This is a genomic window from uncultured Intestinimonas sp. (assembly GCF_944387245.1).
GTDB lineage: Bacteria > Bacillota > Clostridia > Oscillospirales > Oscillospiraceae > Intestinimonas.
On the sequence record NZ_CALXEE010000008.1, the window covers coordinates 1 to 40856 of the forward strand.

Sequence of the window (40856 nt, forward strand, 5' to 3'; positions counted from 1 at the left end):
AAGGCCGGACATGCGTTTGCATGTCCGGCCTTGTGCTGTCTCTATTAGTCGGTGACGAAAGGCAGCAGAGCGATCTGACGAGCCTGCTTGATGGCCTGGGTCAGCTGACGCTGATGCATGGCGCAGGTGCCGGTGGTCCGGCGGGGCAGGATCTTGGAACGCTCGGAGAGGAACCGACGCAGCTTGGCGGCGTCCTTGTAGTCGATGTGCTCGACCTTGTCCACGCAGAAGCTGCAAACCTTGCGGCGCTTGCGGCCGCGGGGACGCTCTCTATCCATAGGCATGGTATATACCCTCCTTATTCAGAAATGATTTTAATGGGGCGCCGTTCTTTCAGAACGGCAGTTCTCCGTCGTCGTCGTCCAGCTCGGCAAACTGGTTGCCGCCGCCCATGGGGGCGGTGTAAGCCGGGGGAGGCACGGGGGCGCTGGGGGCCGGGGCGGAATAACCGCCGCCATAAGAGCCGCCGTAGCTGCCGCCGCCCTCGCCGTCCCGCTTGGAATCGCCGAAGTAGACGTTGTCGGCCACCACCTCGGCAGTGGTGCGCTTGTTGCCGTCCTTATCGGTCCAATCCCGCATCTGGAGACGGCCCTCCACAATGGCCATGCGGCCCTTGTTGAAGTACCGGGAGACGAATTCGGCGGTGTTTCTCCAGGCGACCACGTTGATGAAATCGGCCTTCTTTTCACCGGTCTCTCTGTCCCTGAAATCCCGGTCCACCGCCAGACGGAGGGTGGCTACGGCCACCCCGGAAGGGGTGTGCCGCATCTCAGGGTCCGCCACCAAGCGGCCCTGAAGGAAGATCTTGTTGAGCATTTCTGCCGCTCCTTACTTCTCGTCCTTGCAGACGATCATGGAACGCATCACGCCGTCGGTGATCCGCAGCACGCGGTCCAGCTCGGCGGGGAAGGCGGCGTCAGCCGTAAAGGTCATGAGAACGTAGTAGCCCTCGTTCAGGTCGTTGATGGGATAGGCCAGACGGCGCTTGCCCCACTCGTCAACCTCGGCCACGGTGCCCCGGGCCTCAGCCATGGTCTTGAACTTGGCGACCATAGCGGCGATGGCCTCCTCACCCATAGCGGGGTCGAGGATGTAGACCACCTCGTAGTTGCCATTGACTTTTGCCATGTTTCTTGCACCTCCTTATGGACATATGGCCCCTGCTCGTGCAGGAGCAAGGATGTTGCCTGCCTGATTCCAGACAAGCTATATTATTATATATGAAATCTGACATTTGTCAAGGGCTTTTTGGAGAAAAAGAAGCAAAAACTGGGGGCTGTTCCGAAAAACAGCCCCCATCAGCTTGTCGAAAAAGCAGGAATGCCTCAGATTTTGTGCAAGAGCCTCGCAGAGTTCCGTCGTCCGCAGACGACGGAATCAAATCAATTTGTTTTTTCCGGGGACATGTGCCTCGGAAAAAACTCTGCTCAGGCCGCGAGTGTGGCATTTGGCCCTTGGGACAAATGATGCGCGTGGCGGCCCGCATCTCTTCGAAAAAATGCTTGCATTTTTGAGAGAGCCGGTCACTGGAGCTCCACGGCGATGGGCGGGGAAAACTCCGTCTCGCGTGTGAAATTCAGCTTCAGCTCCACCGTGTCCCAGGGATAGTCCCGCAGGGTGAAGGAGAGCCGGTGGAGCCCCTCCTCCAGGTTTTCCTGCCCGGGCTCGGTGGCGTGTACGGTGGTTCCCATGGAGTCAAAGGAGTGTTCGCCGCCCTCCGGGTCCCGGTAGTTCCAGGAGATGAACTGCTGGATGCCGGGGGCGAGCATCGTGCACCAGACATCCTCCCCCTGACGGTCGGCGGAGAGGAACTTCAGGCCATCCGGGAGCCAGCCGGCCTCGCCGGTGTTCAGGTCTACCGTGACCCACTCCTTGTCCTTGTCCAGCCACCGGGCTCCGGTGATGTAGAGGGTGAGGTGCTTGGGCGAGCGGAAGAAGCTGCTCTCTAAATAATAGTGAATGACGTCGTTGGTGCCGTCCTCGCCGCTGGACACCAGGCGGCTGCTGCCGCTGGAGCGGGAGCCGGCCTCGTAGCGGTTTCCCTTCTCGTCCTCCAGGTAGAAGTCCAAGCCGTCCAGCCAGGCGGTGTTGTCAGGGGCGGAGGACACCGCCAGCCGGGCGTGGGTGGGGTTGACCACCAGCTCCCGGAGGAGGAGCCGCTGGCCGTCTACCTCTACCCATTTGTCCAGGGCGATGGTCTCCCCCGGGACGGTAAAACGGTCGTCCAGCTCCAGGTCGAAGGTGAAGGTGGCCACCACCTCCGGCTCCCGGTCGGGTTCCGGCTCGTCCCAGATGCTGGAGTCGGCGGGGGCGACGGCAGTGCCGTCTCCCGACTCTCTCTGGGCCGTCACCGCGCAGGTGAGGCGCAGGGCCTCCGGCACCTGGAGGTCGTCGGCGTAGTTGACGTTGAAATCGCCCAGATCGCCGGGGGTGGTCTCGCTGCTGACGATGGAGTAGCCCTCCAGCTTCTCCCCGTCGGGGCCGGTGATGCTGGGGTAGACGTGGTAGCGGTCATAGTCCCCGCCGGAGACGGAGTAGAAGAAGTTGATCTGCATGGCGTCCAGAATGAGGTAGTCCAGACGGAAGGTGATGTCATTTTCCGTCTGCTCCTGGTCCACCACCTGGACGAAGTCGTTCTCCACCGCCGCCTTCAGACTGGGGGAGAGGGCCACCGCCGCCGCCAGGTCCCGGAGGCCGGGGATGCGCCCGCAGGCCAGGGCGAAGGGGACGCAGCAGTTCACCAGCAGCACGAAGGCCGCCGCCACGCCGCCCAGGGAGGCCACAGGGATGCCCAGCCACCGCTTGAGGGTCCGTTTCCGGGCCCGGGACTTGGCCCGCTCCACCGTGCCCTCCAGCTCCGGCGGCGTGTTGCTCAGCTGGGCCACCAGGGCCCAATATTCCTCGTTCCGATTCATGAATTGGCCGCCTCCTCTCCGTCGGTGAGCTCCAGCCGCAGCAGCCGGAGGGCCTTCCGCTGCCGGGTGACCACCGTGCCCTGGGGGATGTCCAGGGTCCGGGCGGTCTCCGCCAGGGTGAGGCCGGTAAAGTAGCGCAGGATGATGACGTCTTTCAGCTCCCGTGGAAGCCGTCCCACCGCGTCCCGGAGGGGGAGGGCGTCGAAGGCCTCCTGGGCGGTCTCGGGCAGCTCCGCCATGGCGATCTCCCGCCTGTGCCGCCGCAGCTCGGCGTTGCAGGCGTTGATGAGGATGCGGGTGAGCCAGGTGTTGAAAAAGGCCTCCTCACGCAGCTTGTGGCAGGAGCGCAGACCCAGGTACACCGCCTCGTCCACGGCGTCCACGGCCAGGGACTGGCTCCCCAGGTACAGGAAGGCCATGCCGTAGAGCCTGCCCTTCAGGGCGTCGGCCCGGACGGCGTATTCCTGCTGTGTCATGGGCGTCCCTCCTTTCTGACCATTAGATGAATGGGGCGGCGCTTTTGATTGCGGAGAGAAAAATTTTATTGTATAATGGCTCCTGAATACGGGCCGCCCCGGCGCGGCCCATTTTGGAGGACACGACCCTTGGATGAACTGACCCGGCTCCCCATCCCACTCTTGCAGTGGTACCACGAAAACGCCCGCACCCTCCCCTGGCGGAGCGACCCCACCCCCTACCACGTGTGGGTGTCGGAGATCATGCTCCAGCAGACCCGGGTGGCGGCGGTGCTGGAGTACTACCGCCGCTTCATGGAGGCCCTGCCCACCGTGGCCGACCTGGCAGCGGTGGAGGAGGACAAACTCCTCAAGCTGTGGCAGGGCCTGGGCTACTACAACCGGGCCCGGAACCTGCAAAAGGCCGCCCGGCAGGTGGTGGAGGACTTTGGCGGGACCTTCCCCGGCGACTATGAGACCCTTTTGGGCCTCTCCGGCGTGGGGGAGTACACCGCCGGGGCCATCGCCTCCATCGCCTTCGGTCAGCCGGTGCCCGCTGTGGACGGCAACGTGCTGCGGGTGGTCTCCCGGCTCACCGGGGATGGGAGCGACATCACCAAGCCGGAGACCAAGAAGCGGATGTGGGCCGATCTGAAGGCGGTCATCCCGGTCCGCTCGCCGGGGGACTTCAACCAGGCCATGATGGACCTGGGGGCCACGGTGTGCCTGCCCAACGGGGCGCCGCTGTGCGAGAAGTGCCCGGCGGCGGACTTCTGCCGGGCACGGCTGGAGGGGCGAACCGGGGAGCTTCCCTACAAGCCGCCGAAAAAGGCCCGGCGGGTGGAGGACCGGGTGGTCTTTCTCCTCTTCCATGAGGGCAAGGTGGCCCTGCGGCAGCGGCCCAAGAAGGGGCTGCTGGGGGGGCTTTGGGAGTACCCCAACGAGCCCGCCCCGGCCCGGGACTGCCTGGAGGATTGGGACATCCAGCCCCTGAACCTCACCGACGGAGGCACAGGCAAGCACATCTTTACCCACATCGAGTGGCGCATGACCTGTCGGGTCGTGGAGACCGCCGATATAACTCTGCCGGAGGGCTGGGTGTGGGCAGGGCGGGAGGCGCTGCGGCAGGACTACGCCGTGCCCAACGCCTTTCAGAGTTTTCAACACCTTGTGGAAGAACGAGTGCGCTAATATAAACAAAGAGGGAGAACGAGATGGCAAAGCTGTATTTTCGATACGGAGTGATGGGCTCCAGCAAGACGGCCAACGCCCTGATGGTGCGGTACAACTATGAGGAGCGGGGCCAGGAGGCCCTGCTGGTGAAGCCGGAGATCGACCAGCGGGACGGGGCCAAGTTCGTGGCCTCCCGGATGGGCCTGAGCCACCCCTGCATCTACTTTTCCGAGATGCGCACCATGGCGGAGGAGGAGCTGAAGAAATATGCCTGCGTCATCGTGGACGAGGCCCAGTTCCTCAGCCGGGAGGAGGTCCAGTTCCTGGTCCACATCGTGGACGACTGGAACATCCCGGTGATCTGCTACGGGCTCCGGGCCGACTTCTCCGGGCAGCTCTTCTCGGGCTCCCAGGAGCTGCTGGCCACCGCCGACATCATCGAGGAGGTCAAGACCATTTGCTGGTGCGGCAAGAAGGCCACCTGCAACGCCCGCTTCGACAAGGACGGAAACGTCCTTCGGGAGGGGGAGCAGGTGGTGCTGGGGGCTAACGACCAGTATATCGGCCTGTGCCGCAAGCACTGGCGGGAAGGCAACCTGGGGCCGGATTTCCACCCGTAAGAGGGCGCAGCCGCCGGATGAGGGTGCGTTTCGAAGGTGGCCTTGTCTGATGATCCGGCACCCCCTCATCCGCCCCAGTGTGCGCACTGGAGCACCTTCCCCCCTGAGGGGGGAAGGTTTTGATGGGCGCTTACTCCCCCACTTCGGGAGAGAAGGCCTCCACGGCCAGGAGCAGCCCCAGCCGGACGCCCTCCCGGAAGCAGTACATTCCGTGTGCCTGGACCGGGTTCTCTTCCAGATACTCCGGCCACCGGTCCGGGTGGGGACCGCCGATCAAGGCATAATAGAGCTCGTCCATCAGAAGTGACATATGGACCCACCTCCAATATGAAGTTTCTAGCGTATTCATTATAATGCGCTAATAACTACATGTCAAGGGAGAATGAGCATGGTTTTCAATGAGCGCATCAAGATATTGCGAACAGAAAAAGGACTGACGCAGACACAGGCGGCAGAGGCGGGGAAGATGACCATGCGGGCCTACCAGCGGCTGGAAAATGAAGAGGCCAAGCCCCACTATGACAGCCTTTTGAATCTGGCAAATTTTTATGGAGTCTCCGTGGACTGGCTCATGGGCCGGACGGAGGACCGGGAGGTCCATCAGCTATGATCTGCAATCTGTGTCCCCGGCTGTGCGGGGCAGAGCGCACCGAGACGTTTGGGAAGGGCCACTGCCGGATGCCCATGGCGCCGGTGCTGGCCCGGGCCGCCCTCCACATGTGGGAGGAGCCGCCCATCTCCGGCAAAAATGGCTCCGGCACCGTCTTTTTCTCCGGGTGCAGCCTGGACTGTGTCTTTTGCCAGAACGACCAGATCAGTCACCAGGATTTCGGAAAGGCAGTGACGGTGGAGCGGCTGCGGGAGATCTGCCTGGAGCTGATCGGCCAGGGGGCCCACAACATCAACTTTGTGAACCCCACCCACTACGCCCACGTGATCGCCCGGCTGCTGGAGGAGCCCCTCCCCGTGCCGGTGGTGTGGAACTCCGGAGGCTATGACCGGGTGGAGACCCTGCGCTCCATGGAGGGCAAGGTGGACATCTATCTCCCCGACCTCAAGTACCTGACGCCGGCGCTCTCGGAGCGGTACTCCGGGGCGGCGGACTACCCGGAGGTGGCGGTGGCCGCCATCAAAGAGATGGTGCGGCAGACGGGGCCATGCGTGGTGGAGGACGGACTTCTGAAGCGGGGCACCGTCATCCGGCACCTGGTCCTCCCCGGCCGCCTGGCCGAGGCCAAGCGGGTGATGGATTTTATCTCGGAAGAATTTCCGGCGGGGACGGTCCTCTTCTCCCTCATGAGCCAGTATGTGCCCCAGGGCCGGGCGGCGGAGTTCCCCGAGATCCACCGGCGTCTGCGGGGCTCGGAGGCCCGGAACGCCCAGGCTTACATGGAGGCCCTGGGGCTGGAGGGCTTCACCCAGGAGGGGAGCGCCGCCGACACAGAGTACATTCCCCCCTTTGACCTCACCGGTGTATAAAAATGTGGACAAAACCGGCGGCACTGCCGCCGGACAGACGAAAAAGTGGACGGAACCTCGGTTCCGTCCACTTTTTCGTCTGTGGAGGTTTATTGCAGATAGAAGGGCAGATTGCGCCGGAAAAGATCGCGTTGCGTATCATTTCCGGAGTCAACGGCGCTGTTGAATTGAAACAGGTTCTGGGCCAACGACTCATCGGCGCTGGCGGTAGAGGGATTGAAGCCGGGTTGCCCGGAGGTGGCGGTGTACTGCCGGCGCAGCGTCTCCTTAGCCGCGGGATCGTACATCAGTCCTCCCCGGCCACCGGAGAGCAGCTTTTCCCGGATGGGCGCGTAGGCATCCATGAGACCCTGGAGCTCCTCGGGCAGATTATCCTTGCCCCACATGGTCTCCAGATAACCGGACGTCATCTGTACGTCCTGGAGGAAGGGAATTCTGTTTGTCTTGCCGGAGTCCTTTGCCTTGCCGATCTGTGAGCCCATGGGCATCAGGCCCTTGGACAGGATATTTTTGAGGAAGCGGCTTTCCATATCGCTGTAACTCTCGACACCTGGCGTCTTACCGGGGTTCTGCATCTCATTTTTATAGACCTCGCCCAGCATATCCTGCATTTCCTGCGTGTCCAGATGGCTGCTGAACATGGAGAGCAGCTTTTTGGTGGTGGCAACGGAAGAGGCGTTGTAGCGGACCCGGGCCGCGCTTTTCTGGCTGGGGGTAAACTCCTGGGCGCCCTTATGGGCGCGATCGAAGTCGAAGCCGGATTGCTCCAGTGCGTCGAAGTAATCGCTCATCTCGTTGCCCATGGCGCCTGTGACCGGATGGAGCTTCTCCTCAATGCTTTTGTCGCTGCGTACGCCGCCGAAGGAACTTTGCATGTTGCCGATCTGCGCCGCGGTAAAGGGCAGGTGGGCCTGCTGTTCCCCGGCCCGGGAAGCCACATTGGTTCCAGAAATTTTCTCCATATTCTTCTGATCTTTGGATTTGAAGAGGTTTTTGAAAAAGCTGCCCACCTTCCGGAAGAGCTTGGGCATCATCTGCACCCCGCCGGTGGGGGCGGAGACGGTGGGCACGGCGCTCTCCACCACCCCCTGCTGGGCGGTGTGGACCAGCTCGTGGGCCGCCACAGCGGGGTCGAAGCCTCCCTGGCCGAAGTAGACGTCCTGGCCGGAGGTGTAGGCCCTGGCACCGATGTTGTCTGCCATGCCCACGGCGCCGGCGTCGGTGTGGAAACGGACGTTGGAGAAGTCGGCCCCCATCTTCTCGCCCAGCTGGGCCTTGACCTCGTCGGGGGTGCGGGCGCCGGAGACGGAGGCTGCCAGCCGGTCCGCCTCCCGCTCTGCGCTGGGGATCTGATGGTCCAGGGCCAGACGCTCCCGCATCCGCTGCTCCAGATCGGGCAGACCGCCACCCTGAGCGCCCTCCAGCATGGAGAGCATGGCGGAGTTGGGGACACCAGAAGGGACGGCGCCCTGAAGCTCCCCGGAAAGCTGAGGCAAAGGACCCGCCTGAACATGTTTTTTATCTGCGTTGGTGTACATGGGGCACCTCCTGCTGAAAAATACTTCCATTTCCCGGTAAAACATGTCTGATAAAAACAGAATAACGCGATCACACCCCCATATCAACAAATCTGACCTGAATCGGGCGCTCCGGGTGCAAACGACCGGTGGAGGGTACGCCGCCGGCGTGAGCCTGCACCATGCGCGTGGATCTGATAGACATATAAAAAAGTGGACGGAACTGAAGTTCCGTCCACTTTTTTATATGGTGGAATGTTTAATGAGCCAGGATGACCCGGATGCGTCCGCCTTGGCTCTGGTCCTTGTCATAGTAGCCGGTGAGGGAGTAGTCCCCGCCGGTGACCAGGGACAGGGAGGTGAGGTAGTACTGGTCCCCCCTGACCTCGTAGACCAGCACGTCGTCCCAGATGGCGTACTGGCGGTTTTCGGCGTAGGCGGTGCGGCCGTCCACGGTGTCGATGCGCACGCCGGTGAGGTTGACGAAGCGGTCCACCTCGTCCCCGTCGGTCTTCATCTGGAAGGGGCCGGGCTGCACCTGGTAGACCCGGGCGCCGGTGAGGGAGCCGGGGACGCCGCCGACGTCGTAGACGTAGGTGCCGGAGGTGCTCATGCCGCCGGAGTTGTCCACCTCCCGCACGGAGGTGACCACGCCGTAGGTATGCATGTCGCCGGTGGCGTCGGAGAGGACCAGGCGGCAGATGTCGCCGTTGCCATCCAGCAGGTAATAGCGGACCATGCCCCGGGTGAGCTCCATGCCGGCCAGGCGGCCGGGGTAGATCTTCACGCCCTTGTCGCCGTAGGTATCCAAGATCTCCACGCCGTCGGCGAAGGACAGGTCGCCCAGCCGCTGCCCGTCGGCGCTCACCTTGCCGGTGAGGGAGGCGGAGGCCAGGACCTTCACGTCCACGCCACTGGAGGAGGAGGTCACCTGGACCAGGGAGCCAGCGCGGATGGCGGAGCGGTCCATGCTGTACGTGTAGGTATTGCCGTCCGTGGCCAGGACGGTGACGGAGGAGGCGGTGTAGTCGCTGCCGTTTTTGTCGGTGAAGGTTTTGGGGACGCTGGAGACCACCAGGCCCACCACCGAGTCGGCGGCGGCCTGTCCTGGGGCGATGGCGGCGGCCACCTTGCCGTCCCGGCCCAGCAGCAGGGTGACCGAGTCGCCCACCTCAAAGGCGCCCAAGTCGCTGAGGGCGTAGGCGGCGGTGGGGGTCTCGATGGCGTAGGACTTGCCGGAGACCGTCACCGAGGTGGGAGCGGAGGTGGGGCTGATGGCCTGGATGGGGCCGGTGATCTTGTTGGTGTAGACCCATAGGGCGTTCATGGTATCAGACCAGTAGACCACGTCGTTGTCCACCAGGGCGTCGGCGGTGGAGACCGCGCCGTTGCGGGTCACGCTGGCCTTGGAGATGTCGAAGGGGATCTTGTCCCGCCAGCCGGCCTCGCCCACCACCACGGGGCCGTCCATGGTGCCGTTGAGGAGGGCCAGGGTGTCCACCTTGCCGTCGGCGGTGAGGCCGTAGCCCAGCACGGAGGAGAGGTAGGGCTGGCCGGTGGTCTTGCTGGGGGCGGTGAGCAGGTTGTAGAAGAGGTACATGGCGTCCTGCCGGGTCATGGTGTCGTTCTGGCCGATGGTGATGCCCTCGTCCAGGTCCAGGGTCTTATACATGGACATCTGGCCGGCGGGGAAGGAGCCGGAGAAATCCTCGTTGGTGTAGCCCAGCAGCCGCAGAGCCATAACCACGCCCTCGGCCAGGGTGATGGTGTTGGAGGGGCGGAAGGTGCCGTCCAGGTAGCCGGTGACATAGCCGGCGGTGACGGCGGCCTCCACATAGGGGGCGGCCCAGTGGGTAGAGGGCACGTCGGGGTAGGGGGAGACGTAGGTCACATCCCCCACGCTGATGGGGGAGGCGGCCATGAGCATTTTGACAAATTCCGCCCGGGTCACCGGTGCGGAGAGGTTCAGGTTTCCGCTTTCGTCGCCGGTCATAATGTCCAGAGCGGCCAGAACCTGGGCGGCATCGTCCCGGCTGGTGACGGCCAGGGCGGGGGTGACCAGGGACAGGGTGAGGGCCGCCGCCAGAAGGGCGGAGAGGACTCGTTTCTTCATCTTTGTTCGCTCCTTTATCACGGATGGATCAATCGTAGCGCAGGGCGTCGATGGGGTTGAGCCGGGCGGCCTTGTTGGCGGGCAGGTAGCCGAAGAGGATGCCCACGCCTACGGACACGCCAAAGGACACGGCGATGCCGCCCAGGGTGGGGACCGCCACGAAGCCATCGTTGCCGGTGCCCAGCACCACGGCGATGACGGCGGTGAGCACATTGGCCATAATGACGCCCAGGGCGATGCCGATGACGCCGCCGATGGCGGAGGTGGTGCCCGCCTCGATGATAAACTGGCTGCGGATGTCCTTGCCCTTGGCGCCCAGGGACTTGCGGATGCCGATCTCCCGGGTGCGCTCGGTGACGGAGACCAGCATGATGTTCATGATGCCGATGCCGCCCACCAGCAGGGAGATGGCGGCGATGAGGATGAGGATCATCATGAGGGTGTTGAGCATGGAGTCCATGGCGTCCATCATCTCGGCGCTGGACATGATGTAGTAGGCGTCGTCGGTCTGGAAGGTCTTGTAGAGCCGGCTCTCGATGATGCCCTTGGCCAGGTTGGAGGTGTCCTTGTCGGCGCTGTTGAAGAGGTAGAGGTTCACCCAGCCGGTGCCGTTGATGCGCATGGCGTTGCCGTAGGGGATAAAGATCACGTCGTCGCCGCTGCCCTGGGTGCTGTCGGCATATTCGGACATGACGCCGATGATGGTGAAGGGGGTGCCGTTGATGGTAATGGTCTTGCCCAGGGCGTCGCCGCCGAAGGCGTCCCTGGCCAGATAGGAGCCGATGACGCACACGTTCTGGTAGCGTTCCACATCCACATAGCTCAGGAACCGGCCCTCCCCCAGCTTGGAGCCGCTGAGGACCTGGTTGCGCTGGGCGTCATAGAAGAACTCGCTGACGCCGTAGATGCTGGTGCGTTTATATTCGTCGGCGCCGTGACGAACCAGGCCCTGCTGGACCGAGACATAGGGACTGACGCCCGCCAGGTACTGGGGGTATTTGTCCACCAGGGCGTACATGTCGTCGGGGTCCACCGAGCGGGAGCTCATGCCGCCGCCCAGCCCCCAGATCTGGACCTGGATCAGGTTGGCGCCCAGCTGGTCGAATTGGGCATTCATGTAGTTCTGCATGCCGTTGCCCAGACTGGTGATGATGATGACGGCGGCCACGCCGATGATGATGCCCAGCATGGTGAGGAGGGCCCGCATCTTGCTGGTGAGGAGGGACTTGATGGCCAGGCGGAAGGACTGGGTGAAATTCATGACCTGGCCTCCTCTCCTGCGGGGGCGGGATCGTCAAAGCCGTCGATGCCCTCGGTGTCCTCCTCGGGCTGGACCACGGCCCGGGGGTCGTGGGCGTCTCCGTCGTAGATGATCTTGCCGTCCTGGAGGCGGATGATGCGCTTGGCCTTGACGGCGATGGAGTTGTCGTGGGTGATGAGGACCACGGTGTCCCCCTCGGCGTTGAGCTTTTGCAGGAAGGCCAGCACCTCCCGGCCGGTGCGGGAGTCCAGAGCGCCGGTGGGCTCGTCGGCCAGGATCACGGAGGGGTCGCCGGCCAGGGCCCGGGCGATGGATACCCGCTGCTGCTGGCCGCCGGAGAGCTGGCTGGGCAGGTTCTTGCGCTTGTCGGCCAGGCCCACCCGCTCCAGGGAGCGAATGGCCCGCTGGTGCCGCTCCTCGGCGCCCACGCCGGCGTAGAGCAGGGGCAGTTCCACGTTCTCCTGGACATTGAGCTTGGGGATCAGGTTGTACTGCTGGAAGATGAAGCCCAGCATCTTGTTGCGGATCTCGGCCAGCTGATCGTCATCCATGGTGGATACGTCCACGCCACCCAGGTGGTAGGTGCCGGAGGTGGGCACGTCCAGGCAGCCGATGATGTTCATGGCGGTGGATTTGCCGGAGCCGGAGGAGCCTACGATGGCCACAAACTCTCCCGGGTCCACCGTCAGGCTGACGCCGTCCAGGGCGTGGACGCTCTCATCGCCCATCTGATAAATCTTGTAGACGTCCTTGAATTCAATGAGGTGTTCCATCTGATCACCCCATCATCGTGGCCATAAAGTTGGTACCGGCGGCCTGGTAGACGTAGACCGTCTCACCCTCCTCCAGGCCGGAGAGGATCTCGATGTAGGTATCGTCGCTGCGGCCCAGGGTGACCTCGCGGTCCTCCAGCTTGGAGGGGTTCACAACGTTGCCGTTCTCGTCCAGAGCGCCCTCGCCGGCCACCTTGACCAGGCTGGTGCCGTCGGCGCCGCGGCTCACGGCTTCCACGGGTACGCAGAGCACGCTGCCCGCGTCCTCTACGACGATCTTGGCGGAGACGTTCATGCCGGGCTTGAGCTCCTCAGGGGTGCCGTCCACCAGGACGGTGACGGGGTAGTTGGTAGAGCCGTTGGTGGTGGTGCCGTTGATGTTCACCTTGTCCACCACGCCGGTGAAGGTCTTGCCCTCCACGGCATCGGCGGTGATCTCCACCTTCTGGCCCACCTCGATCTTGTTGATGTCCAGCTCGTTGACGCTGATGTCGAAGGTGAGGGCGGACATGTCGTAGATGACGGCGGGGTAGGCGATGCCGGTGGTGCTGGCGGTGGAGGTGTCCAGCGTGTCGCCCACGTCGTAGTTCTTCTCAATGACGGTGCCGTCGATGGTGGAGGTGATGGAGTAGTCCTCCAGCCGGTCCTGGGCGTTTTTCAGGGTGAGCTCGGCGTTCTGGACCTGGATGGCGGCGTTTTCGATCTGGGTCTCCATGTCGGTCTCATCAAAGCCGCCGATGACCTGATCCTCCAGCACCCGGTCGCCCTCCTTTACGGTGAGGCTGGTGAGCTCGCCGGAGGTCTTGGCCACCACCTGCTTGCTTTCGCCGTAGGCAAAGGTGCCGCTGGAGGCGCTGGAGGCAGTACCCACAGAGGCGGTGCCGCTGGAGGTATCGCTGAGGGCGCCGGGGTTGCGGACCACAATGGTGATCTCACGGACCAGGGTGCCGCCGGGGCCCACGGAGTCGGTGGCGGCAATGGTGTCAATGGTGCCGGGGAGGGTCTCCATGGTGCCGCCCACGGTGACGGTAGCGCTCTGGCCCACATAGAAGCCGGCGGCATCGGCGGAGTGGAAGGGGACCTTCAGCTTCATGTTGTCCCGGTCCAGAATGTCGGCGATGGGGGCGCCGGCGGAGACCATGTCGCCCTCGTCCACATAGAGCTTGGTGATGACGCCGGTGGCGTTGGCCTCCACGGTGGCGTTCTTATGGCTGTCCTCCTGGTTTTTGAGGAGCTGCTGGTAGTTGAGCTGGGCGCTCTCCAGAGAGAGCTGGGCCTGCTCAATAGAGGTCTCCACGTCGGTGGAGTCGATGCGGAAGAGCAAGTCGCCCTTATGTACCGTCTGTCCCTCCTCGAAGGGGGCCTCCAGCACCTCGCCCTTCACCAGGGTGGTGACCTTGTAGGAGTGGAGGGGCTCGATGGCGCCGGTGCCGGATACCGACACCACCAGATCCTGGGTGGAAGCGGTGTCGGGCAGGTAGGTGCCCGAGGTCAGGGCCGTGCTGCCGCCGGAGCAGCTGCGCAGGAGAAAGACCACCACGGCGATGAGGACCACCAGGACGATGACACGCTTGATCCACTTTTTCTTCTTCTTGGGTATGCGTACCTTGACGGGCTTCGGGGACGCCTGGGTCTCCGGTGCGGTGGCGTCGGGGGAGGACTGCTTGAGATCGGTGCTTTCCATATGATTGACTCCTTTTCCATGGTCTGTCGGCGGCCTCCGTCACCGGAGCATACCGCGCTTTAGGATGGTCAGATAGCTGAGATAACGGGCCCGTATAGGGCCGGAGTCCTCTGCCAGCACGCCCTCGCACAGCAGTGGGAGGGTGACAGAGAGAAGGATGCGCAGGCCGTTTTCCAACTCCTTCTCTCCCTCCAGTGTCAGGATGGAGCGGTCCAGACGGGGCAGGATCTGGGAGAGAAAGCGCCGGCCATAGCTCTGGCCCATGGCCATGGTGTGGGGCATGCCGGCATTTCTGCGCAGGATGGTGATGACCTCCGACGCATGCCCTTCCCGGCAGCTGCCGCTGCACCGGACCTGGAGATGGTCGAAGAGTCCCTGAAACGCCAGGAACAGATCTCCCTTCTCCTCCTCCAGCAGCTGGCACACGGTCTCAATGAAGGCATCTACAAATTGGTCCATCAAATAGAGAAAGAGATCGGATTTGTCCTCAAAATACATGTAGAAGCTGCCCCGCGGGATGCCGGCGGAGTGGATGATGCGATTGATGGAGGCATCAGGGTAAGGAACTCTGGCAAATTCCTGTCTGGCACAGTGCAGAAGGGTCTCCCGTTTGGACTCCGGCAGACGGAAGAAGGTATCGGTGGGCACGGCCAGCCCTCCTTTCAGTGTCCTGCACGGGTACCGGGAGTTCCCGCACCTGACAGGCTGTCATATATCATATATGACAGCCTGTCAGGTGTCAATCATTTTGACGGGGAGTTTCAAATTCGTTCATAATTTCAGCGGCCTGTGGCGGTGGCTGCCTGCGTATTCTGAGCATAGCACCAAAAGATATATGGAACAGGAAAGAAAAGATTAAAGTTTTCTTAAAGTCTTTTTCCCTCCTTCCTGCGTCTTATATTTTATGGTCGGTTATACTGTATATATAAAACATATACAGTATAAACAGATGAAGGGTGTCTGTCAAGGGAAGACTGGAAAAAGAAACCGGAAGAACAGGTATAAGAAGGGAAGAAATGGGCCACAATAGGCTCTGAGAGCTCCCCCGGGGCCCCGGGATGCGCTCTGACGCTGAATTGTTGGAGGCTTATGATGAAACGGAAACCGATCTTAGAGCGGGTCGGCGACTTCATGGAGGGTAGAGGATTCTACATAGTCCTCACCCTGTGCGTCGCTGCCATAGGGATTTCGGGCTATTATCTTTTTTCCTCTTTGCAGACAGGCGGTGAGGAGGCCGCCGTATCCGCCCCCACACAGGTGGTGGTGGCGGTCTCCCCCACGGTGGAGGCCGTCAAGCCCACGGTGACGGCGGCACCCACCCCCTCCGCCACCCCCACACCGACGCCCTCGGAGGCGCCCTCCGCAACACCCTCCGCAACGCCTGCGCCTGAACAGACACCGTCGGAGGAGACCACTGTCACCACCCAGGCGGCGGATTTCTTCATCTGGCCCCTGCGGGGCCAGGTGGTGGCCGACTGGTCCCTGGAGGTGTTGGCCTATGACGAGACCATGGGGGACTGGCGGACCCACTCCGGCATCGACATCTCCGCTCCCGTGGGGACGGAGGTGATGGCGGTGGCCAATGGCACGGTGGCCAGTGTGGAGCAGGATGATCTCATGGGCACCACGGTGACCATTGCCCACGCCGACGGCGTAGAGAGCGTCTACGCCAACCTGGCCGCTGTCCCCACCGTAGAGGCGGGGGATCAGGTCCAGGTGGGCGACATTATCGGTGCCACCGGCACCACCGCCGCCGCCGAGAGCGCCCGCGCCCCGCACCTCCACCTGGAGATGCGGAAGGACGGAGAGAGCGTGGACCCCCTCAGTTACCTGCCGGAACAGCCCTGAACCGAACAGAAGCGAAACCCCCTCCCGGCCAGAGGCCGGGAGGGGGTTTCGCGTGTCTAGGGACCGCCTCCGGGCCCCGGGCATAGGATAGAGCGGTAATACGCCGTTCCGCCCGGCTCGCCGGGCCTGGACCATAGGAGGAATACATACCATGACCGTCACATGGAAACGGCAGTTCGCCGTGCTCTGGCTGGGGCAGGCCGTATCGATCCTGACCAGCTCCATCTCTCAATACGCCCTCATCTGGGACCTGACTGCCCGCACCGGCTCCGCCGCGGTGCTCTCGCTGGCCTCCATGGCGGCCCTGCTGCCCCAGGGGGTATTCTCCCTCTTTACCGGGGCGGTGGCCGACCGGTTTGACCGCCGGAAGATCATGGCCCTGGCCGATGGCGCCATCGGACTGGTGTCTCTGGCCCTGGTGGCGGGCTGGTTCCTGCTGGGAGAGCTGCCCATCCCCGTCATTATGGCCACCCTGGCCCTGCGGAGCGTGGGCTCCGCCTTCCACTCCCCCTGCCTCCAGGCGGTGACGCCCCTCATCGTCCCCCGGGAGAGGCTCTCCCAATGTGCTGGCTGGTCCCAGGGGGTGCAGACCCTCTCCCTGCTCCTGAGTCCGGCTTTGGCCGCCGTCCTCTTCGCCGCCGTGCCCCTCTCCCTCATCATCACCCTGGACGCCCTGGGGGCCGCCTTCGCCATCGGCTTTCTCTTCCTGGCCCGGCTGCCTGAGCTGCGGACGGCGGGAGAGGAGACCCCCTTCCGCCTCCTGGACGACTGCCGGGCGGGCTGCGCCCTGCTGCGCAGCCAGGGCTGGCTGTGGCAGCTGTGCCTCATCTGCGGCATCTTCTCGGTGGCGGTGGTACCGGTGTCCTCCCTCTTCCCCCTCATGTGCATGAGCTACTTCGGCGGCACGGCGGTGTCGGCCTCGGTGGTGGAGACCGCCTACTCCCTGGGGATGCTGGCGGGGTCCCTGCTGCTGGGGCTGTGGGGAGGCACCCGAAACAAGATGACCGCCATGACCGCAGCCCTCTTCTGCACGGGAGGCTGCCTGCTGGCGGTGGGGGGATTAAGCCCGGCGGCCTTCGTGGCCTTTACCGGCCTGGCCCTGGGCATGGGTCTCTCCTCCCCCTTCTTCAACAGCATGTTTACTGCCCTCATCCAGGAGAAGGTGGAGGGGGGCTATCTGGGACGGGTGCTGGGCCTCACCTCCGCCGTCATGACCCTGGCCGGGCCCATCGGCCTGGCCGCCACCGCCCTCTTTGCCGAAAAGGTGGGCCTGGCCCGGTGGTTTGCCCTCTCGGGGGCCCTCACCGCCCTGTGCGGCGTCCTCTGCCTGGCCCTGCCGGCGGTCCGCCGCTGCGACGGCGCGAAAGAGAAAAAAGAAGTCTGCCCTGAGGGATGACCCTCAGGGCAGGTGCTGATATTGATAGGGATAAAATTCCAGGTTCTCCAGCTCAAGAGGCACGGTCCAAGACTGCTGCTCCTCCTCGCCCTGGAACCGGAGGGAGGTGGTGACGGTGTTGGCCTCCGGGGCGTAGTGGGACCGGGCCGGACCGACGGCGGGCGGGCCGCTCTGGTACACCTCTTCCGGTACGGCGCTGGCTTCGGCCTGCCATATCACCCCCTCAGACAGGCGGTAGACCAGCACGGCGGGCACCCCGTCGGCCATGTAGGTGACGCTGCACACCAGTTCCCGGACCCCATCCCCGTCCAGGTCCATGGGGGTGTCCGCCCGGTCCCAACCAAAGCTCAGAGCCAGGGGGGTGCCGTCGGTGCCGTAGTAGCTGCGGTAGTTTCCGGAGGGGCTCTGGACATAGTCCAGGGTGTAGCCGTCGGTGCCCAGGATGTCCGTGAAGGGCTGGAGCGTGGCCTCACTCAGGCCGTACAGAACCTCTGCCAGGTGGACACCGTCCTCATCTTCGGTAAGCATCCAGGTCTGTTCACCCACTGTGAGGAACCCGGCCCGGCTCTCCTGGTTTTCCACCTGCCAGTCCGGCTGCGTTTCCGCCGGAAGAGCGGTCACCTCCACTCTGCCGGGATAGAACCGGAGGCAGCCAAAGCGGGTGACGCCATCCGCCACCCCGAGGAAGGCCAGGCCGGTGGCTTCATCATAGAAGAGGCCCTGGGTGGAAAAGGTGGGGGACGCCCAGCCATTGGGCCCGCGCCAGTCCGGCAGGGCCTTCCGGACGCAGTCCAGCAGATCCACCTGGTAGATGGCATCCTCCCACACCAGGTAGCAGTAGGCTTCCCGACCGCCGTGGTAGAGCCACAGCGGGTCGGGAAAGCCATCCCCGTCCAGGTCGGGGGCGTAGGTGGGCTGGGCGCAGTCGGCCAGCAGCCGGGGGACGCCTCCCTCATCGAATACATAGTAGTCCCGGGCGGTGTAGGCGGCGCCCCTGGGAGCCTCAATGACAAAGCCGCTCTGGCCCAGCAGGGAGGAGAACTCCCCCACGGTGTAGCCATCGGGGTAGGCGCTGTCCTCCACGGCGAAGCGGAGCAGCTCGTCTCCCTGCCGGACGGCCCAGTATTTGGTGGTGTCGCTGCCCGGCTCCCGGTAGCACACCACCTGCTGGCCTTCCATGAGCTCCGCCTCCGTCAACATCTCACCCATGGTGTCGGCGGAGACGGTGTCCGGGGTCCAGGTGGAGGCGGGGACATAGGGCTCCAGGTCGGAGAGAGGGAAGGAGACGGTCAATGCGCCGTCCTCCACCGTTTCGGTCTGGACAGGCTCCGGCGTGGTCTCACCGGGAAGTGGCTCACGGGCACAAGCGGCCAGGCTGCCGGCGGTGAGGGTGAGGACCAGAGCCACCACCAGCGGGGCGGTCCCACGACGCCTGGGCGCGGTCAGCAGATCGTTGAGCCGTGCTCTGAGCAGCCATTTACCGGTGTGAAATTCGGTGGAAAACCAGGTGTGGGGACAGCGGTTCATGGCGCACCTCCTATTATGAGAGGGTCCAGGTCTGGCCGTCAAAGACAAAGGACAGGCGTTCGGTCTGATAGGTGAAGTCCACCCGGTCCTGGGCGGCAGTGGTGACGGTGAAGTCCGCTCCGTCGGGGACGGTGTCCAGGTCCCGAGCGGCGGAGAGGAGCCCGGGCAGCAGCTGCCCCCAGGCCTCCGTTGTGATGGCAAAGCCCTGGGCCGCCGCCCCGTCGGCGATAGCCTGAGCGGTGCCGGGGAGAAGGGAGTTCCCCTCCAGGTCGCTCAGCGGGACGATGGCGATGGGGGTATAGTGCCACAGGTCGTCCCGAAGGGCCAGGAGGGCCGGCTTGCCCTGACCGCCGAGGACAGCGAGCCAGCCCGAGCCGTCCGGGGACATGCCCTCGGTGAGCGGGGTGCCGGAGTTGCCCTGGAGTCGGTAGTCAAAGCGCCAGACCTCCAGCACGTAGCCGTCGGCCAGGGTCCGCACCAGTTCGCCCAGGGTGTCTCCGGTGCCGCCGGCCATCTCTAGTTCGGTGATCACCATGCCGGTGATGGTCACGCCCAGAGTGGCCTCCAGTTCCCCGGCCTTCCGGTCCATTTCGGCCTCCACGGCGGCCACCAGGGCGGCGGGTTTGCCGTCGGCGGTGCTGGGGGGAGAATAGGGCGCGTCCAGGCGGTAATATTTAGTAAATATCCAGCCGCTCTTCTGGGAGGAGGACCGCTGGACCTGGAAGGTCCAGGTGCAGGGTTGGCCGTGGTCGGTGCCCTCCAGGGTGAAGGTATAGCGGGCATCGCTCACCTCGGTGATGAACAAGGTGCTCACGTCGGCGGTGTAGTCCCAGTCCAGGACCTCCGCCGCGTCGGCCCGGACCCACAGCCCGCCTCCCCATTCCAGAAAGAGGGGGTCGGGGACGTAGACGTAGGTCTGGAAGAGTTCGGTGGCGGTCTCCCGGCCGAACCGGTAGAGGAGGCCGCTGAGGACCTGATCGTCCATCCGGAGCTGCTCGTCCCACTGCTGGTAACCGGCGAGCCGGAGCCGGGTTACCCCATTGCCGTCCACCCATGGATCGCCTTCAATGGTGGCGGCGGCGATGAGGGGGGCGAAGGCGGCGTCGGCCTCCTCCAGGAGGGACCGGCAGAGGAGCTTTTGACCGGCCGCCGCCAGGGCGGGGTCGGAATGGGCCAGCAGAGCGTCCACGGCTGCCTGGACCGCCGTGCTGTCCACATAGCTGGCGGTGGTCAGGGGGACATAGTCCTCCCCGACACGCTGGAAGAGGAAGAGAGTGGTTTGGCCGTCGAAGAGATAGCCGTTCTCGTCGATGAACATGCCCCCGGCCAGGGTGGTGGTGTCCGGGTCGAAGTCCCTGGTACCCACCTGGGCCCGGTAGAGCTCCAGAGTCCCCTCCTTCAGAACATGGTCATAGGACCCGGCGGAGGAGAGGGAATGGCAAACGCCCTCCTCTCCGGCAAGGTCTTTGGCGTAGTCGGAGACGGCGGTGGGGATGACTTCGGCGGTGGCGGCGGGCGTCTCCGGGGCGCCCGCCTGGTCGCAGGCCACAATGGTCCCAAAAGTGCCCACACACAGCAGGGTAAGCAGGACGGGGAGTATCCCCCTCCGCTTCGGGCCGGAGAGCAGGCTGCGCAGCCGGAGCTTGAGAAAGCCTTTGCCGCTGTTGAACTCGGTGGAAAACCAGGTGTGGGGCGCGCGCATACAGAGCCCTCCTTTCGGGGTCAGTACAGGGTGAACACGGCCTTGGAGGTGAGCCACGCAAGGGTGTCGCTGTAGTCGTCCCAGAACTCGGAGCTGGGGTGCCAGGTGAAGTCGGTGACGGGGAGATAGTACCAGCCGTTGCCGCCGGGGACGCCGGGAACGGCGGACCGGCCCAGCAGGTTGATCTCCCGGCCCTCCGGCAGGGTGGGGAGGGGGTCCTCCGGCCCGGCCAGAATCTGCACCAGACAGCCGGAGCCGGGCTCGATGCCCTCCGGCTCCACACCGCCGTGCTCGGAGACGTACCGCTCATAGGCGTACCGGTGATAGACGGCCAAGCCGCCCTCCACCGGGCGGAAAATGAGACGGTTGGTGTAATAGCCGTCGGTTCCGGGCAGCTGCCAGGAGAAGTGAAGGGCGTCGCTGGTGAAGACGCCCGCTTCCGGGTCGAAGTAGTTCCCGTCGGTGAGGGTGGGGAGATAGCGGTCCCAGGTGGGTGTGTCCATGAGCTGGAAGTAGTCCTCCGCTAGGGCGGCCAGGGCCTCCTCGCTCCCCGCCTCGTCCGCGTTGTAACGGCCCAGATACACATAGCGGTCCGTGGTATGGAGGTAGACCGAGTAGGGAGCGGGGTCTGTCCAACCGGGCTGGCCGGAAAGGGTGATAGGGCAGTGATAGGCGGCGATGCCGTCAAAGCCGTGGCTGGCCGGGTCCTCCGGGTCGTAGTAGTGGGCGGCGGCCAGGGTCATCTCGCCGTAGGCGTAGTCCCACCCGCCCGCCTGGGCCAGGGCGTACTGGTCCAGCTCGGGATAGAAGGAGGTGGCGGGGTCGGAGACGGTCTCCGGGAAGCGGAAGGTGCCCGGGATGTAGGAGAGAAGACCGTCCAGAGAGAAGCTCACACTATAGACCTGATGGCTCTCCTGTTCCTGATACCAGTCGTCCAGCACTGTCCAGCCGTTGCCGGTCCGCTGGGCAGCCCGGAAGCCCCACACAGGGGGGAAGGCCTCGGTGAGATAGTCCCCCAGGTAGAAGAGGGTGATGTCGCCCGTCGAGTCCAGGGCTCCATACCGTTCCACCAGGGCGGGGAGGGCATCCCGAAAGGCCAGAGCCCCCTGGGGCAGGTGGGGCTCCACCAGAGAGATGGTGAGCACGGAGGCGGTAGGGCGGAGCTGCACCGTACCGGTGGACAGGTCCGCGCTGACCTCCCCTACCGTCTCCTCTCCCTGGAAGAGGTCATAGTACCAGTACTCTGTGCCGTTGAGCTCTACGGAGAAGGGCTCAGAGAGGGTGAGGCTCCCCTCCTCCAGCCCCAGGGCGGCGGGGGCAAGGCGGAGGACGGTCTCGGAGATCTCGTCCTCCACCAGGACGGGGGCGGTGGACTCCTCCGCCGGAGCGGTGCGGCAGGCCACCAGAGCCCCGGCGCAGAGGGCCAGGGCCGCCATCAGGACCGCCAGGGCCCGGCCACGCTTGGGGGCGGGGCGGAGCAGGTCGTGGAGCCGGGTGCGCAGGAGGCGCTTACCGCCTTTCAGCTCGGTGGAGAACCAGGTGTGGGGACAGTTCATGGAAGGGAGCCTCCTTGCTCAGATGTCCAGCACCAGCCCACGGGACAGGGTCCAGGGGCCGGTGGCATTGGTGACGGAGAAGTGACCTGCTTGGGCGCCGTCCACGGTGAGGTCTACCCGCCACTCGTCCCCGTCGGTGACGCAGACGGGGGTGCCGTCGGGGACCTCCTCTCCGGTGTCCGGGTCCAGATTGGCGGTGCGGAGGGAGGCGGTCCGGGTCTGAGTGAAGGAGAGGGACAGCCTTTCCCAAACGTCCGCCCCAAAGGCCGCCGTCAGGGCCTCACCAGGCGGAGTCCCGGGGAGGCCGTCCACAAAGGCCTGGGCGGCGGACTCCATGTTCCCGTTGTCCTCGGTCAGCGGGGCGAAGAAGCAGTGGCTCAGGTAGAGCGGAAGCAGCTCGTCGGCGGCGGGAGTGCGGAGCAGGACGGGCATGCCCTCGGCCTCATAGGCGGCGTCCAGTTGGGCGCACAGGTCCGCCGGGGCGCCCTGGCTTTGGTAGAAGGCGCCGGGGCTCATGTCGTCGCCCCCATCCACGCCGGTGGTGACGGTGTAGCCGTCCCCCAGAGCCTCCACAGTAAAGACAGCGTAGTCGCTGCCGCCCCCCTGGTTGGCCCCACGCTGGAGGAGAAAGTCGTAGTAATAGGTCCTGTGAAAGGTGCAGAGGTAGTGGGTGGCAGTTCCCTCCTCATAGCTGCCCACCACCGTGACCTGGGGGAGGCAGAGGTCGGCGCTGCCGGGCTCCGATGTGCGCAGGTTTAGGGCGGCGTCGTAGAGGGCACTCTCCAGGGATGTGGGGTCCAGGCCCAGATAGGCCGCATCAGGGCTCCACAGGGCCAGGGGGCGGGTAACGACAAAGCCATCCGACGGCGCGCCCATGGTCCGCCACTGGCACCACAGGGGCGGGTCCATGACGTCCACCAGACCGGCGGGGACGAAGGTATCCACATCGGTGGAATAGGTCTCCTGATAGCGGCGGAGGGTACCGTCGTTCCAGGTGTAGAGCCCCAGCCAGGGGTCCATGCCCTCGGCTCCGTCTACATTGGCCCCCTGGAGGTAGAAGGTCACATCGTCCCCCTCCCCGATGCGGAAGCCCCGGATGGAGAAGCTGTTCTCGTCCAGGGGGAGGGGGAGTTCCCCGGATGCCAGGGCCTCCGCCACCGCGTCCCGGAGGGCGGCTTCGGTGGTATCGGCCAGGTCCAGTGCCTCCTCCACGGTGACCGAGCGGTGGGTCTGCCGGTCGTAGACCCAGGCGTACAGGTCGCCGTCGGTGCCGTAGTTGGGGTAGACGTTCTCCAGCAGAGCCAAATTCAGGTAGCGCTCCGCGGTGACGGGGAAGGCGGCTACCTCGCACCAGGTGCCGCTCTGGTAGGGATCGTCCATGTAGACCTGGTACACCGCCTTCCGCTCCAGCAGGGCGGCGTTGATGGACTGGGCGTCGGGGCTGTCGTCACCGGCGATCTGGGGGATTTCCAAAATGCTGCCCCTGTCGTCGTAGTATTGTGTGTCCATGACGATATGGGCTGTGGCTGTGTCGGAGCCGGACTGGCAGGCCACCAGGGCCCCGGCGCAGAGGGCCAGGGCTACCGCCATGGCGGCCAGAGCCCGGCCACGCTTCGGAGCGGGGCGGAGCAGGTCCCGGAGGCGGGTGCGCAGCAGGCGCTTGCCGCCTTTCAGTTCGGTGGAAAACCAGGTGTGAGGACAGTGCATAGCAAACTCCTTTCGCGGTGGAAACACGGTCAGCGGTTGGAGCGGACGGCGTCCAGAATGACCTGGCCGTACCGGGCCCGGTCGTCGGCGGGGAGCCCCTTCACCACGTCGTCGTCGCAGCACCGCTCCAGGTCGCCTTCGGCGGCCCGGAGCAGCACCCAGGTGAGAGGGTTGAACCAGTGGACCAGGTTGGCGCACAGCAGCAGGGTCTTGTAGAGGATGTCCCGGCGCTTGAAGTGGGTGAGCTCGTGGCGGAGGATAAACCACAGATCCTCCCTGGGCGGCAGCTCCTCCGGCAGAATGACGGTGGGTCGGGAGAGGCCAGTCATCATGGGACCCTTCACCCCGGGGCAGGTGAGGAGCCGCACCGGCTGGGCAAGGCCAAGCTCACGGGTGAGGTCGGGGAGGAAGTGAGGGGCCTCCATGGGCTTTGCCCACCGCCGCAGATAGCTCTGGAACCGCAGGTAACCGATGAGGTGCCACAGCAGCAGGAGGACGGCCCCGGCCAGCCACACCCAGAAGAGGACCTGGGACAGGGTGAGGGAACGGACCGCCGGCTGTACGGCGGGGACGGTGGCCTCCGGCTGGGTGACGGCTGGCTGGACGGGGGCGGCGGTGCTCACCACCGGCGTATAGTCGGTGGAGACGGGGGTAGGGGTGCTGAGGTTGGGGGGCGCGGTGTAGACCACCCGGTCAGGCGGCGTTTCCAGCTGCACCGGGGCTTCCGGCAGGGAGAGGTTTATGGGAATGAGCAGCCGTACCGCCACCGCCAGCCAGGCCCAATACCGCCAGCGGATGGCGTAGCGCCGGGCGAGGATGGGCCCCAGCAGCAGGAGCAGCAGGATCACCGCCGACATGGTGAGGGTGATCTCGGCCAAAGTGATGAGAAAATCGGACATGGGCTGGGGCCCTCCCTTTTAGTCAAAGTAGTCGGTGAGCTGAACGCGGCGGACAGTGTCGCCGCCGTCGAAGTAGAAGATGAGATAGTGGCCGAAGCCGCCGTCCTCCGGGCCGAACCAGAGGAAGTCGCCTTCGATGTCCCAGTTGGGCTGGTCGCTGGCGGTGGGGTAGGCCCGGAGCACATCCTCCCGGGTGGAACTGCAGATGAGGATGCCCCGGTTGGTGCGGAAACCGGAATGGCTGGTCTCCATGGTCCAGATGGAGGTCTCTCCCTCCGGGGAGGCGTAGCACTCCAGGGTGAGGTCGGGCCAGGACCACCGCTCCCAGCGGTCGCCGGGCTGGTAGCTCACCGCGCCTTCGGAGATGTTGGTGATCTCCGGCTCTCCCAGGACATGGATGAGGTGGCTGGCGCTGCCGCCCAGGCCGTACCAGCCGCCGCCCTGCCACAGTAGGGCGAAGTCGGTGTCGGACAGGCCCCAGGACAGGGCCTCCGCCTGACGGCTGTAGGTGCCGGGCCGGGCATTGAAGCCGCCCAGGATCTTGCAGCCCTCGCCGGTGTAGGCGAGCACCAGATAGCAGCGCTCCCCGTCGGCCAGGTTCAGGGGCATGGACACCCACTTCCCGTCCATGTCCACCAGATAATCAACCTCATAGACGGCGCAGACTGTCTGCGGCGGGGCGGTCGTCTCCTGCTGGAAGGTGAGGGAGGCCAGCTGGACCTCCTGGTCAGGGTGTTGCCCGCGCAGGTATTCCAGGGCGGTGGACTCGGCCTCGTCCTGGAGGAGGGCCCACTGGAGGGGACGGCGGATGGTCTCGGTGAAGAGCTCGCTGCCGGGTTCGCAGTCGTTGACCATGGAGGAGAAGAGGTAGACCGGTTCCTCCGTGCCCACGTCAAAAATCAGGTAGGTGGAGTTGGGGTAGGTGGCCAGCACCCAGCCCTCCTCATCCATCTCCATGCCCCCGGCCAGGAGCACCTGGTCCGGAGTGGTGGTGTGGAGCCGCCAGCCCAGACGGTAGACGTCCAGGGCCACTCCCTCCAGCTCGTCGTAGTGATACACGGGCTCCATGGACTCGATGCGCCAGTCGTCGTACTGGGCGGGCTGGCCGATCATCTTCATCTCACCGTCCACCATGCCCACTGCCCCGGAGTTTTCCGACCAGTAGCGGTATTGGCCCCAGACGTAGGACTCCGCGGCGGAGAGGACGGCGTCTGGGACGTCCACCCCCTCCCAGACCTGGCCGGCGGGACCGGCCGACTCCGTGGGGGCGGGCACGGGGCTGGTGGACGCGGGAGCGGTGTCGCAGGCCACCAGGGAGCCGAGCATGCTCACCAGCAGCAGGATGCACACCAGGGGGAGGACGCCCCTCCGGCGGGGGACGGTGAAGAGGCCCTCCAGCCGGCGGCGGACAGCTGTCCGGCCCGTATGCAGCTCGGTGGAGAAATAGGTCCTGGGCGCTTTCATGTCTGCTCCTCCTTTCCAAAGGGCAAGAGATGTTCTTCTACCCGTATATCGCCGGAGCGGGGGGAAATGTGACAGCCCCGGCCCATTTTCCCATCAGCCGGCGGCCGTGAGGGTCTGGATGTGCTCTGCCGTCAGACTCTGCCAGGGCAGCTCCAGCTCCGCCGCCCCGGCGAGGTACTCCTCCCGCCACTGGAGGTATTCGCTCTCGTCCACCGGGGAGAGCAGCCCGTATTCCGTGCCCATGTCCCGGTAGACGTAGTAGACGAAGCCGGTGCCGCTGGTGTCGGTGTCCGCCGGATAGTTCTGCGGCTGATAGTCCCGGCTCCAGGCGTCCACGGACCCCACATCTCTGTACAGGTCGCTTTCCGGATCGTAGACATAGAGGGTATAGGGCCAGAATCCCCCGGCCAGGCCCTGGTTGTGGGACCAGCCTGCCTGGATGGCGCCGTTGTCGTAGAAGGTCAGATTGGGGAATTCGGAGAACTGGAGGTGCAGTCTGCCGTTCTCGTCCGTGTCGTAGATGAGTGCCTGCATCCCCGCCACCATGTTGGCCGTGATGTATTGGATGACCAGCTCCTCCCGGCCGTCGCCGTCCACGTCGCAGACGGCAAATTGATTCTCCGTCATGGCCTCCCGCTCCGCCACGGTGCCGGTATAACCTGCCGGGTCGTTGATCTCTCCGGGCAGAAGGTTTTCGTCCAGCAGGGTGGTGAGCACCTGGGCGTAGAGGGTTCTGGCGTCCCGGTTCTCCTCCGTCACCGGGAGATCAGGCAGGGACACGGTGGGCAGCGGAGCGGAGACGGTAGGGGCGGACGGGGTATTGCAGGCCACCAGGGAGCCGAGCATGCTCACCAGCAGCAGGGCGCACACCAGAGGGAACACGCCCCGCCGCCGGGGGGCGGTGAAGAGGTCGTCCAGCCGACAGCGGAGAGCTTGCTGATTCGTGTGGAGCTCGGTGGAGAAATAGGTTTTGGGGGCGTTCATGTCAGCTCTCCTTTGCAAGATGGGAAGGAACTTTCAATCTGTCTCCGGGGTGAGGAGAAATGTGACGGCTTTCGTCAATATCCCTCGTCATCCAACGCCCAGCCGTCATTTCCGTCATTCTGGCGGAGCAGGATAAGGCTCCAGTCAAGGCGCTGTTCACCGGTATTCATCACCGCTGGTTCACCCGTCCAGGTCCAGTCGGCGAAGAGGACCATCACGTCCTCCGCCGCCGCGCCGTTGATGCTGCCCCGGCCATAGGTGAGATATTGCGTCTGCATCAGACTGAAATCCACTGGATCGAACCACAGGGAATCCAACTGGCGCTGAGAGTCGGATTGGATGAACACGGAGGCTGCGGTCTCCATGGCGGGGGAGAGATCGGCAAAATCGAAGCCCCAGGGGGTGTAGAGCTCCGGGTCCGGAATGGAGTCCATGGGGAAATACCAGCGTTGATTCAAAAGACGGGCCGCACGCTCGGTGTCGGCGTCGGTGGAGCTCCCCAGCAGGAAGGTGCGGGTGGGGTCCGGATTGCCGGTGGGGTAGCACAGGTAGATGTGGAGCCCCTCAGGGCTCTCCACCTGATTACTGGTGCCCGGGTCCTGATAGTGATAGGTCAGGGCCCAGGCCTCCACGGTGCGCCCCGTGTCGGTGTCGTCATAGGTGCCGGACAGGGTGAGGCCGGCGATCTGAAAGTCGGCGTTGCCGGCGACCTCTGTCGGGATCACCTGAGCCACGTAAGCACGGGCCATACCCACCGCCGGGTTGTCTTCCTGGAAGAGCCTGGTGTCCGCGTAGATCCACTGGGGCTCCGTCCCCAGGGCGGTGGCGGGGTCCCAGTCGCCCCGGATATAGAGGTCCAGGTTCCCCAGGGTGATGACCCCCTTCCGGTCGGCCCAGTAGTTCTGGTAGTCCGGGCTCCCGGGGGCTGCCGGCCAGGTCCAGGTCCACGTCCCGTCGGCGTACACCACCTCGCCGCCGCCGCAGGTGTCCACGCCCTGATAGGTGGTGACGGTGGTGCACAGCACGTGGAGGCCGTCGTCAGCGGACCAGGAGAGGGCGTCGCACTGGTCGCCGGAGAGAAAGACCGGTGTCCCGGTCAGCTCCCCGGTGGTCCCGTCGGCGGCCAGGAGCAGGAGATTCCCCAGACCTGCGGCGTGGGGGCCGCCGTCGTAGGAGAAGGCGCAGACCATGTCCCCGTTCGATGTGGTCTCCCACAGCAGCCCCCAGGACTCCCGCTCGTCCCGATCGTCCAGGACCTGGTCCAGGGCGGCGCCGACCAGGGTGTCGGGGTCGGGCGGAGCAGGTTCTTGCCGGCAGGACACCAGGGCGCCCAGGCAGACGGTGAGGCACAGGGCCAGAGCCAGCAGGCCGCCGCCCCGGCGCTTGCCGCCTGGGATGAACAGGTTATCCAGCCGGGCCTTCAGCAGGCGCTTTTCGCCCCGCAGCTCGCTGGAAAAGATGGTGTGAGGGGCCTTCATTTTCGTCCCTCCTTCAGCTCGTCCAGGTAGCGTTGGAGCTCGTCCACCTCGGCGTCGTCCAGGTCGCCGCCCCGGGCCAGGGAGGCCACGAAGCGTTTTAAGGACTTGCCAAAAACCTTGTCCAGCACGGCGCTGCTCTCAAAGGAGAGGTAGTCGGCCTGGGATACCAGAGGGGTGTACCAGTTGGCCTTTCCCCGCTTTTCGCAGGAGACAAAGCCCTTTTCAGCCAGACGGGAGAGGTAGGTGTTGATGGTGTTGGCGGCCCAGCCCCGGTCCCGCAGAGCCTCCTCCAGATCGGAGCGGGCGGCGCCCCCCTCACAATTCCATAGGGCCTTCATGACCTCCAGCTCGGTATCGGGCAGACGTTTCATAGGCTGCCTCCTTTCTACTTCAATTGTAGTTGTTCTGTCTATATACTACATTTGAAGTGGATTGGAGTCAAGTTACAGTGTGGTGACAAAATGTAAAACCGCCGACCTTCCGTGTTGGGAAGATCGGCGGTCGATTTCAGATGACTTCAGGATTTGGAGGAGAGAGCGGCGTCCTCGGGGGCGAGGCCGGCCCGGGCGATGCCCCGGCGGAGCCAGTTGCCCCGGGCGTAGTAGATGATGTAGAGGATGGAGGTGACAGTCCAGCTGATGGGATAGCTCACCAGCACGGTCTCCAGCACGGGGAAGTGGGGCAGGACCAGCAGCACCCACAGCACCCGCAGCACGCATACGCCGCTGCAGGTGAGGAGCATGGGCTTGAGGGAGTCGCCGGTGCCCCGGACAGCGCCGGAGAAGATCTCGATGCATACGAAGGTGGCATAGAATGGGGCGGTGAACCACATGACGTGGTGGCCCAGCTCGATGACGGCGGTATCGTTGGTAAAGAGCCGCAGCAGGGCGGGGGCGGCGCCGCAGAAGAGGATGCTGACCACGGCAGTGACCGAGAAGGTTAGCGCCAAACAGACCAGCACGCCCTTCTTGACCCGGTCGTACTTCCGTGCGCCGAAGTTCTGGCTCACGAAGGTGGTGATAGACACGCCGAAGGCGCCGGAGATGAGCCAATAGAAGGAGTCCACCTTGCCGAAGGCGGTCCAGGCGGCCACGGTGACGGTGCCGAAGGAGTTGATGCAGGACTGGAGGACCATGTTGGAGATGGTGTACATGTTGGACTGGACACCGGCGGGCAGACCGATACGGACGATGGCGGCCAGCTTATCCTTATGGAAGCGGATCTCCCTGGGGACCACGGAGTAGACGGTGCCGGGGCGAAGCAGGGAGACGGCCACCAGCACGGCGCTCACCACCTGGGACAGGACGGTGGCCAGGCCCACGCCCAGCACGGCCAGGTCCAGGATCACCACGAAGAAGAGGTCCAGCACGATGTTGGTGAGGCAGGCGGCCATAAGGAAGTAGAGGGGGCGGCGGGTGTCGCCGATGGCCCGGAGGATGCTGGCGCCCATGTTGTAGATGAAGGAGGCGATGGAGCCGCAGAAGTAGACGCGCAGGTAGGTGATGGCGTAGGTCATCACGTCCTCGGGGGTGCCCATCAGGCCCAGCACCGGGGCGGAGACCAGCAGGCCGACGGCGGTTACCACCACGCCGGCGGCCAGAGCCAGGGCAATGCCGGTGTGGACGGCCTCCCGCAGCTGGTCGCCCTGGCGGGCGCCGTAGTACTGGGCGATGACCACCGTGGCGCCGGAGGAGAGACCCACGAAGAGGTTCACCAGAAAGTTGATGATGACCGCTGTGGGGCCGCCCACGGCGCCAAGGGCGGCGGTGCCCACGAAGTTGCCCACAATGATGGCGTCCACCGTGTTGTAGAGTTGCTGGAAAAAGGTGCCCAGCAGAATGGGGAAGAAAAAGGAGAGCAGAGGCTTGAGAATGGACCCTTCTGTGATCTGATTCTGCACAGCAGCGCACCTTCCTTACAAAAAGTCCAAGAAGAAGGGAAAAGGACCCCACCCGATCCAGGGGATCGGATGGGGCAAGGCAACTATAACAGGTTCTGGCCGTTGATGTCAAGATGGAAGGTGAGCTGGAAGAACTCCGCTGCCTTCCGGCAGAGGATCATCCGCTGGAGAAAGATCTCAAAGTAGTCCATGACGGGACACACCTGGGTGTTGATGGAGAGTGTCAGGGTGAAGGTGCCCGCCTCCCGGTCCAGCCGGGTCACCGACTGCTCCACGGCATAGTTGACCCGGTCGTGGATGTCGAAGCTGGCCAGGTCCTTGTTCCGCACCCGGCTTCGGCGCACGTCGGTCTTGTCGGCCAGGATGAGGGCGGCGGCCACGGCGTTTACCGGGTAGGCGGTGGAGTCGTCGTGGTGGCCGATGGCGGTGATGACGGCGGCCACATCGGTGGGGGACATGCCCATCTTGTCCAGGATGCGGAAGGCCATCACCGCGCCGGTCTGGGCGTGGTCGTTGCGGTTGACCACGTTGCCGATGTCATGCATGAAGGCGGCGATACGGCAGAGCTCGATGGTGTGCGCATCGTAGCCCAGATCCCGCAGCAGGTCGCCGGCGATGGCGGCGCACCGGCCCACGTGGGCGTAGCTGTGCTCGGTGAAGCCCAGTGCCAGCAGGGAGGCGTCGGCCTGGGTGATATAGGTCCGGATCTCCTGGGACTGTTTGATGTCCTCATAGGTCACTGCCATGGGGACCACGCTCCTTTCCAATGGCCCGCCGGACTTGCCTTCTCCACCGGCGGGGGGTATAATGTGGAAAATCGTACATCCGCCTGCTGGCGGAGGGAGGGAAACGCCAATGATCCGAAAAGCAACTGCCGACGACCTGGAGGCCGTATCCGCCATCTATGAGGCGGTGCTGGACCGGGAGGAGGCCACCGGCTGCCGCTGGACCAACTGGGAGCGGGGGGTGTACCCCTGCCGGGCCACGGCGGAGAAGGCTCTGAAGGAAAAAACGCTCTATGTGGCAGAGGTGGGAGGCACCATTCTGGGCTGTGCCAACCTCAACCATGTCCAGCCGCCGGAGTACGCAAAAATTCCATGGACGGTGGAGGCCAAGCCCAAAGAGGTGCTGGTCATCCACACCCTGTGTATCCACCCCGACGCCGCCGGTGGTGGGCTGGGGCGGCGGTTCGTGGCCTATGCCGAGGGACTGGCGGTGGGCAAGGGGTGCCGGGCCATGCGGCTGGACACCTATGAGGGGAACGACCCCGCTGCCGCCTTCTACCCCAAGCTGGGCTACCGCCTGGCGGGAGAGACGGAGTTCTTCTTCGAAGGTTTCCGGCGGGAAACCCTCATCTGCTTTGAAAAGGACCTCGCCAAAGGGAAATAAAGAGGGCGCAAAGACGACCGGAGAGGGGAGCCCACCCTTCCGGCCGTCTTTTTTCGTTATTCCGCCATGGGAGTGGGGCCCATAGCCTCGTGGAGCTCGGGCATAATGGCTCCGTGGAAGAAGCGCTCGGCATAGTGGTGGAGCTCCTCCAGGGTGCCGGGCACCTTGTCGGCGGTCAGGTTTCCGGTGCGGGAGAGATCCCCGTCCAGGATGAACTTGGGTTCGGGGTCCTGCTTGCCGCCGTTGATGAGACCGGGACCGGCGTGGATCTTCAGGCGCACGCCCTCCTCCAGGGCGATCTCGGTGTCCAGGGAGGAGCGGCCCACCTTGGTCTCGTCCACGTCGGGCTCGCCCAGGATGCCCAGGTAGGGGGAGCGGATCAGGTCATCCCAGAGGAGATCCGTAAGACCCAGCCGCTTTTTGGAGATGGCGTTGAGGTAGCGCAGGCCCACCCGCTGGAAGAAGGCGGGCTGATAGACCTGGATGAACTGAGCCAGGGGCTTGTCCAGCCGCAGGGCGAAGTCCTCCCAGTTGGTGTAGCGCAGGGTGGAGAGGGCGATAAAGTCCTTGGTGAGGTTGATCTTCCACAGCCCGTCGGTGGAGACGAAGTTGTGGTTGGCGATAGGGGGCTGGGGCTCCACCTTGGGATTGGGACCGCCGGCCCCCACGATCTTGGGAGGGGCCTGCTCTTTCCGCACGGCGTACCGGGGGAAATCTTGGCGGATGGCCTCCTGAAAATCGGCGGGCTCCTCGCTGTTGATGGTGAGGATGGTGGGGAACCGCAGTTGGCAGATGACCTCGATGAGGGGGCTGCGGGCATATTGATAGCGCTGATACTCTGAAAACAGCATAGTGTTTGCTCCTTCCCAAATGCCTCCAACCGGCGGAGGCGTTTCCTCTTTATTGTAAATGCTGCGCCACGGTCTGTCAATGACCCGTCACCCTTTGCAGAGATTGGGAATAGGATGGGCCAGACGGAACATGGAGGGGAGAAACATGAGGAACGAGTGGAACATCTGGGTGGTAGGCGGCGATCTCCGACAGGTCCGGCTGGCCCAGCTCCTGTGCGAGGAGGGACACACGGTACATACCTGGGCCCTGGAGGAGGCGGAAGGGGTGCCGGAGCCGGCGGCCGACCTCACCGGGGCAAAGCTGGCCGACTGTGTGGTGCTGCCCCTGCCGGCGGCGGGAGAGGACGGACGGCTCAATACCCCATTCTCCGCCCAAAAGCCGGAGCTGGCCACGGTGCTGGACGCCCTGCGGCCTGGGCAGGTGGTGTGCGCCGGCCGGGCGTCGCCGGAGCTGACGGCCCTGGCGGAGGCGCGGCAGCTCCGGCTCTTCGACTACTTCCGCCGGGAGGAGCTGGCGGTGGCCAACGCCGTACCCACCGCATTAGTGATAAGACACACAAAACCGGGTTCCCGTACGGAGACCAGGTTTTACTGCGTTCAAAGGAGTGCGGCAATCACAGATATAGGAAGCCGAAATTGAACGCAGCTGTTTTCCTTGCTGTCCATCCAAAGAAGCAAGATGCCGGATCAGAACGCATAGGATGCTATTGCGGTAAAATTTCACTTCTCCCTTAAACAGATTTCTAATAGCCTAAAGGGACGTAGAAGGCATTTTAGAATTTCCATTTCAGTGGCAGCATAGTCAATTTACCTCAGAAAATGGTGGAGCGCGGCTTTCTGAAGCGGTGCGGCTTAAACATTCAGGTGGAGTGTACCACAATCATTTCTGATATATGCAAGCGCAGGAAGGAGGGACGGACCGTGGAAGATCAAGTCAGGAACGCACTGCTGCGGGCGCTTCTCGAGGCCGGGATGATCACTCCGGCGGAGTACCATGAACTTCGGAAATAAGAGGGCCTTGCGGGTGGCGGCATATTGCCGGGTGTCCACAGAGAAAGAGGACCAGCGGAATTCGCTGGCTGCCCAGCAAAGGTTTTTTCAAAGCTACATCCAGCAGAGACCGGAGTGGGAGCTGGTGGGGATCTTCGCTGATGAAGGTCTCTCCGGAACTTCGGTCAGGCGGAGGCCTCAATTCACCGAGATGCTCCAGCGGGCCATGGGCGGAGAAATCGATCTGATTGTGACCAAGGAGGTCTCCCGCTTTGCCCGCAACACAGTGGACACCCTTCAGATCACTCGCCAGTTGAAAAATCGTGGGGTACGGGTCCTGTTCCTCAACGACAATATCGACACTGGTGACAACGATGGTGAATTTCGCCTGACCATCATGGCCAGTGTGGCCCAAGAGGAGAGCCGGAAGGTATCTGAGCGCACCCGCTGGGGACAACTCCAGGCCATGCGGCGCGGGGTGGTTTTTGGCAACAACTCCATTTACGGTTTCCAGTTGAAAAATGGCGCATTGACGGTGGAGCTGGAGCAGGCCGCTGTGGTGAAGCGAATTTACCACAAGTTCCTGGTGGAGCGGAAGGGTACCCACGCCATCGCCCGTGAACTGACCCAGGAGGGAGTACACCCGCCACTGCGGCCTGTGGGGGGATGGTCCTCCACCATGGTACTGCGTATCCTGCGAAACGAGAAATACTGCGGAGATCTTCTGCAAAAAAAATTCGTTACCACCGACCATCTGACCCACCGCAAGGTGATGAACCGTGGGGAGGAGGAACAGTTCTGCCTTCGAAATCACCATGAGGCCATCATAAGCCGAGAGGAGTTTCAGAAGGTGCAGGTGGAACTGGCCAAAAGGGCGGGAATGGTGCAGGAGAAGCGTAGATTCTCCGCCAGGTATTGGTATTCTGGAAAAATAAAATGTGGCTGCTGTGGGAAGAGTTTCATCTGCAAGCGAACCCGTCGGGCAAATGGGGAGGAATATATCCGCTTTGTATGCCGCGGACATCTGGACGGTACAGGAAAATGCGCCATGCGGGCGGTAAATGGGCGGCTAATCTTCGCGGTGGCCAGGCATGTGTTGAGCCAGCTGCCGCTGAACGGCGCAGGCCTGATTGACCAGTTGATGGAAGACCTGAAAGCCCTGCGCAACGCTGGAGACGACGGAATCCGGGAACTGGGCAAAATCGAGCGGGCGCTGGAGCGGCAAATGAACAGGAAAGACCGGGCGCTGGAGGCCTGGCTGGACGGAACGCTCAGTCAGACGGATATGACCCGCCTGGTGTCCCGCTGTGAGGAAGAAATGTCGAGACTCAATCAACATGCGGAAAAGCTAGAGAGCAGGCGCGCGGGGACCCGGCGAGCGGAGGAGTGGGTTCAGGAGACCCGAACCCTGTTGGAGCAGGAACTGGAAGGTGGAGAGGCCGTCCTGGGGGAGCTGATTCAGGGCATTACGGTGAACCAAGAGGATTTTCTGGTGGACGTGACAGGATTTCCGGTGCGATTTCGCGTAAAGGCTGCATGGGAGAGAACAGGCGGAGATGACCGCATCCGAATCCTGGAATGCGCTCTGATTCAATAAGTGATATTTTTGGACTATTTTATCAAAAAACGACACTCATTGCCTGCGGAAACCATTGCACTGTGGAGCCGCCTGCTTTTCATAATTTCTGATTCGGCGCTTCAAAATGCTTCAAACGAAAAACAACATGACGGATCTGATCGCTGACTCTGCACATCTGTACCAGTGTTCCGGCGTAGAGTGGAGCTTTTCCCGGTATTTGGATGGACAAAATTGACCAATAGAATAAAACCGATGTCCCTGCTCCCGGCACTATATTACGGAAGAGATGCACCGGCAGTTGGCTGGCAGTGCCAGAGCACCACGTTCCACGGGAGGTAATATGCTTGCATTTCTGGTAGCATTTGTGTAAAATGAATAAAAAAGAGGCGCTTTCCCGATGAAATACATTTCCTTTTTTCAGTTCCTCCGCCGCTGTCTCCTGATGGACGCGGAGGTGCACCTGCTGCCCCAGGCAGTGAAAAAACAGCTGGAAAGGTCGAGAGCAAGGGATGGAACAGGAAGAGCTGACCACATTGATCCAGCGCGCCCGCCAAGGGGATCCGGACGCCCAAGACACCCTGGTGCGGAAGGTCCAGGATAGGGTCTATTACCACTGTAAAAAGATGTTGAACACGGAGGATGCCGCCCAGGATGCCACCCAGGACGTGCTCATCGCCATGCTCACCAACCTAGACAAGCTGAAGGAGCCGGCAGCCTTTTGGGGCTGGGTGAACGGCATCACCGCCAACCGATGCCGGCACCTGCTCAGCGCTCCCCATAAGGAGTGGCAGATTCCCGAGGACGACGCGGGTAACTCCATGTTGGATGACCTGGAGAACCTGGACGAGACCCTGATGCCGGAGGCGGCCCTGGACGACGCCGAGACCCGGCGGATGATCCTGGATCTGGTGGATGCTTTGCCGCCGGAGCAGCGCCTGAGCGTGCTGTTTTACTACTACGACGAGATGAGTGTCAAGGACATTGCCCAGACCATGGACGTCAGCGAGGGGACGGTGAAGAGCCGCCTCAATTACGCCCGGAAAAGCATCAGGCAGGGCGTGGAGGCGTACGAGCGGAAGGGCGTCAAGCTATACAGCGTCAGTCCTTTCCTGCTGCTGGTATTCTACTTACGGCAGGAGGCGTCTGCCTGCGTGCTGGAAGATACAGCCGCCGCTGCTATGGCCGCCCAGGCTGTGGCCCAGGCCGGGGCAGCCGCTGTGGAGGGCACCGGAGGTGCTGCGGTCGGGACCAGTGCCGCGGCGGGAGTTTCAGCGGCAGGAACGGCAACAGCCGGGCTTTCCACCAAGCTGGTCGCCGGACTGGTGGCCGCCGTCATCCTGGTGGGCGGCGGTGCGGTGGGGATCTCCGTACTGATGGGCGGGGACAGCCCGGAGGAGTCAGCGCCGCCCCTACAGGAGGAGGTTCAGGCGGCGGAGGACACCTCCTTTGGGGCCCTCCACGGCTTCACCATCGTGGAGCCCCAACCCTATGAGGACCTGCCGCTGACTGCCGTCTGCGGGGATGACGGCCTGGTGGTCCTCTCCTCCTCGGGCAGCCTGACCCAGCCGGAAATCACCGTCAGCCAGCCGGACGGGGAGGGCTATGTGACCTATACGATTCGCTGTACCAACACCGCCCAGGTCGTCCTGGGGGGCGCTGAGGACACCTCCCTGGCCCTCACGCTCTTTTCCCAGGAATATAGTTTCTACGACTGGTATACTGGCCGGCTCTATTTCCCTGACCGGCGGGAGGACGATGGAGGCGAGGCCCTGGCCGTGGGTGAGGCCCAGGTGGAGCACGATGGGGAGACCTTCTCCCTTTCCTATGAGAAGCGCTGGACCAGTGGCGTGGACTACGGCGACTGGCGCGAGAGCAGCCAGCCCGGCCTGGAACGTGAGATCACCATCGACGCCTTTCAGGAGGAGATCTACACCATGCGGGCCCCGGAGGACTACGACGGGGTGCTCCTGGGGGTCAACATCGTGGACCCGCCCGACCCGGAGCGGGTCATCCAGGCGGAGTGGGATCTGGAGACCGACGCCCCCGACCACTTTATATTTCTCCGGCTCAGCGATCATCAGTGATCCCATGTTCGGGGGAAAAGCATACAGGCGGGCCTGCCCGGGGGAAGGTGGACAAGCTGCCTGTGCCGTTTTTGGGCAAATAAAAAATTCTGCCAACGCACGAAAAAATTTTTTAATTTATAAAACCGAAAGGGACTGGGCCGGCACTATATCACAGAACAAAGCGCCGGAGACGCGAAAAAGATAGCCAGAGAGGAGGAGGCCCGCGGGACACTTGGAACGGCGGAAAGCCCGCCGCGGGCGAAGGCGTGTGACCAGAGAGGAATTTCGGGAGGAGCGGAAGCGGGACATGGATTCCGCGTATGGGGAGGCAAAACGGGAAGCATGGCGGAAAAAGGAGCGGGGCAAGCCCTTCCGGGACCTGGGCACTACCGCAACCCTGTTCTCCGCCCTGGCTGCCATGCGCCCTGGCCGCTCCTCTGCCGCCCGCCCCGGTGGTCATCCTGGCGCTTGTTCAAAACGGGAAGGGGGCACTGGCCACTGTCAAGTGTTGCAGCCTACTGATCGTCTGGCCGGGGCCACATGGTACCTCCCGGGGTGTGGTCCTGGTCCCCCTTGGGTGAGCCTGCGCCGACCGTACCTCTCCAGAGGGGCGGCCGCGTCCTGATTCCGACATTTCCATCCACAGATACATCCCGGCTGTTCGATTCCAGCCCCTCCGGACGGGAACCGGAAAAATGAACGAAAAGGAGTGCCAATGATGAAACAGAAATTTTTCTCACGCGTGTCCGCCCTGGCGGCCTGCCTGTCCCTGGCCCTGGCCGTCCCCGCGATGGCATATACGGAGTACTATGAATTTCCCGGTGTGGGTTATTATTTTGATCCCGGGACCGGGATTATGGATTTTGCAGAGGTTACTTCCAGCGAACCCCATGCGCTTACGATCCCCGCCACGATCGACGGTGCGCCGGTCCGGCATATTGAAGTAATCATCGGAGCGCCCACACTGACTAGCATTACCATCCCTGAGGGGGTCGTCTCCCTGGGAGGGTCGGCGTTTGCCATGATGGGTGAAGGGGAGACCCTGACGGAGGTGATTCTCCCCAGCAGCCTCACGGAGCTGGGCGATGGGGCCTTTTATAATTGTGATAATCTGGTGCGGGTCACCCTGAGCAACAATATCACCACCCTCGGGTATCAGACCTTTTACGACTGCGACGCGCTGCCTACCGTCACCCTTCCGGACAGCATTACCACGATTGAAAAAAAGGCGTTTGAAGACTGCAATGCTCTGACCACCATCTCCTTGCCGGCAAACCTCACCACCATTCAGGACAGGGCATTCAGAAACTGCGAGGCACTGACCAGCATTACCATTCGAGGCAGTCTTACCACCATCGGGAAGGAGGTCTTTGTGGGCTGTAAAAATCTAACCGATGTGTACTACTACGGCACTCCGGAGCAGTGGGCCCAGATCGAGATCGGAGCGGGCAACACCAACCTGAAGAACGCCACCATCCACTACGTGGTGCCCGTGGCCGGCTTTACCGACGTGAGCTCCGGTGATTACTACGCCCAGGCGGTGCAGTGGGCGGTGGACCATAAGGTCACCACCGGCACCGGCGCCAACACCTTCTCCCCGGCCAACACCGTCACCCGGGCTGAGGCTGTGACCTTCCTGTGGCGTGCCGCCGGGTCCCCCGCACCCGCTTCCGCCGCCTCCCCCTTCACCGACGTGACCGACCCCAACGCCTACTACTATAACGCCGTCCTCTGGGCCGCCGAGCAGGGCATCACCGGCGGCGTGGGCGACGGGACCTTCGGCCTCGCCGCCACCCTGTCCTACGACCAGATATTCACCTTCCTGGGCCGAGCCGCCGGAGCCGACCTGAGCGGGAGCGACTGGTCGGCCGCCGCGGTGAGCTGGGCCCAGAGCAGCGGCCTGACCGAGGGCCTGAGCTTTACAGCCACCGCCAGCTGCCCCCGGTCCGATGTGGTCTATTGCCTGTGGAAGCAGCTGGCCTGACGTTCCACAGATAGAAGAAGCGGCAGATGATCTGCCGATCAGAACGGGGGTTCACCATGAAAAAACGGACAAAAAGACTTCTCCCCCTCCTGCTGGCTGTGGTTTTGCTGGCAGGAACCTTGCCCGCCAGGGCGGCGGGCGCTGCCGGGAAGGCCTCCCTGGCCGCCGGCAGTTATCTGAGCGCCTATATCAATGACGCCGGCGAGCTGTATACCTGCGGCCTGAACAGCTCCTATCAGCTGGGCTACGAGCAGACCAACACCGACACCACCCTCTCCGGCATCGGCACCTCCGATAAAAATACCGGGGTGCAGAACGAATTCGCCAAGGTGATGGACGATGTGGCGGCGGTGGACTTCGGCTGGAACCAGGTCGCCGCCATCAAGACCGACGGCTCCCTGTGGATGTGGGGCAGCAAATTCGCCAGCCAGCTGGGCAGCGCGGAGGACGGCTACCAGACCACCCCCAAAAAGGTCATGGACGATGTGGCCCAGGTGAGCTGCGGCGGCAACTTCACCGCTGTGGTCAAGACCGACGGCTCCCTGTGGACCTGGGGCTACGGCTATAACGGCACTCTGGGCAGCGGCACTGAGACCGACAGCGCCGGTCCCCAAAAGATCATGGACAACGTGGCTATGGTGAGCTGCGGTGCCGACTTTGCCGCCGCCGTCAAGACCGACGGTTCCCTGTGGACCTGGGGCTCCAACCGGGCGGGCCAGCTGGGCTTTGAGCCGGTGAAGACCGGCTCCGGCGCCTTTGCCAGCACCAAGCCTCAGCTCACCCCCAAGAAGGTCCTGGACAGCGGCGTGGCCTATGTGGAGTGCGGCAACTCCTGCCTGGCCGTCATCAAGACCGACGGCTCCCTGTGGACCTGTGGAGGGAACAGCGAGGGCACCCTGGGCAACGGCACCAAAGAGGCCACCTATGTCCTGGGCAAGATCCTGGATGACGTAGTCCAGGTGTCCATCTCCCTGAACAGTACCCCCACCGCCTATGCTGTCAAGACCGACGGTACGCTCTGGGCCTGGGGTTCCAACAACTCCGACTACCTGGGCTTTGACGGCGGCAACGACACCCGTGGCGGCTGGCCCATCCAGACCGTCCCCGTCAAACTGCTGGACGGCGTGGCCGCCGTGAGCACCGGCGGCATCCACACCATCGCCCTCAAAACCGACGGCTCCCTGTGGGCCTGGGGCTATGACAACTACGGCGCCCAGGGCCGGGGCACCAACATCAGCACCTGCTATGCCCCCAGCAAGGTACTGGACGGTCTGACGGCCTCCACCGCGGAGGAGACCACCTCCACCGACCAGCCCTCCATCGACCCGGCGACCGGCTTCACCGACGTGAGCAGCACCGACTACTATGCCGACGCGGTGGCCTGGGCGGTGGAGGAAGGGGTCACCCAGGGCACCGGCAACGGCGCCTTCTCCCCCAAGTCCACCGTTACCCGGGCTGAGGCGGTCACTTTCCTGTGGCGGGCTGCCGGGTCCCCGGCGCCTAAGACTTCCGCCTCCTCCTTCTCCGACGTCACCGACCAAAACGC

At 63.7% G+C, this 40856-nt stretch carries 36 protein-coding genes; 12 read left to right on the forward strand and 24 right to left on the reverse strand.

Annotated elements, in window-relative coordinates:
* Window positions 1-44 precede the first annotated feature (44 nt).
* From rpsR to Q0K15_RS02290, 5 genes are all read right to left on the reverse strand, one after another.
* Window positions 45-284 carry a 30S ribosomal protein S18 gene (gene rpsR, locus Q0K15_RS02270; protein WP_130850362.1) on the reverse strand — a complete coding sequence of 80 codons (240 nt, stop codon included), beginning with the start codon at window positions 282-284 and terminating at the stop codon, window positions 45-47.
* 49 nt (window positions 285-333) lie between these two features.
* Window positions 334-816, reverse strand: a complete 483-nt coding sequence (locus Q0K15_RS02275) for a single-stranded DNA-binding protein (protein ID WP_294511522.1) — start codon at window positions 814-816, stop codon at window positions 334-336.
* Between the two features lie 12 nt (window positions 817-828).
* On the reverse strand, window positions 829-1128 hold the full coding sequence (gene rpsF / locus Q0K15_RS02280; RefSeq protein WP_294511525.1) for a 30S ribosomal protein S6: 300 nt from the start codon (window positions 1126-1128) through the stop codon (window positions 829-831).
* A gap of 395 nt (window positions 1129-1523) precedes the next feature.
* Window positions 1524-2915 carry a DUF4179 domain-containing protein gene (locus Q0K15_RS02285; protein WP_294511528.1) on the reverse strand — a complete coding sequence of 464 codons (1392 nt, stop codon included), beginning with the start codon at window positions 2913-2915 and terminating at the stop codon, window positions 1524-1526.
* Window positions 2912-3391 (reverse strand): sigma-70 family RNA polymerase sigma factor, encoded by a 480-nt coding sequence (locus tag Q0K15_RS02290; protein ID WP_294511531.1) that lies wholly within the window; start codon window positions 3389-3391, stop codon window positions 2912-2914. The genes Q0K15_RS02285 and Q0K15_RS02290 overlap by 4 nt, the downstream gene beginning before the upstream one ends.
* A 129-nt stretch (window positions 3392-3520) precedes the next feature.
* Here Q0K15_RS02290 and mutY point away from each other — a divergent pair, with 129 nt between their 5' ends.
* Both mutY and Q0K15_RS02300 read left to right on the forward strand, forming a co-directional pair.
* Window positions 3521-4561 carry an A/G-specific adenine glycosylase gene (mutY, locus tag Q0K15_RS02295; RefSeq protein WP_294511534.1) on the forward strand — a complete coding sequence of 347 codons (1041 nt, stop codon included), beginning with the start codon at window positions 3521-3523 and terminating at the stop codon, window positions 4559-4561.
* A 23-nt stretch (window positions 4562-4584) separates the two neighbouring features.
* Window positions 4585-5163, forward strand: coding sequence for a thymidine kinase (locus tag Q0K15_RS02300; RefSeq protein WP_294511537.1), 579 nt, complete (start codon window positions 4585-4587; stop codon window positions 5161-5163).
* A gap of 130 nt (window positions 5164-5293) precedes the next feature.
* On the opposite strand, the gene Q0K15_RS02305 is transcribed toward Q0K15_RS02300, so the two are convergent.
* Window positions 5294-5473: a hypothetical protein gene (locus Q0K15_RS02305; RefSeq protein ID WP_294511541.1), complete on the reverse strand. Its 180-nt coding sequence runs from the start codon at window positions 5471-5473 to the stop codon at window positions 5294-5296.
* Window positions 5474-5551: 78 nt separating this feature from the next.
* Between Q0K15_RS02305 and Q0K15_RS02310 the strand changes: the two genes are divergently transcribed.
* A complete protein-coding gene (locus Q0K15_RS02310) occupies window positions 5552-5773 on the forward strand; it encodes a helix-turn-helix transcriptional regulator (protein WP_294511544.1) in 222 nt (73 codons plus the stop codon).
* Window positions 5770-6642 carry a 4Fe-4S cluster-binding domain-containing protein gene (locus Q0K15_RS02315; protein WP_294511547.1) on the forward strand — a complete coding sequence of 291 codons (873 nt, stop codon included), beginning with the start codon at window positions 5770-5772 and terminating at the stop codon, window positions 6640-6642. The genes Q0K15_RS02310 and Q0K15_RS02315 overlap by 4 nt, the downstream gene beginning before the upstream one ends.
* 89 nt (window positions 6643-6731) lie before the next feature.
* Here Q0K15_RS02315 and Q0K15_RS02320 read toward each other — a convergent pair whose 3' ends face one another.
* The 6 genes from Q0K15_RS02320 to Q0K15_RS02345 form a co-directional block, all read right to left on the reverse strand.
* On the reverse strand, window positions 6732-8180 hold the full coding sequence (locus Q0K15_RS02320; RefSeq protein WP_294511550.1) for a DUF4157 domain-containing protein: 1449 nt from the start codon (window positions 8178-8180) through the stop codon (window positions 6732-6734).
* Between the two features lie 238 nt (window positions 8181-8418).
* Window positions 8419-10272 carry an S-layer homology domain-containing protein gene (locus Q0K15_RS02325; protein ID WP_294511553.1) on the reverse strand — a complete coding sequence of 618 codons (1854 nt, stop codon included), beginning with the start codon at window positions 10270-10272 and terminating at the stop codon, window positions 8419-8421.
* A gap of 28 nt (window positions 10273-10300) precedes the next feature.
* Window positions 10301-11533 (reverse strand): ABC transporter permease, encoded by a 1233-nt coding sequence (locus Q0K15_RS02330; RefSeq protein ID WP_294511556.1) that lies wholly within the window; start codon window positions 11531-11533, stop codon window positions 10301-10303.
* Window positions 11530-12306 carry an ABC transporter ATP-binding protein gene (locus Q0K15_RS02335; RefSeq protein WP_294511559.1) on the reverse strand — a complete coding sequence of 259 codons (777 nt, stop codon included), beginning with the start codon at window positions 12304-12306 and terminating at the stop codon, window positions 11530-11532. Before Q0K15_RS02335 ends, Q0K15_RS02330 begins: the two co-directional genes overlap by 4 nt.
* A gap of 4 nt (window positions 12307-12310) precedes the next feature.
* Entirely contained in the window at window positions 12311-13990 is a 1680-nt protein-coding gene (locus Q0K15_RS02340; protein ID WP_294511562.1) for an efflux RND transporter periplasmic adaptor subunit, read from the reverse strand.
* Window positions 13991-14029: 39 nt separating this feature from the next.
* A complete protein-coding gene (locus Q0K15_RS02345; RefSeq protein WP_294511565.1) occupies window positions 14030-14638 on the reverse strand; it encodes a TetR/AcrR family transcriptional regulator in 609 nt (202 codons plus the stop codon).
* 444 nt (window positions 14639-15082) lie between these two features.
* On the opposite strand from Q0K15_RS02345, the gene Q0K15_RS02350 reads away from it, so the two are divergent.
* Together Q0K15_RS02350 and Q0K15_RS02355 are read left to right on the forward strand one after the other, a co-directional pair.
* Window positions 15083-15838 (forward strand): M23 family metallopeptidase, encoded by a 756-nt coding sequence (locus Q0K15_RS02350; RefSeq protein WP_294511568.1) that lies wholly within the window; start codon window positions 15083-15085, stop codon window positions 15836-15838.
* A 151-nt stretch (window positions 15839-15989) separates the two neighbouring features.
* Window positions 15990-17234: an MFS transporter gene (locus tag Q0K15_RS02355; RefSeq protein ID WP_294511571.1), complete on the forward strand. Its 1245-nt coding sequence runs from the start codon at window positions 15990-15992 to the stop codon at window positions 17232-17234.
* A 3-nt stretch (window positions 17235-17237) separates the two neighbouring features.
* Here the strand turns inward: Q0K15_RS02355 and Q0K15_RS02360 are convergent, their stop codons facing one another.
* The 11 genes from Q0K15_RS02360 to Q0K15_RS02410 all read right to left on the reverse strand — a co-directional run bounded on the left by Q0K15_RS02360 (window position 17238) and on the right by Q0K15_RS02410 (window position 31197).
* Window positions 17238-18761, reverse strand: coding sequence for a hypothetical protein (locus tag Q0K15_RS02360; RefSeq protein ID WP_294511574.1), 1524 nt, complete (start codon window positions 18759-18761; stop codon window positions 17238-17240).
* 13 nt (window positions 18762-18774) lie between these two features.
* Window positions 18775-20463 carry a hypothetical protein gene (locus Q0K15_RS02365; RefSeq protein ID WP_294511577.1) on the reverse strand — a complete coding sequence of 563 codons (1689 nt, stop codon included), beginning with the start codon at window positions 20461-20463 and terminating at the stop codon, window positions 18775-18777.
* A gap of 20 nt (window positions 20464-20483) precedes the next feature.
* Window positions 20484-22019 (reverse strand): hypothetical protein, encoded by a 1536-nt coding sequence (locus Q0K15_RS02370; RefSeq protein WP_294511580.1) that lies wholly within the window; start codon window positions 22017-22019, stop codon window positions 20484-20486.
* 18 nt (window positions 22020-22037) lie between these two features.
* On the reverse strand, window positions 22038-23726 hold the full coding sequence (locus Q0K15_RS02375; protein WP_294511583.1) for a hypothetical protein: 1689 nt from the start codon (window positions 23724-23726) through the stop codon (window positions 22038-22040).
* A 29-nt stretch (window positions 23727-23755) separates the two neighbouring features.
* Window positions 23756-24625 carry a M56 family metallopeptidase gene (locus Q0K15_RS02380; protein ID WP_294511586.1) on the reverse strand — a complete coding sequence of 290 codons (870 nt, stop codon included), beginning with the start codon at window positions 24623-24625 and terminating at the stop codon, window positions 23756-23758.
* 18 nt (window positions 24626-24643) lie between these two features.
* On the reverse strand, window positions 24644-26089 hold the full coding sequence (locus Q0K15_RS02385; RefSeq protein ID WP_294511589.1) for a hypothetical protein: 1446 nt from the start codon (window positions 26087-26089) through the stop codon (window positions 24644-24646).
* A 93-nt stretch (window positions 26090-26182) separates the two neighbouring features.
* Entirely contained in the window at window positions 26183-27073 is an 891-nt protein-coding gene (locus Q0K15_RS02390; RefSeq protein ID WP_294511591.1) for a hypothetical protein, read from the reverse strand.
* A 74-nt stretch (window positions 27074-27147) separates the two neighbouring features.
* On the reverse strand, window positions 27148-28551 hold the full coding sequence (locus Q0K15_RS02395) for a hypothetical protein (protein WP_294511596.1): 1404 nt from the start codon (window positions 28549-28551) through the stop codon (window positions 27148-27150).
* The gene (locus tag Q0K15_RS02400) at window positions 28548-28922 is read right to left on the reverse strand and encodes a BlaI/MecI/CopY family transcriptional regulator (RefSeq protein ID WP_294511599.1); all 375 of its coding nucleotides are present in this window, start codon (window positions 28920-28922) and stop codon (window positions 28548-28550) included. The genes Q0K15_RS02395 and Q0K15_RS02400 overlap by 4 nt, the downstream gene beginning before the upstream one ends.
* A 146-nt stretch (window positions 28923-29068) precedes the next feature.
* Window positions 29069-30451 carry an MATE family efflux transporter gene (locus tag Q0K15_RS02405; RefSeq protein ID WP_294511603.1) on the reverse strand — a complete coding sequence of 461 codons (1383 nt, stop codon included), beginning with the start codon at window positions 30449-30451 and terminating at the stop codon, window positions 29069-29071.
* Between the two features lie 83 nt (window positions 30452-30534).
* The gene (locus tag Q0K15_RS02410; RefSeq protein WP_294511606.1) at window positions 30535-31197 is read right to left on the reverse strand and encodes an HD domain-containing protein; all 663 of its coding nucleotides are present in this window, start codon (window positions 31195-31197) and stop codon (window positions 30535-30537) included.
* A gap of 109 nt (window positions 31198-31306) precedes the next feature.
* Between Q0K15_RS02410 and Q0K15_RS02415 the strand changes: the two genes are divergently transcribed.
* On the forward strand, window positions 31307-31840 hold the full coding sequence (locus Q0K15_RS02415; RefSeq protein ID WP_294511609.1) for a GNAT family N-acetyltransferase: 534 nt from the start codon (window positions 31307-31309) through the stop codon (window positions 31838-31840).
* Window positions 31841-31896: 56 nt separating this feature from the next.
* On the opposite strand, the gene Q0K15_RS02420 is transcribed toward Q0K15_RS02415, so the two are convergent.
* Complete coding sequence (locus Q0K15_RS02420) at window positions 31897-32691, reverse strand: TIGR04255 family protein (protein WP_294511612.1); 795 nt, start codon at window positions 32689-32691, stop codon at window positions 31897-31899.
* Between the two features lie 145 nt (window positions 32692-32836).
* On the opposite strand from Q0K15_RS02420, the gene Q0K15_RS02425 reads away from it, so the two are divergent.
* The 5 genes from Q0K15_RS02425 to Q0K15_RS02445 all read left to right on the forward strand — a co-directional run.
* Window positions 32837-33331, forward strand: coding sequence for a dipicolinate synthase subunit A N-terminal domain-containing protein (locus Q0K15_RS02425; protein WP_294511615.1), 495 nt, complete (start codon window positions 32837-32839; stop codon window positions 33329-33331).
* A gap of 354 nt (window positions 33332-33685) precedes the next feature.
* Window positions 33686-35278, forward strand: a complete 1593-nt coding sequence (locus tag Q0K15_RS02430) for a recombinase family protein (protein ID WP_294511618.1) — start codon at window positions 33686-33688, stop codon at window positions 35276-35278.
* Window positions 35279-35769: 491 nt separating this feature from the next.
* A complete protein-coding gene (locus Q0K15_RS02435) occupies window positions 35770-37344 on the forward strand; it encodes a sigma-70 family RNA polymerase sigma factor (protein WP_294511621.1) in 1575 nt (524 codons plus the stop codon).
* Window positions 37345-38044: 700 nt separating this feature from the next.
* Complete coding sequence (locus Q0K15_RS02440) at window positions 38045-39310, forward strand: leucine-rich repeat protein (protein ID WP_294511624.1); 1266 nt, start codon at window positions 38045-38047, stop codon at window positions 39308-39310.
* A 56-nt stretch (window positions 39311-39366) separates the two neighbouring features.
* On the forward strand, window positions 39367-40856 hold a 1490-nt coding region (locus tag Q0K15_RS02445), incomplete at its 3' end, for an S-layer homology domain-containing protein (protein ID WP_294511627.1).

What these genes read in the sequence shown, in the direction of transcription:
- rpsR (WP_130850362.1), bottom strand. Translation starts at nt 284, where the DNA reads ATGCCTATGGATAGAGAGCGTCCCCGCGGCCGCAAGCGCCGCAAGGTT.
- Q0K15_RS02275 (WP_294511522.1), bottom strand. Translation starts at nt 816, where the DNA reads ATGCTCAACAAGATCTTCCTTCAGGGCCGCTTGGTGGCGGACCCTGAG.
- rpsF (WP_294511525.1), bottom strand. Translation starts at nt 1,128, where the DNA reads ATGGCAAAAGTCAATGGCAACTACGAGGTGGTCTACATCCTCGACCCC.
- Q0K15_RS02285 (WP_294511528.1), bottom strand. Translation starts at nt 2,915, where the DNA reads ATGAATCGGAACGAGGAATATTGGGCCCTGGTGGCCCAGCTGAGCAAC.
- Q0K15_RS02290 (WP_294511531.1), bottom strand. Translation starts at nt 3,391, where the DNA reads ATGACACAGCAGGAATACGCCGTCCGGGCCGACGCCCTGAAGGGCAGG.
- Q0K15_RS02300 (WP_294511537.1), top strand. Translation starts at nt 4,585, where the DNA reads ATGGCAAAGCTGTATTTTCGATACGGAGTGATGGGCTCCAGCAAGACG.
- Q0K15_RS02305 (WP_294511541.1), bottom strand. Translation starts at nt 5,473, where the DNA reads ATGTCACTTCTGATGGACGAGCTCTATTATGCCTTGATCGGCGGTCCC.
- Q0K15_RS02310 (WP_294511544.1), top strand. Translation starts at nt 5,552, where the DNA reads ATGGTTTTCAATGAGCGCATCAAGATATTGCGAACAGAAAAAGGACTG.
- Q0K15_RS02315 (WP_294511547.1), top strand. Translation starts at nt 5,770, where the DNA reads ATGATCTGCAATCTGTGTCCCCGGCTGTGCGGGGCAGAGCGCACCGAG.
- Q0K15_RS02320 (WP_294511550.1), bottom strand. Translation starts at nt 8,180, where the DNA reads ATGTACACCAACGCAGATAAAAAACATGTTCAGGCGGGTCCTTTGCCT.
- Q0K15_RS02325 (WP_294511553.1), bottom strand. Translation starts at nt 10,272, where the DNA reads ATGAAGAAACGAGTCCTCTCCGCCCTTCTGGCGGCGGCCCTCACCCTG.
- Q0K15_RS02330 (WP_294511556.1), bottom strand. Translation starts at nt 11,533, where the DNA reads ATGAATTTCACCCAGTCCTTCCGCCTGGCCATCAAGTCCCTCCTCACC.
- Q0K15_RS02335 (WP_294511559.1), bottom strand. Translation starts at nt 12,306, where the DNA reads ATGGAACACCTCATTGAATTCAAGGACGTCTACAAGATTTATCAGATG.
- Q0K15_RS02340 (WP_294511562.1), bottom strand. Translation starts at nt 13,990, where the DNA reads ATGGAAAGCACCGATCTCAAGCAGTCCTCCCCCGACGCCACCGCACCG.
- Q0K15_RS02350 (WP_294511568.1), top strand. Translation starts at nt 15,083, where the DNA reads ATGAAACGGAAACCGATCTTAGAGCGGGTCGGCGACTTCATGGAGGGT.
- Q0K15_RS02355 (WP_294511571.1), top strand. Translation starts at nt 15,990, where the DNA reads ATGACCGTCACATGGAAACGGCAGTTCGCCGTGCTCTGGCTGGGGCAG.
- Q0K15_RS02360 (WP_294511574.1), bottom strand. Translation starts at nt 18,761, where the DNA reads ATGAACCGCTGTCCCCACACCTGGTTTTCCACCGAATTTCACACCGGT.
- Q0K15_RS02365 (WP_294511577.1), bottom strand. Translation starts at nt 20,463, where the DNA reads ATGCGCGCGCCCCACACCTGGTTTTCCACCGAGTTCAACAGCGGCAAA.
- Q0K15_RS02370 (WP_294511580.1), bottom strand. Translation starts at nt 22,019, where the DNA reads ATGAACTGTCCCCACACCTGGTTCTCCACCGAGCTGAAAGGCGGTAAG.
- Q0K15_RS02375 (WP_294511583.1), bottom strand. Translation starts at nt 23,726, where the DNA reads ATGCACTGTCCTCACACCTGGTTTTCCACCGAACTGAAAGGCGGCAAG.
- Q0K15_RS02380 (WP_294511586.1), bottom strand. Translation starts at nt 24,625, where the DNA reads ATGTCCGATTTTCTCATCACTTTGGCCGAGATCACCCTCACCATGTCG.
- Q0K15_RS02385 (WP_294511589.1), bottom strand. Translation starts at nt 26,089, where the DNA reads ATGAAAGCGCCCAGGACCTATTTCTCCACCGAGCTGCATACGGGCCGG.
- Q0K15_RS02390 (WP_294511591.1), bottom strand. Translation starts at nt 27,073, where the DNA reads ATGAACGCCCCCAAAACCTATTTCTCCACCGAGCTCCACACGAATCAG.
- Q0K15_RS02395 (WP_294511596.1), bottom strand. Translation starts at nt 28,551, where the DNA reads ATGAAGGCCCCTCACACCATCTTTTCCAGCGAGCTGCGGGGCGAAAAG.
- Q0K15_RS02400 (WP_294511599.1), bottom strand. Translation starts at nt 28,922, where the DNA reads ATGAAACGTCTGCCCGATACCGAGCTGGAGGTCATGAAGGCCCTATGG.
- Q0K15_RS02410 (WP_294511606.1), bottom strand. Translation starts at nt 31,197, where the DNA reads ATGGCAGTGACCTATGAGGACATCAAACAGTCCCAGGAGATCCGGACC.
- Q0K15_RS02415 (WP_294511609.1), top strand. Translation starts at nt 31,307, where the DNA reads ATGATCCGAAAAGCAACTGCCGACGACCTGGAGGCCGTATCCGCCATC.
- Q0K15_RS02420 (WP_294511612.1), bottom strand. Translation starts at nt 32,691, where the DNA reads ATGCTGTTTTCAGAGTATCAGCGCTATCAATATGCCCGCAGCCCCCTC.
- Q0K15_RS02425 (WP_294511615.1), top strand. Translation starts at nt 32,837, where the DNA reads ATGAGGAACGAGTGGAACATCTGGGTGGTAGGCGGCGATCTCCGACAG.
- Q0K15_RS02430 (WP_294511618.1), top strand. Translation starts at nt 33,686, where the DNA reads ATGAACTTCGGAAATAAGAGGGCCTTGCGGGTGGCGGCATATTGCCGG.
- Q0K15_RS02435 (WP_294511621.1), top strand. Translation starts at nt 35,770, where the DNA reads ATGGAACAGGAAGAGCTGACCACATTGATCCAGCGCGCCCGCCAAGGG.
- Q0K15_RS02440 (WP_294511624.1), top strand. Translation starts at nt 38,045, where the DNA reads ATGAAACAGAAATTTTTCTCACGCGTGTCCGCCCTGGCGGCCTGCCTG.